The sequence below is a fragment of the Pseudoxanthomonas sp. 22568 genome (genome assembly GCF_052044485.1).
Classification (GTDB): domain Bacteria; phylum Pseudomonadota; class Gammaproteobacteria; order Xanthomonadales; family Xanthomonadaceae; genus Pseudoxanthomonas_A; species Pseudoxanthomonas_A beigongshangi.
Map to the genome: position 1 here is coordinate 57,672 of NZ_JBQENC010000003.1, position 57,671 is coordinate 115,342.

The 57,671-nt window shown below is 62.9% G+C and carries 50 protein-coding genes (1 of these 50 only partly in view); 21 read left to right on the forward strand and 29 right to left on the reverse strand.

From position 1 onward, the window contains the following. Window positions 1-401: the 5' portion of a TonB-dependent receptor gene (locus tag ACTJI2_RS04510; RefSeq protein WP_183636243.1), read on the reverse strand. Its footprint begins 2,146 nt before the window's first position; 401 of the gene's 2,547 nt are visible here — the first part of the coding sequence; it begins with the start codon at window positions 399-401; the stop codon falls past the left edge of the window. A 1,118-nt stretch (window positions 402-1,519) separates the two neighbouring features. Between ACTJI2_RS04510 and ACTJI2_RS04515 the strand changes: the two genes are divergently transcribed. From ACTJI2_RS04515 to ACTJI2_RS04525, 3 genes are all read left to right on the forward strand, one after another. Then, window positions 1,520-2,482 carry an alpha/beta fold hydrolase gene (locus ACTJI2_RS04515; protein ID WP_440841242.1) on the forward strand — a complete coding sequence of 321 codons (963 nt, stop codon included), beginning with the start codon at window positions 1,520-1,522 and terminating at the stop codon, window positions 2,480-2,482. Between the two features lie 69 nt (window positions 2,483-2,551). Then, window positions 2,552-3,088 (forward strand): GFA family protein, encoded by a 537-nt coding sequence (locus ACTJI2_RS04520; protein ID WP_440841243.1) that lies wholly within the window; start codon window positions 2,552-2,554, stop codon window positions 3,086-3,088. A gap of 274 nt (window positions 3,089-3,362) precedes the next feature. Beyond that, window positions 3,363-3,794: a CBS domain-containing protein gene (locus ACTJI2_RS04525; protein WP_192198467.1), complete on the forward strand. Its 432-nt coding sequence runs from the start codon at window positions 3,363-3,365 to the stop codon at window positions 3,792-3,794. 90 nt (window positions 3,795-3,884) lie between these two features. Here the strand turns inward: ACTJI2_RS04525 and ACTJI2_RS04530 are convergent, their stop codons facing one another. The 4 genes from ACTJI2_RS04530 to ACTJI2_RS04545 form a co-directional block, all read right to left on the reverse strand. Next, window positions 3,885-6,554: a TonB-dependent receptor gene (locus tag ACTJI2_RS04530; RefSeq protein WP_440841244.1), complete on the reverse strand. Its 2,670-nt coding sequence runs from the start codon at window positions 6,552-6,554 to the stop codon at window positions 3,885-3,887. Window positions 6,555-6,621: 67 nt separating this feature from the next. Continuing rightward, window positions 6,622-7,839, reverse strand: a complete 1,218-nt coding sequence (locus ACTJI2_RS04535; RefSeq protein ID WP_440841245.1) for an MFS transporter — start codon at window positions 7,837-7,839, stop codon at window positions 6,622-6,624. A gap of 16 nt (window positions 7,840-7,855) precedes the next feature. Further along, window positions 7,856-8,803, reverse strand: coding sequence for a carbohydrate kinase family protein (locus ACTJI2_RS04540; RefSeq protein ID WP_440841246.1), 948 nt, complete (start codon window positions 8,801-8,803; stop codon window positions 7,856-7,858). 61 nt (window positions 8,804-8,864) lie between these two features. Further along, window positions 8,865-10,115 (reverse strand): ROK family transcriptional regulator, encoded by a 1,251-nt coding sequence (locus tag ACTJI2_RS04545; RefSeq protein WP_440841247.1) that lies wholly within the window; start codon window positions 10,113-10,115, stop codon window positions 8,865-8,867. A 133-nt stretch (window positions 10,116-10,248) separates the two neighbouring features. On the opposite strand from ACTJI2_RS04545, the gene ACTJI2_RS04550 reads away from it, so the two are divergent. Further along, window positions 10,249-12,174, forward strand: coding sequence for a glycoside hydrolase family 9 protein (locus ACTJI2_RS04550; RefSeq protein ID WP_440841248.1), 1,926 nt, complete (start codon window positions 10,249-10,251; stop codon window positions 12,172-12,174). A 110-nt stretch (window positions 12,175-12,284) separates the two neighbouring features. Here the strand turns inward: ACTJI2_RS04550 and ACTJI2_RS04555 are convergent, their stop codons facing one another. Genes ACTJI2_RS04555 through ompR form a run of 4 tightly spaced genes read right to left on the reverse strand, consistent with a single transcriptional unit; the run spans window position 12,285 to window position 16,500 of the window. Beyond that, window positions 12,285-13,550: an outer membrane protein assembly factor BamB family protein gene (locus ACTJI2_RS04555; protein WP_440841249.1), complete on the reverse strand. Its 1,266-nt coding sequence runs from the start codon at window positions 13,548-13,550 to the stop codon at window positions 12,285-12,287. A 60-nt stretch (window positions 13,551-13,610) separates the two neighbouring features. Then, window positions 13,611-14,474 carry an alpha/beta hydrolase gene (locus tag ACTJI2_RS04560; RefSeq protein ID WP_440841250.1) on the reverse strand — a complete coding sequence of 288 codons (864 nt, stop codon included), beginning with the start codon at window positions 14,472-14,474 and terminating at the stop codon, window positions 13,611-13,613. A gap of 2 nt (window positions 14,475-14,476) precedes the next feature. Further along, window positions 14,477-15,781: an ATP-binding protein gene (locus tag ACTJI2_RS04565; protein WP_440841251.1), complete on the reverse strand. Its 1,305-nt coding sequence runs from the start codon at window positions 15,779-15,781 to the stop codon at window positions 14,477-14,479. Then, a complete protein-coding gene (ompR, locus tag ACTJI2_RS04570; RefSeq protein WP_440841252.1) occupies window positions 15,778-16,500 on the reverse strand; it encodes an osmolarity response regulator transcription factor OmpR in 723 nt (240 codons plus the stop codon). The genes ACTJI2_RS04565 and ompR overlap by 4 nt, the downstream gene beginning before the upstream one ends. A gap of 558 nt (window positions 16,501-17,058) precedes the next feature. Here ompR and ACTJI2_RS04575 point away from each other — a divergent pair. Then, window positions 17,059-17,202 carry a hypothetical protein gene (locus tag ACTJI2_RS04575; RefSeq protein WP_203323041.1) on the forward strand — a complete coding sequence of 48 codons (144 nt, stop codon included), beginning with the start codon at window positions 17,059-17,061 and terminating at the stop codon, window positions 17,200-17,202. 46 nt (window positions 17,203-17,248) lie between these two features. Further along, window positions 17,249-17,536, forward strand: a complete 288-nt coding sequence (locus tag ACTJI2_RS04580; protein WP_440841253.1) for a hypothetical protein — start codon at window positions 17,249-17,251, stop codon at window positions 17,534-17,536. Between the two features lie 75 nt (window positions 17,537-17,611). Here ACTJI2_RS04580 and ACTJI2_RS04585 read toward each other — a convergent pair whose 3' ends face one another. From ACTJI2_RS04585 to ACTJI2_RS04595, 3 genes are read right to left on the reverse strand one after another with little or no spacing between them, the layout of a single operon-like run. Continuing rightward, a complete protein-coding gene (locus ACTJI2_RS04585; RefSeq protein ID WP_440841254.1) occupies window positions 17,612-18,334 on the reverse strand; it encodes a glutathione S-transferase N-terminal domain-containing protein in 723 nt (240 codons plus the stop codon). Between the two features lie 27 nt (window positions 18,335-18,361). Beyond that, window positions 18,362-19,240: an alpha/beta fold hydrolase gene (locus tag ACTJI2_RS04590; RefSeq protein ID WP_440841255.1), complete on the reverse strand. Its 879-nt coding sequence runs from the start codon at window positions 19,238-19,240 to the stop codon at window positions 18,362-18,364. Between the two features lie 48 nt (window positions 19,241-19,288). Then, window positions 19,289-19,741 (reverse strand): MarR family winged helix-turn-helix transcriptional regulator, encoded by a 453-nt coding sequence (locus ACTJI2_RS04595; RefSeq protein ID WP_440841256.1) that lies wholly within the window; start codon window positions 19,739-19,741, stop codon window positions 19,289-19,291. An 81-nt stretch (window positions 19,742-19,822) separates the two neighbouring features. Between ACTJI2_RS04595 and ACTJI2_RS04600 the strand changes: the two genes are divergently transcribed. The 3 genes from ACTJI2_RS04600 (at window position 19,823) to ACTJI2_RS04610 (ending at window position 21,945) form a co-directional block, all read left to right on the forward strand. After that, window positions 19,823-20,752, forward strand: coding sequence for a S41 family peptidase (locus tag ACTJI2_RS04600; protein ID WP_440841257.1), 930 nt, complete (start codon window positions 19,823-19,825; stop codon window positions 20,750-20,752). A 25-nt stretch (window positions 20,753-20,777) separates the two neighbouring features. Next, entirely contained in the window at window positions 20,778-21,311 is a 534-nt protein-coding gene (locus tag ACTJI2_RS04605) for a Gar/GrdA family gentamicin resistance ATP-binding protein (protein ID WP_440841258.1), read from the forward strand. Between the two features lie 298 nt (window positions 21,312-21,609). After that, complete coding sequence (locus ACTJI2_RS04610; protein WP_440841259.1) at window positions 21,610-21,945, forward strand: hypothetical protein; 336 nt, start codon at window positions 21,610-21,612, stop codon at window positions 21,943-21,945. Between the two features lie 331 nt (window positions 21,946-22,276). Here the strand turns inward: ACTJI2_RS04610 and ACTJI2_RS04615 are convergent, their stop codons facing one another. Together ACTJI2_RS04615 and ACTJI2_RS04620 are read right to left on the reverse strand one after the other, a co-directional pair. Then, on the reverse strand, window positions 22,277-22,660 hold the full coding sequence (locus tag ACTJI2_RS04615) for a nuclear transport factor 2 family protein (RefSeq protein WP_183636287.1): 384 nt from the start codon (window positions 22,658-22,660) through the stop codon (window positions 22,277-22,279). 1,010 nt (window positions 22,661-23,670) lie between these two features. Next, on the reverse strand, window positions 23,671-24,123 hold the full coding sequence (locus ACTJI2_RS04620) for a fasciclin domain-containing protein (protein WP_440841260.1): 453 nt from the start codon (window positions 24,121-24,123) through the stop codon (window positions 23,671-23,673). Window positions 24,124-24,714: 591 nt separating this feature from the next. Here ACTJI2_RS04620 and ACTJI2_RS04625 point away from each other — a divergent pair. The 10 genes from ACTJI2_RS04625 to ACTJI2_RS04670 all read left to right on the forward strand — a co-directional run bounded on the left by ACTJI2_RS04625 (window position 24,715) and on the right by ACTJI2_RS04670 (window position 40,065). Beyond that, window positions 24,715-25,065, forward strand: a complete 351-nt coding sequence (locus ACTJI2_RS04625) for a hypothetical protein (protein ID WP_440841261.1) — start codon at window positions 24,715-24,717, stop codon at window positions 25,063-25,065. A gap of 543 nt (window positions 25,066-25,608) precedes the next feature. Beyond that, entirely contained in the window at window positions 25,609-25,764 is a 156-nt protein-coding gene (locus ACTJI2_RS04630) for a hypothetical protein (protein ID WP_183636291.1), read from the forward strand. A 213-nt stretch (window positions 25,765-25,977) separates the two neighbouring features. Continuing rightward, window positions 25,978-26,139, forward strand: coding sequence for a hypothetical protein (locus ACTJI2_RS04635; protein ID WP_440841263.1), 162 nt, complete (start codon window positions 25,978-25,980; stop codon window positions 26,137-26,139). A 375-nt stretch (window positions 26,140-26,514) separates the two neighbouring features. Then, entirely contained in the window at window positions 26,515-26,820 is a 306-nt protein-coding gene (locus ACTJI2_RS04640; protein ID WP_141452850.1) for an XAC0095 family protein, read from the forward strand. A 15-nt stretch (window positions 26,821-26,835) separates the two neighbouring features. Then, the gene (locus ACTJI2_RS04645) at window positions 26,836-27,024 is read left to right on the forward strand and encodes a type II toxin-antitoxin system HigB family toxin (protein ID WP_440841265.1); all 189 of its coding nucleotides are present in this window, start codon (window positions 26,836-26,838) and stop codon (window positions 27,022-27,024) included. Further along, window positions 27,021-27,383 carry a helix-turn-helix domain-containing protein gene (locus ACTJI2_RS04650; protein ID WP_440841267.1) on the forward strand — a complete coding sequence of 121 codons (363 nt, stop codon included), beginning with the start codon at window positions 27,021-27,023 and terminating at the stop codon, window positions 27,381-27,383. The genes ACTJI2_RS04645 and ACTJI2_RS04650 overlap by 4 nt, the downstream gene beginning before the upstream one ends. A gap of 587 nt (window positions 27,384-27,970) precedes the next feature. Then, window positions 27,971-35,302, forward strand: coding sequence for a toxin TcdB middle/N-terminal domain-containing protein (locus tag ACTJI2_RS04655; protein ID WP_440841269.1), 7,332 nt, complete (start codon window positions 27,971-27,973; stop codon window positions 35,300-35,302). Window positions 35,303-35,877: 575 nt separating this feature from the next. After that, window positions 35,878-36,258, forward strand: a complete 381-nt coding sequence (locus ACTJI2_RS04660; protein WP_440841271.1) for a hypothetical protein — start codon at window positions 35,878-35,880, stop codon at window positions 36,256-36,258. A 380-nt stretch (window positions 36,259-36,638) separates the two neighbouring features. Next, the gene (locus ACTJI2_RS04665) at window positions 36,639-36,944 is read left to right on the forward strand and encodes an XAC0095 family protein (protein ID WP_440841273.1); all 306 of its coding nucleotides are present in this window, start codon (window positions 36,639-36,641) and stop codon (window positions 36,942-36,944) included. A 361-nt stretch (window positions 36,945-37,305) separates the two neighbouring features. Next, window positions 37,306-40,065, forward strand: coding sequence for a TonB-dependent receptor plug domain-containing protein (locus ACTJI2_RS04670; protein WP_440841275.1), 2,760 nt, complete (start codon window positions 37,306-37,308; stop codon window positions 40,063-40,065). Between the two features lie 444 nt (window positions 40,066-40,509). On the opposite strand, the gene ACTJI2_RS04675 is transcribed toward ACTJI2_RS04670, so the two are convergent. From ACTJI2_RS04675 to ACTJI2_RS04715, 9 genes are all read right to left on the reverse strand, one after another. Beyond that, window positions 40,510-41,358, reverse strand: a complete 849-nt coding sequence (locus tag ACTJI2_RS04675) for an HNH endonuclease (protein WP_440841277.1) — start codon at window positions 41,356-41,358, stop codon at window positions 40,510-40,512. Beyond that, window positions 41,351-42,805 carry an ATP-dependent nuclease gene (locus ACTJI2_RS04680; RefSeq protein WP_440841278.1) on the reverse strand — a complete coding sequence of 485 codons (1,455 nt, stop codon included), beginning with the start codon at window positions 42,803-42,805 and terminating at the stop codon, window positions 41,351-41,353. Before ACTJI2_RS04680 ends, ACTJI2_RS04675 begins: the two co-directional genes overlap by 8 nt. 412 nt (window positions 42,806-43,217) lie before the next feature. Continuing rightward, window positions 43,218-45,866, reverse strand: a complete 2,649-nt coding sequence (locus ACTJI2_RS04685) for an AAA family ATPase (protein WP_440841279.1) — start codon at window positions 45,864-45,866, stop codon at window positions 43,218-43,220. Window positions 45,867-45,941: 75 nt separating this feature from the next. Next, complete coding sequence (locus ACTJI2_RS04690) at window positions 45,942-47,648, reverse strand: DUF4041 domain-containing protein (protein ID WP_440841280.1); 1,707 nt, start codon at window positions 47,646-47,648, stop codon at window positions 45,942-45,944. 130 nt (window positions 47,649-47,778) lie between these two features. Beyond that, window positions 47,779-48,567, reverse strand: a complete 789-nt coding sequence (locus ACTJI2_RS04695; protein WP_440841281.1) for a hypothetical protein — start codon at window positions 48,565-48,567, stop codon at window positions 47,779-47,781. After that, window positions 48,564-49,625 carry a ComEC/Rec2 family competence protein gene (locus ACTJI2_RS04700; RefSeq protein WP_440841282.1) on the reverse strand — a complete coding sequence of 354 codons (1,062 nt, stop codon included), beginning with the start codon at window positions 49,623-49,625 and terminating at the stop codon, window positions 48,564-48,566. The genes ACTJI2_RS04695 and ACTJI2_RS04700 overlap by 4 nt, the downstream gene beginning before the upstream one ends. Before the next feature lie 109 nt (window positions 49,626-49,734). Beyond that, complete coding sequence (locus ACTJI2_RS04705; protein ID WP_440841433.1) at window positions 49,735-50,538, reverse strand: site-specific integrase; 804 nt, start codon at window positions 50,536-50,538, stop codon at window positions 49,735-49,737. Between the two features lie 500 nt (window positions 50,539-51,038). Then, window positions 51,039-51,362 carry a hypothetical protein gene (locus tag ACTJI2_RS04710; RefSeq protein ID WP_440841283.1) on the reverse strand — a complete coding sequence of 108 codons (324 nt, stop codon included), beginning with the start codon at window positions 51,360-51,362 and terminating at the stop codon, window positions 51,039-51,041. Between the two features lie 200 nt (window positions 51,363-51,562). Beyond that, window positions 51,563-51,871, reverse strand: coding sequence for a hypothetical protein (locus ACTJI2_RS04715; protein WP_440841284.1), 309 nt, complete (start codon window positions 51,869-51,871; stop codon window positions 51,563-51,565). A 129-nt stretch (window positions 51,872-52,000) separates the two neighbouring features. On the opposite strand from ACTJI2_RS04715, the gene ACTJI2_RS04720 reads away from it, so the two are divergent. After that, window positions 52,001-52,672: a DUF2306 domain-containing protein gene (locus ACTJI2_RS04720; RefSeq protein ID WP_440841286.1), complete on the forward strand. Its 672-nt coding sequence runs from the start codon at window positions 52,001-52,003 to the stop codon at window positions 52,670-52,672. A gap of 24 nt (window positions 52,673-52,696) precedes the next feature. On the opposite strand, the gene arsN2 is transcribed toward ACTJI2_RS04720, so the two are convergent. The 4 genes from arsN2 to ACTJI2_RS04740 are packed head-to-tail and all read right to left on the reverse strand — an operon-like array spanning window position 52,697 to window position 55,054. After that, entirely contained in the window at window positions 52,697-53,134 is a 438-nt protein-coding gene (gene arsN2, locus ACTJI2_RS04725) for an arsenic resistance N-acetyltransferase ArsN2 (protein ID WP_440841287.1), read from the reverse strand. A 1-nt stretch (window position 53,135) separates the two neighbouring features. Next, window positions 53,136-54,182 carry an ACR3 family arsenite efflux transporter gene (arsB, locus tag ACTJI2_RS04730; RefSeq protein ID WP_192198777.1) on the reverse strand — a complete coding sequence of 349 codons (1,047 nt, stop codon included), beginning with the start codon at window positions 54,180-54,182 and terminating at the stop codon, window positions 53,136-53,138. 13 nt (window positions 54,183-54,195) lie between these two features. Further along, a complete protein-coding gene (locus tag ACTJI2_RS04735) occupies window positions 54,196-54,714 on the reverse strand; it encodes an arsenate reductase ArsC (RefSeq protein ID WP_203323288.1) in 519 nt (172 codons plus the stop codon). A 13-nt stretch (window positions 54,715-54,727) separates the two neighbouring features. Next, entirely contained in the window at window positions 54,728-55,054 is a 327-nt protein-coding gene (locus ACTJI2_RS04740; protein WP_141452838.1) for an ArsR/SmtB family transcription factor, read from the reverse strand. Between the two features lie 23 nt (window positions 55,055-55,077). On the opposite strand from ACTJI2_RS04740, the gene arsH reads away from it, so the two are divergent. Beyond that, window positions 55,078-55,794, forward strand: coding sequence for an arsenical resistance protein ArsH (gene arsH, locus ACTJI2_RS04745; RefSeq protein WP_440841288.1), 717 nt, complete (start codon window positions 55,078-55,080; stop codon window positions 55,792-55,794). 15 nt (window positions 55,795-55,809) lie between these two features. On the opposite strand, the gene ACTJI2_RS04750 is transcribed toward arsH, so the two are convergent. Both ACTJI2_RS04750 and ACTJI2_RS04755 read right to left on the reverse strand, forming a co-directional pair. Further along, window positions 55,810-57,117 carry a hypothetical protein gene (locus ACTJI2_RS04750; RefSeq protein WP_440841289.1) on the reverse strand — a complete coding sequence of 436 codons (1,308 nt, stop codon included), beginning with the start codon at window positions 57,115-57,117 and terminating at the stop codon, window positions 55,810-55,812. Between the two features lie 167 nt (window positions 57,118-57,284). After that, window positions 57,285-57,566: a hypothetical protein gene (locus tag ACTJI2_RS04755; protein ID WP_225562404.1), complete on the reverse strand. Its 282-nt coding sequence runs from the start codon at window positions 57,564-57,566 to the stop codon at window positions 57,285-57,287. Between the last annotated feature and the right edge of the window lie 105 nt (window positions 57,567-57,671).

A 57,671-nucleotide genomic window follows, 5' to 3' on the forward strand; every position in this document is an offset into this window, starting at 1 on the left:
GAGAGCAGGGTGTAGTTGAAGGTGCGCCCGCTGGTGTCGGTGGGATTGCCGCCCCAGTCGCCCGAGGCGATGGTCTGGCCGTTGACCAGCACCCGGTTGAGGGCCGGATCGGTGCCGTTGATGCTGACTTTCTCGCCTTCGCCGAACTGGCGATCAACGGTGATGCCGGGCAGGTGCGACAGCGATTCGGCGGCATTGGTGTCCGGGAACTTGCCGATGTCCTCGGCGCTGATCGCATCGACGATCGAATTGGCCGAGCGCTTGACCGCCTGGCTCTTTTCCAGCGAAACGCGATAGCCGGTGACGGTGACGGTGTCCAGATCCGAGGCTTCTTGTGCCTGGGCGTTGAAGGCAATGCAGGCAATGACGGCTGCCGACAGTGCGGACTTGCGGTATTTCATGACCTTTCCTCATCAAATGGGTGGTTGCTGCGATGGTTGCCTGCTGCCGATTTGCGGTGGTTCCGTGCCCATCCCCGGCGTGGGACGCGCCCCTCCGTTTTCTTCAAGGTCCTGTTCGTTTTCGTGCGCCGCCGGTCGGACGGTGGATGCGAGTGGCGTTGCTTTGCCCGATGCCCGGACCTGCATCCGTGGCTCGCCCCGGGCGACTTGCCCGGGTTTTGTTCTCGTCAGGTAGCGCTACCAAATGGCGGCCAAATAAAAAGGCGGGTGACTCGAATTCGATTTCGCGAACCGGGCGGTCGCGCGCCGCGCCGAGGGGCGAGCCGAACGATGCCGCGGCCTGGAGAAAAGAAGGGGAGGGACCGTGGTCGCGTCGGGGTGGCCGAGACGAGCGCGGGGTGTTCGAAGCCTGCGCGGGTGGCGAACCGGCTTCGGCATGACCAAGGTCCACTGTGAGAAGTGGCACATCGCTGATCGGTACGTCCGTTCGAGATGCAACAGCCATTGCAAGGTGCCCCCACCCGTGATGCGCCGGCACGGGCGCCAACGCGAGCCGAGTTTGAATCGATATAAATTCAGATGTCAACGACCTGTCATCGGATGCTGCTAGGAAGGGGCAATAGCACTCATTGGGCCCTGTTCATTTAAGAAAATTGGAACTTTGCTCGCGAATTTGAACGCAATCAGGCCATTTGGATCGTTTCATATGAGTTCTTTTTCGGGCCATCGGCGCCAGGGAACAGCCATCCGGAGGTGAAAAATCCGGCCGGGAAGGAGGCTTCAACAGACCGCTGAAAGACGGTGCGGACGAGGACGGGAATCCGCCCATTTCACCCATTCCCCCTGCCTCCCATGTCATGGGGGACACCCTTCGGCTGTCGCGAGAACGGGCGCTCCGGCACCGCCCCTCCCGCGATCAATAGGCGTTCGACCATCAACCTGCCTTGGCCTGCCGGCACGCATTCGCGTGGTCGCGCCAGCGGGCACCGGTGATGATGAAGGCAGCCAACCCACGGGTTCCACGGCATGCATCGGGGCGACTATCCGCAGGGGATCACCGCGCGGGCGACGCCACGATTTTCTTCGACCGACAACGCCATTGACGATAGGGGACCACGATGAAACGACGGAGCTTTCTGCAGGCATGCGCGGCGATTGCGGGTACCGCCGCCCTCAGCGCGTACCGGATGGCGCCGGGCAGGGAAGGGACGACGCTGGACGCGGCGGCGTTTACCGCGCTGCGCCGTTTCGCCGACACGCGGTTCGGACGCATCGCCCACGTGGAAGTCGGAAGCGGCCCGGCGGCCCTGTTTCTCCACGGCCTTCCGTTGAACGGCTTCCATTGGCGCGGTTCGCTCGAACGCCTCGCGCCGCATCGGCGATGCATCGCGCCGGACTTCATGGGACTGGGCTATACGGAGGTCTCCGGGGAACAGGATCTTTCCCCGCAGGCGCAGGCGGACATGCTGGTGGCCTTCCTTGACCATCTCGACGTTTCGTCCGTCGACCTCGTCGCCAACGACAGCGGCGGAACGATCGCGCAACTCTTCGCCGTGCAACATCCGGAACGGGTCCGGACGATGCTGCTGACCAACTGCGACGTCCACGAGAACTGCCCGCCGGAACAGATGCGCAATTCGATCAACGCGGCCAAGGCCGGCAACTATGACCCGAAGATGCAGCGCCACCTGGACGATCGCGTCTACGCCCGTTCGGACAAGGGCATCATCGGGTCGGCCTACATGACGCCCGCGAACGTCACCGACGAAACGATCGAGTACTACTTCAAGCCGCTCGTGTCGTCGCCGCTGCGCAAGTCGCAACTCAACCGCTATCTCGCCGATCTCGAGCCCAATCCCTTGCTGGCAATCGAACCGGAACTCCGGCGCCTGGACACGCCGACGCGCATGGTCTGGGGCACGGCGGACGCGCTGTTTCCGGTCCGCTGGGCGAACTGGCTCGACCAGGCCCTGCCTGGCAGCCGCGGGGTCCGGTGGGTCGAGGGCGGCAGGCTGTTCTGGCCGGAAGAGATGCCGGAGGTGGTCGCCGGGGAGGCGCGGGCGCTCTGGGGTGTTTCGTAACGCGATCACCGTGTCGAAATCGGATCAGCCCGTTCGTCGAAGAATGGAATCCACGACGGAAGGAAAGACATGTCGCCGACCACGAGCCTCGCTTGCGCTTGCGGACAGTTCAAGCTGACCCTCCGGGGAGAGCCCATCACCAGCGTCGCATGCCATTGCGACAGTTGCCGTGCCGCCGGCGTGCGACTGCAACGGTTGGCCTGCGCGCGGCCCCTGCTTGACCCGCTGGGCGGGACGCGGTTCGTTCTCTACCGGAAAGACCGCATCCGCTTTGTCGCCGGCATGGACCGCCTGAAGGCCTTTCGGCTGTCGTCCGACGCCAGCACCCGGCGCGTTCTCGCGTCCTGCTGCAATACGCCCGTGTTCCTCGAATTCAAGGGCGGGCATTGGTTGAGCCTTTATGGGGGGCTGTGGCCCGATACCACGCTGCCGCCACTGGAGATGCGCACGATGACCGGCGATCTGGCGGACGCGTCGTTCCTGCCCGCCGACGTTCCCAACTTCAAGCGCCAGTCGTTCTCGTTCTTCGCCCGGTTGTTGAACGCATGGATCGCCATGGGGTTCCGCAGTCCCCGCATCGAGGTCGGCGGCGAGATCCATGCCTGAGATCAGGCGGGAGACGCGGGAAGGAGCATCGATGCGGAAAACTGAACCGACGCCTGCCGCAAAGACAGGGCTGTCTGGATTGCGGTGGCGCCGCCGGCGCAGGATGGCGTTCCGGACCACTCGCCGCGTGTAGGGATTCGCGCATTGCCCACATCCGTGGAAGGGTGAATTCCCTTCGGGCCGTCTAGTGAGGCGGATGGGCAGGTCATAGAGTCCGGATACACAACACGGGTAACGCGCCGGATGGGTGCAGCCCGAACAGCCAGAGACCCCCATGAAAATTCGTGAACTTCTGAAGTCCAAGCCCGGCGATGTGGTCACCATCGATATCGGGGATACCATCGGCGCCGCCGCCAGGAAGATGACCGCCCACAAGATCGCGGCGCTGGTCGTGACCCGCCTGGCGCAGCCGGTTGGCGTCGTGTCCGAACAGGACGTCGTGGCCGCGCTGGCGGAACACGGCGCGCAGGCCGGCGAGCGGCCGCTGAGCCGGCTGGTGGATGCCGCCATCGAAAGCATCACGCCCGACAGCACGCTGAAACAGGCGATGTCGATGATGACCCATGCGCGCCGGCGTCATCTGCCGGTGATCAGCGACGATGAGCTGGTGGGCATCGTCAGCCTGGGCGACATCGTCAAGAACCGGCTGGACGAACTCTCGCTCGAACGGGACGTGTTGCGCGACATCTACATCGCCGCGCATTGACTGGCGCGGCACGAGACTAAAAAAAACCGCCCTTTCGGGCGGTTTCTTGGAGCAACCCGTGACGATGCCGGCGCATCGGCACCGACGGTCTCAGTAGTCGAAACGGACGCGCAGGCCGACCGTGCGCGGATCATTCCAGTAGGCACGGATGAAGCCGCCGGCATCGTCGGCCCAGTTCTTGGTCATCTTGTCGGTGGCGTTGAGTACGTACAACTCGGCGCGCCAGAACGAGGGTGACTGCAGGCTCAGGCTGGCATCGACCGTGGCGTAGGCTTCCTGCGCATCGGAGACGTGCGCGTTGTCCAGGTTGCGCAGGGTGAAGTACATCTTGTCCTGCCACTTGACGTTGATCCAGGGCACCAGCTCATAGCCGTTGCCGAACCGGAAGGTGTGCGCCACGTTGACGCCGGCGGTGAACTTCGGGGTCAGCGGCAGGTGGTTGCCGGTGATGTCGTAGATCTGCCGGCCCGCCAGCTCGGGATTGGGACCGTTGTAGGGGGGCGGGCAGGGCACCGCGCCGAACTCCTCGCGCACGCCGCAGTTCCACTCGTCGCTGAAGGTGGGATAGTCCTTCATCTTGCTGTTGATGTACGAGAAGAAACCGCCAATGCGGGTATTGGCCGTGGGCAGGTAGTCGAACTCCACTTCCACGCCCGGGATGTTCACGGTGCCGACGTTGACGGTCTGCCATTTCTTGACCACGTCGCAGGTCGGATCCCATTCCGGGCAGGGCTCGTTGACAATCACCTTGGCGGCGAAGAAGTCGCCGGTCACCTGCATGTCCTTGTAGCGGCTGTAGAAGGCGGTGACCGACAAGCTCAGGCGCTTGTCCAGTAGCAGGCCCTTGTAGCCGACTTCCAGGTTGGTGACGGTTTCCGGCCGGTAGGGGAAGAAGGTGTAGTGCGGGCCGGCGGGGCCGTCCACGCAGACCTTGCCGTCACAGGCGTCGTCCTTGTCGCCGAAACCGCCCGCCTTGTAGCCGGTGGACAGCGAGGTGAACAGGATTTCGTTGTCCGACAGATCCTTGGTCAGGCCCAGGCGGTAGGTGAACTTGCGCCACGAATCGGAATGGGCGTTTTCCGCCGGCGGTCCCCACAGCCGGTAGGCGCCGATGCCGGCGAACGGTCCCATCCCTTCGGTCAGGTCACGGCCGTTGTGCGGGCGGAAACCGGGTTCGCCCGGCGTGCCCGGGTCGTACAGCCCGTTGTAGTAGGCCGTCGATTCGCTGTCCCAGCCGCCATACACCTGGCCACCGCGATCGGTCTTGGAATCGCGGCTGAAACGCGCGCCGAAGGTCGCCGTCCAGGTGGGCGCGAAGCGCCAGTCGGCCTGCGAGAAGATCGCCTTGGCGTCGATCTGGCGGTTGGGCTGGTGATAGAACTGGCTGATCGGATAACCGAACGGGGCATTGACCAGCATTTCCTGGGCGTAGTCGATCGAGTTCTTCTCGTGCATCCAGAACAGGCCGGACACCAGCTTCAGATGCTCGCCCTGGTGCTTGAACTGCAGTTCGTGGACGAACGACTTGTACTCCGAATCCAGGGTGATGGAGGTGTTGTCGCGCACCGGCCAGACGCCCCAGTCGCCTTCGGCCGGCACCGGCAGGGTCGCGGTGACCTGCGAGGGAATCTCGTGGTAGCCGCCATCGTCATCGGAGATCTGGAAGCGCTTCTGCCTGGCGAACGCCACGCTGTACTCGATGCTGTTGGTGTCGCTGAGATACCAGTTGAGGTTCGAGCGCACCGTGTCGATGGACATGTCGGTGCGGCCGGGCACGTTGATCTTCACGTCCCACTTGCCGCCGGTGCAGGCGAAGCGGGTGCCAGCGGCCTGCTTGCAGTCCTTCAGCCCCACCTGGCCGGCGCCGGAGTTCTGGAACTTTTCATAGGCCAGCAGCCACTCGACATCGTCGGTGATGGCGAAACGGGCGGCGATGCGGGCCGCCCATTCGTCCCGGTTGTAGTAGTACTTGCTGCGCGGGACCTTGACGTTGCGACGCTGGTCCACGTCCGGGATGCCGTCGGCGATGAAACCCCGTTCCGGAATGTTGACGTCGGTGAAGTCCTGCTGCTGGTCGATCCAGCCATCGCGCTCGATTTTGGTGGCGGCCACGCGCAGGGCGAAGCGATCGTTGACGGCGAGGTTCTGGATCAGGTTGATCTGGCGCAGGTTGTAGCTGCCCAGTTCGATCTCCGTGCTGCCGAAGCTGGAGTCGAAGCGCGGCTTGGCCGGAATGATGTTGATGCTGCCGCCGGTCGAATTGCGGCCGAACAGGGTGCCCTGCGGCCCGCGCAGCACTTCGACTTGGTCCACGTCGAACATCAGCGCCAGCGCGCCCTGCGGGCGCGGGGAATACAGGCCGGCCACATGCAGGCCCACGGCCGGGTCGCCGATCTCGGTGAAGTTGTTGGCACCGATCCCGCGGATGGTGACCTGCACGCCGGAATCCGGACCGGCGGCGATCTGCAGGTTGGGCATCTTGCCCGACAGGCCGCGCACGTCGCGGATGCCTTCGCGGGTCAGCGTTTCCTGGGTGACCGCGGTGACGGTCACCGGAGTCTTCAGCAGATCCGATTCCAGGCGCGTGGCCGACACCCGCACGGTCTGCAGGGTGGTCGTGGGTTCGCCCTGGCTGGCCTGCTTGTCCTCGCCATCCGTGCTGGACTGGGCCAGGACCGGGGCGGTGGCACAGCCGAGCAATACCGCCGCCACCGCGGCGGCGATGCCGGTCGGTCGAACAGCGCTGGGATGCTTTTTCATCATTGGCTCCTGGTTGTACGGCGACTCGGGGCGGTCGGGCCCGCGCAGTGGCTGGTGTGATTGCCCATCAGGGCGAGGCGGGGGTGTTTTTCGCGGAATACAGCGTCTGGTTGCGCACCAGCGGCCTGGCCCAGGCACTGACGCTGAGGATGTAGAGCAGGGGGATGAAGACCAGCGACAGGCCCACGCGCAGGCCCCAGTGATCGGCGACGACGCCGATCAGCAGCGGCACGATGGCGCCGCCGAGGATGCCGCTGCACAGGATTCCCGAGAACGCGCCGTGGTGCTGGCGCACCGAGTTCAGTCCCAGCGAGAAGATCACCGAGAACATCACCGACAAGAAAAAGCCCGCAGCGGGAAACGCCAGTGGAGAGACGGCTGCGGAACCGAAAAGGGCGAGCGCGAGGCAGGCGATGGCCAGGAGTGAGAAAATCGCCAGCACCAGCTTCGAATCCAGCAGTTTCAGCAGCCCCAGTCCGGCCAGGCAGCCCAGCGACATCAGCCCCCAGAAGCGGCTGACGGCGACGGCGCCGTGTTCGGTGGCCGACAGGCCGTGATAACTGTGCAGGAATTGCGACATCCAGTTGGCGATGGATTGCTCGGTGCCAACATAGGCGACGATGGCCAGGAAGAACAGGCGCACGTCGCGACGTCGCAGCAGGCTGCGGTAGGCTTCGCGGCTGCCGGCGCGTTCGTCTTCCTTCAGTTCCACCGCCGGCAACGGCAGCTTGTAGTTGAGCAGGGCGAGCAGCACGAAGGCGGCGCTGAAGTACCAGTAGAACGTCAGCCAGGCCAGCGGCTGACCCTCCACGCCGGGACGCTGCATGTACAGCCTGAAGACCAATGGGCTGAGGAAGGACGCCAGGCCGAATACCAGCTGCGCCATGACCGAGAAGAACGCGAAGTGCTCCTCGCCGCCAGCGGTGCGCATCAGCGGATTGATCACCACCTGCAGCAGGGCCATGCCGAGGCCGATGACGAACAACCCGGCGACCACCGAGACATAGCCGGGAAGCAGGGCGATGGCCAGCGCGCCAAGGAAATTCAGCGCGAAGGCGGCGAACAGGGTGTAGCGGGTGCCACGGGTCTCGATCAGCATGCCGCCCGGAATCGAGACCAGGCCGTAGGCGAGGAAAAAGGAAAATGGCATGAAGCCGGCCATGGTCAGGCTCAGCTTGAAGTCCTGGATGGCGATGGGCATCAACGGCCCGATCAGGTTGGTGATGAAGGAGATCGCGAACCAGATCAGGAGGATGTAGCTGATGATCAGCGGCCGGTGCTTCATGGTCGTGGCTCCGGGATCAGGGAGACGGGTGCAGGCAATGCGAGAGTTCACCCGCGGCGATGGTCTTGCGCGGGAAGCGCGGCAGGATCGCCGCGGCGGTCCGGCAGCCGGCACCGAGCGCATCGTGCAGACCGGCCTGGTTCAACCGCGCCGCCAGGTAGCCGGTGTTGAAACTGTCGCCGGCCCCCACCGTGTCGAAAATCCCGTGGGCCACTTCGATCGCGTAGTGGGTGCTCTGTCCGTCGACATGCCCGAGCGCGCCGGCCGCACCCAGCTTGATGATCAGATGGGCGCCGGGCTTGAGCAGGCGGGCCACGCGCTGCACCGCGATCGTCAGGTCCTGGGTGCCGGCGATGCTCATCGCCTCCAGTTCGTTGATCAGCAGATGGTCGCAATGGACCAGCCAGCCTTCGACTTCCTCGTGCACCCGGGGCGTCCAGCCTTCCGGTGGCCAGCCCGGATCCAGCGCCACCTGGTAACCCCTGGCCGACGCCTGCGCCAGCAACTGGCTGTAGTCGTCGCGCAGGCCCGGCAGCAGGAAAGGGGCGGTGAACAGGGCGATGCTGCCGGCCGGCGCCGGCGGCAGGTGTTCGAGTACGAAGGCCGGGGTCAGGTGCTGCAGGTGCCCGCAGCTGGTGAAGAAGGTGCGTTCGCCATCGGCGTGCATCAATCCGACCGACATGGTGGTGTCGCTGGCGCAGGTTTGCAGATCGACCGGAATGCCGGCCAATTGCAGCAGCAGCCACTGGGCCAGGTCATCGTTGCCGATGGCGCCGATCAGGCGGGGACTCAGGCCAAGGTGGCGCGCCGCCAGGGCGGAGTTGGCCGCCGAGCCACCGGCACGCAGCTCGCTGCGCGGCAGCAACTGTTCGGTGCCAATCTTGGGCCAGCTGTTCAACGTGCCCAGGACCAGGTCCACGCTGACATCGCCGATGATGCTGAATTGGGGCTGATCGTGCTTCATGGGGCCGACTATAGGCAGCCCGATTCTTCCCTGTCAATAAAAATATCCAGTGGAAGTTTAATTAAATTCGACGCCCCCCATTGGCCGGGCGGTGGCCCAGCAGTTCCGCGGCCTGCATGTCGCCCGGATCGTCCTTCTGCACGCCCTGCAGGCGCGGCGAGAGCAGCTCATGGATGGGCAGCACGGCGGCGCCCAGCAGCGAGCAGTCTTCCTCGCGCTGGGAAATCATCACCCGCGGCAGTTGCGGCGCGGGGCGGCCGCGCACCGAGCGGTGCAGCGGTTGGGCCAGTTCGACCAGGCGCCGGACCAGCTTTTGCGGCGCGAAGCCGCCGATGACGATGGTCTGCGGGTCGAGCAGGTTCTCGATCATGCAGATGGCGTCGCGCAGGCGCTGGGCGGCCTGCTGGCACCACTGCTGCAAGGGCTGGTCATTGGCGTCGTCCAGCCGATCCAGCAGGTCCGATGTGCGGATCTGGCCGTCGTCCATGCCCAGCGCCTCGGCCAGCGAGTGCAGCGACAGGTAGCGCTCCAGACAACCCTGGTTGCCGCAGTAACAGGGTGTGCCGCCGGGCACGACCGGCACGTGGCCGATCTCGGTGGCATTGCCGTCGGCGCCACGGTAGTGGTTGCGGCCGACGATCAGCGAGCCGCCCAGGCCCATGCTCAGGTGCAGGTAGAAGAAGTTGTCCAGGTGCCGGGCGACGCCGTACAGGGTCTCGCCGAGCGCGCCGGCCACGCTGTCGACGCTGTGGAACAGCGGCAGGCCGGTGGCTTCCTGCAACTGGTCGAGGATGGACAGATCCTTCCAGCCCTCCAGCGCGGTGGGGCCGACGAAACTCAGTTCGGTATCGCCGAGCGGGCCGGGCAGGGCCACGCCGATGCCCCAGACCCGGGCATTGGCCTGCCGGCGCAGGTTGGCCACCAGTTCCAGCAGCCCGGCCAGCAGCTGCGGGCGGTCGCAGCCCTGCAACTGCACTTCGAAACGGGCGTCGATCCGGCCGACCAGATTGACCAGCGCACCCGAGGCACGGCCCGGTTCCAGGCTGATGCCGATGGACTGGCCGGCGTCGGGATTGATTTCGAAGGCGATCGGCGGCTGCCCGCGGGTTTTGAGGTCCTTCTGCCGGCGCGAGACGATCAGGCCGATGGACTCCAGCTCATTGGTGATGTTGGCTACCGTCTGCGGGCTGAGCGAGACCTTTTCCTGGATGTCCTTGCGCGAGGCCGCGCCATGCTGGCGGATGAAATCCAGCACGAGGCGGCGGTTGTAGGGGGCGCTGGACTGCTGGGTGGCGCCGCGGCCAATGTTCATAGGCGTTGAAACCGGTTGAGCGTAGGGGAGGGGAGGTGCATACCCTTATATTTATACATCCATGTGAAATATTTATTGACGGCGGCCGAATCCGTGGCTAAGTTGCGACGCTAGTCTATCCGGAACCGTGCCAATGACCCGATTGCCGCCTTCCTGCAAGACCGGTGTTCTCCTGGTGGCCGCGCTGGCGACGGCGCTGTCCGCCCAGGCCTACGCAGCGCCCGCCTCGGAGCAGAAGCCGGCGACCACGGTGTCGGTGAGCCTGCCCAGCGAACCGCTGCTGGTGCAGATCAACCAGGTGGCGCTGGAGCGGCGGGGGCCGAAGCAGGCCATCGTCGAATACACGGGCGAGGCCACGAAGGGCAGCTACACGGTGCTGGTCGATGGCAAGCCGGTGCGGAACGGCGACCTGCGGCCGCTGCAACCATTCACCGAATGGGGCTCGGGCAAGCGCTATTTCAGCGTCGATTTTTCCGATGCCGAGCAAAGCGGCCGGTATCAGGTGGACGCGCGCATCGGTGGGCAGCATGCGCTGTCGGCGCCGGTGGCGGTACGCGACAACGCCGTCTTCGCCACCACGAGCGCGCAGCTGCTCGGCTACTTCCAGCGCAGCCGGCATACCGACGACGCGGATCGGGATCTGCCCATCTTCCAGACCTCGCGCCGGGTGAACGTGTGGGGCGGCTGGCAGGATGCCGGCGGCGACAAGGGCAAGTACCTGTCCCATCTCGGCTACGCCAATCACTTCAATCCGCAGCAGGCGTCGATGGCGGTCTGGGTGCTGGCCTATGGCGCGGATACGCGCAAGGCACTGTTCGCCGCCCACGGCCTGCAGAAGCAGGTCGAGGACGAGGCGTTCTGGGGCGCCGATTACCTGCACCGCATACTGGACGCGGAGGGCTACTTCTACACCACGGTGTTCGACCAGTGGGGCACACCCGGCGCAAAGCGCATGGTCACCGGCTACGAGGGCGCCGCGGGAACCTATACCACCCTGTATCGCTCGGCGTTCCGCGCCGGCGGCGGCATGGCGATCGCGGCGCTCGCGCGCGCCTCGATGCTGGCCAAACAGGCCGGACGTCACGGCGAATTCGACGGCGCGACCTATCTGGCCGACGCGGAGCGCGCCTATGCGCATCTGCGCGAGTTCAACCCGCAGTACTGCGCCGACGGCAAGGAAAACATCATCGACGACTACACCGCGCTGATGGCGCTGGTGGAACTGCACAACGCCACCAGCCAGCCGCGCTATCTCGACGATGCGCGCGAGCGCGCCGCCAGCCTGATGGCGCGCCAGCAGGCCGATGGTGGTTTCATCAGCGATGGCGGCAGCCGTCCTTACTACCATGCGGCCGAAGCCGGCCTGCCGGTGATCAGTCTGTCCGCCTATGCCGATATCGAACCGGAACAGGCGCGCCGCCAGCGCGCACTGGACGCCATCGCTTCAGCGCTGAAACACGAACTGGCCATCACCCAGGCGGTGTCCAATCCGTACGGCTATGCCCGCCAGCGCTTCCAGCTCACGCAGGACGGCAAGGCCGCGGGCGAGGTGCTGGAAGGATTCTTCATTCCGCACCGCAATGAAACCGGCTACTGGTGGCAGGGCGAAAGCGCCCGCCTGGCATCGCTCAGCGCGGCCATGGTCATCGGCGGACGCAAGCTGGCCGCCGATGGCAAGGCCGGATACGGCCTGTCTGGCGAGCAGGCCGGCTATGCGCAGGCGCAGCTCGACTGGACGCTGGGCCGCAATCCGTACGGCATGTCCATGCTGTATGGCTTCGGCCAGAAGAACCCGCCCACGGTCCTTGAGAGCGCCGGCGAAATGTTCGTGGGCGGCATCTCCAACGGCATCACCGGGGCGGTGGGCAGCGACACCGGCGCCGGCATCACCTTCGCACCGGGTCCGGACTCGGAACAATGGCGCTGGGTGGAGCAATGGATTCCGCATACCACCTGGATGCTGTTCGCGGTGATGGCGATGAGCGAGGATTCCCGTCCGGCAGCCCCGGCGTCTGCCGTGGACAGCCCGGCATCCGATACCAGGAGTACCGCGCATTGATTGGCGCGGCAGGGAGTTCGTCCAGGCAGGCTTGATCGCTTTCCGCGTCCGGGTGCAGTCCGCATGCCGAGCCTGGCGCTTGTCTATCGCGTCATCGCGGTAGACGGTTGCTACTGGACAGGCACATAGGCGTGAAGCCCACCACGTATGGTCGGGACATAAACGGTGCCATCCGAATCCACGGTTGTTCCGACGGTGAACATCGGTTTTCCAGGCAGATGTTCCCTGTCATGAACCTTGCCGGTCTGGACGTCGACGACCACCAGATCCAGGGTGCCACCACCATTGGCCACCGTTGCGTAGGCGAGGTGACCTGCGGCCTGGGTCGCGATGCCCCGGTTCTGCAGGTCGTCCCTGCGCCATAGAACGCGCGGCTGGTTTCCCAGATCGCGAATGGCCATGAGGGGAGCATCGCCACCGCCGGCGGGCAGGATGATGCCGTCGGGCGAGACCGAGGGACTGCCGCCCGCGGAGTAGCCGATGTCGATGCTCCACACGCGCTCGCCGGTACGCGCATCGAGTGCCAGCAAGCGCTGGTTGTTGTCGGTCAGGTAGACCCGGCTGCCATCCGCCGACAGACTCGGACTGGCCGCGCTCCCGCCCGGGAGCGTGTCATGGGTCCAATCGGCGGTGATGCCCTTGGCGTCCGCGCCGGCCAGGATCTTCATCGAACGGACACCGGCCGCGGGTGACTCCGGTGCCCAGAACGTGAAGATGAACCTGCCAGCGCGCCGATCCAGCGCGGGCGTGTTGGCGCTCGGACATGCCCGGGTTCCACGCATGCAGGCAAGCGCGTCCCAGGAGGGGTCGAAGACGGGATCCGGGATCAGTTCAAGGGGATCGATGACGGTTTTCCCGGTCCTGCGGTCCAGGCGGTAAATGACACCCACATGGGTGATGAAAACCAGATCGCCATCGGCAGTGAACTGTGCCGACAACGGGAATCCGATGAGGGGTGTTTCCCAGCGCTTGCCGCCGTCGTGCCGGAACGAATGCATCGACGCACCATCGGCGATGTACAGATTGCGATCCGCGTCCAGCAGCGGCGAGGAAGCCAACGCGAGGCGGTCCAGCGCATCGGTGCACCAGAGTGTCCGGCCGGTCGCCCGATCCAGCGCGTGCAGCCGGCAGCCCGGTCCGCTGGTGGTGACATACAGTTGCCCGTGGCCATCACTGGTCGGTCCCAGGTTGATCATGCCCTCGAAGGAACGGGACCACGCGTGGACGATGCGCGCGGATCCCGGCACCAGGCTGTAGTCGCTGTTCGATGCATCGGCATGGGTGGCCGACCAGCCAGGCGCATACACCGGATCCCGTTCCGGAACGACAACGGGTGCGGCCAGGACAAATCCCAGGGCAAGGGCCGACAGCTCCATCACGTCAAACTCCTCGAAAGAAATGGCTCGGACGTGTGCAGCGCGGGTTGTACGGGCCGCCTATCTGTCGATGCGTTCAATGAAGGCATCCACCTGCTCCGTGTAGACGCCCGGCAGGCCGAGTTCCCGATTGATCGCCATGTGGGACAGATCCTGTTCCATCACCTCCACGCGGACGCCCAGCGATGTCGCCTTGCGCGAGAACCGCCAGGAAGGCGGACAGGCGCCTTGGCGACGCGAAGCGCACACCAGCAGCATCGGCGGCGCTCCGGGGGCCAGGAGATGATGCGGCGATACCGCCTGCCAGTACGACGGGGAGTCACCGAATGCCGCGTCGTACAGGGCGGGATGCGGAACGGTCCGCATGATTCCGACGACATCCACCGCGCCGCTGTCCAGTGAAATGACACCCCGTGGCGGGCGTGCCCCGTGCTTCGCCAGGCGTGCGGGATCCGCCGCCAGCAACAGTGCCAGGTGCGCACCCGCCGAATGGCCCATCAGGATGAAACGAGCCGGATCGCCGCCCCAGGCCGGTGCCAGTTCCTGTGCCTTCGCGATGGCGCGGGCGACATCCTCGGCCTGGACCCGTGGATCCGCCTCGGGGAGCAGGCGATAGTCGGTCGAGACGATCACGTAGCCCTTGGGAATCCAGTAAGCGGCCTTGTTCGCAATCAGGCCGCGATGATCCTTCCAGCCATTGCGCCACGCACCGCCATGGACGATGAAGAGCACCGGCGCGTTCCTGGTTTCCGCGGGAAGGTAGACATCGAACCTTTGCCTGGCGTCGTTCCCGTAGGCGACGTCGGCAAGCACGCGCGTACCCGCGGGGAGATCGGTTTCGGCCGCGTCGCTCGCGGGTGGCAGGAAGGCGATGAAGGCGAGGAGGGCCGCCAGCAGGCATGGACGCAATGTCGAAAGGCGCATGGTCACTCCAGGTTGGATTTCAGCCGCAGCGTGGCCCGCAGCCCGTGTGGCAGGTGGGAACCGAGTTGGAGATCGCCCGCGTGCTGGGCCGCGATCCGCTCGACGATGGCCAGGCCCAGGCCGCTGCCACCGCGCGTGGCGTCATGGACGAAAGGCTTGCGGGCTTCGCGCGAATGACCGGGCGGCATGCCCGAACCGTGGTCGATGACGTCGACGCACCACGCATCGCCCTCCCGCCGGAGCCGCAGTTCATACGGCGGGGCACCGTGCCGAAGCGCGTTGGTCACCAGGTTCTCCAGCGCCCGGAGCAGGGCCATCGGTCGCCCGCGCAGCCACGCCTGGTCGGGAACCTGCAGTTGCCAATCCACGCCGGAGGCGGCGACAACCTGCCGGCAGATGGCCGCCAGATCGAGGGTGCGATTGTTTTCATCCCTGCCATCGCGGGCATAGGCGATGAACTGTCCAAGGATGTCGTCCATCTCCTCGATATCCCGATGCATGCCCGCGCGCAGTTCCGGATCGGTTCCCGGCAGCAACTCCACCGCGTACTGCAACCGCATCATCGGCGTGCGCAGATCGTGCGATATGCCGGCGAGCATCAGGTTGCGATCGTCCATCATCGCGCGAAGGTCATCGCCCGCCCGGCCAAGCGCCTGCGCCAGTTCCGCCACCTCCCGCGAAGCCTGGGGCAACGGCAGGCGCGGCCATTCGCCGCGCACCACGTCCGGTGCGTGCTGCGCCAGGCTGCGCAGAGGGATGACCAGCCTGCGGGCGAAACATCCCGCCGCCACCAGCACCGCGAGCGCGCATGCCAGCAGGATCAGCAGCGGCAGCCAGCGCACCTCGCCCTGCGCCCGTTCGCGCGCGAATGAAATCCACAATGAAGGCTCAGTCCGCAGCCTGAGCCAGAGGACCGGTCGCCCGCCGGGGCCGTCCGCAATCCGGACCTCGCGCGGCGCCACATCCCCGGCCCCCGAAAGCGACGCCAGTTCACGCAGGTAGGGCGCGATCCGGGGCCGCGTGTCCACGGGCGGAGCGGTCTGGAAACGCAGGCCGGCGGCCTGCAGGCGGCTCACCGTGGTGTCGATCGGTTCCTTCCGGGCAAGCGTCTCCACGGTCCTGGCAAAGCCATCCATCACGCGATAGGACTGTTCCGCCGCCGGACGCACCCACAGTTCCCGGACCAGCAGGAAGGTCAGCACGAACGCGCCCAGCAGGCACAGCGAAATGACCGCCACCAGTTGTCCGAACACCGTCGATGGCCGGTTGATGCGCGGGGTCATGCGCGGAATCATGCGCGGAATCATGCTTCCTCCGCCGGCGGGACGAACACATAGCCGGCACCCCATACCGTCTGGATCAGGCGTGGCCGGCGCGGGTCTTCCTCGACCAGCTTGCGCAGGCGGACGATGGTGATGTCGATGCTCCTGCCCATTACCTCCAGGCCGCGGCCGCGCGCCAGGCTCATCAGGCGGTCGCGGCTCAGGGTGGTATGGGGATGGCGCGCGAGCACCGAGAGCACGGCGAATTCGCCTCCGGTCATCCGCAGGGGGCGTCCATGGCGATGCAGCGTCCTGGCCGCCATGTCCAGGGTGAACGCGCCGAAGCGCAGGCATCCGGCCTCGGGCGAAGGAGCGCCGGGAACGCGGTGGGAACGTCGCAATACGCTGCGTATCCGCGCCACCAGTTCGCGCGGATTGACCGGCTTGGGAATGTAGTCGTCGGCGCCCATCTCCAGCCCGACGATGCGGTCCACGTCATCGCCCTTGGCGGTGAGCATGACCACGGCAACGGCGTCGTCCTGCGAGCGCAGCCGGCGGCACAGGGCCAGCCCGTCCTCGTCCGGCAGCATGAGGTCGAGCACGACGAGGTCGTAGTGATCACGGCCCAGGGCGACGTCCATGTCCCTGCCGTCGGCCACGCCTTTGGCATGCAGGCCCGATTCGCGCAGATAACGGCACAGCAGCTCGCGAAGGCGGGCGTCGTCATCGACGATCAGGATGCGGGACGGCGTGGATTCGTTCATGGCGGTCACTATGTCGGCAATGCCGGTCGCCGGCAGCGGGGAACCGGTGCCGATTTGTAAGCGGATGTTTCTGGAACGCCCGGGAGAAACGGCGGTTTACATCTGCGTGCGATGGAGGGAGCGGAGCGCGATTAGCGTGGATGCGCCGGAATTCCCGGCCAACCCCTACCCGAAGGAACCACCATGAACACAGTCCCTGTTTGGACCCGAATGTTTGTTTTCGCGATAGCACTGGCCAGTTGCCAGTGGGCTGTCGGACGCGAGCGTTTCCGCCATGTGGAACGGAGCCCGCATGCCGGCGAGGTTGAAGCGGCCCGTTCGAATGCCCGTTTCGAGTCCCGGCGGAGCCGCCATTGGCAGGCGGACGGGCATGGAAACGCCTCGCTCAATCGGCAGGGCTCGGCACAGGGTCATCGGGGCGGGACCGCCGGCTATCAAACTTCCAGCCAGCGCGATCACGCCGGGAATGCGAGTCGTCAGCGCGATATCTCGCTCCATGGTCCCGGCGGGGCGGGCGTCGACCGTTCCGGCAGCATCAGCCGGAGCGCGGACGGCAGCGTGTCCGGCACCCGCGCCACCACGCTCACCACGCGCGATGGCGGCCACTACGACGGCTCGCTCGCATTCTCCGACGGAAAGGTCAGCTACTCCGGGAGTTGCCACGATGCCAATGGCGATCCCGCGCCCTGCCGCCAGCGCTGATTGCGACAACCCGGAACGTTGAATTCCCGTAGACAGGATCCCATCCATGAAAAGCATTCATTTCACCCTGCTCGCGAGCTTGTTGCTGGTTTCGTTCGCCGCGGATGCGCAGCAAGGTCGCGGCGCGCGCAAGCAGGCGCTCCAGGAACGCCTGCAATCCGCCGATACGGATCAGGATGGCTACATCAGTCGTGCCGAGGCCGACGCTTCCTTGCCTAGGCTGGCCGAGCATTTCGATCGCATCGATGCGGATCGCGACGACAGGATTTCACGCGAGGAACTCCGCGCGGCGGCCAGCGAACTGGCCGGAAGACGACGCGGCGGCCAACGCTAGCTAGTACCCGTGGGGGGAACGGGTGTTCCCCTCACGGGTGGCCAGCAGGGAAGCAGGTGGCGGTACGCACCGCATTCAGACGACAGGCGGGGAAGCGCGATACGGGCGCAGCTGTTCCCGCCAGACAAGCAGATCTGCGAACTCATCGGCCAGACCGTCGTCCTGCCAGCAGCGTCGCTGCGCTTCGCCGGGAAACACGGCATCGGCCTCGGGGACCACCGCGTCCAGCAGGGCGCACAGGGTGATGTCGGCGTAGCTGAAGGCATCCAGGACGAACCCCGTTCCGGATTCGCGCAAACCGCGGCGCAATGCAAACAGCGCGTTCCGGTGGTTGCCGGCCCCGTACAAGTGCGCGTACTTCCGGTCCAGTGCGTTCACCACGCGGCGGGTGATCGGGCGGAGCAGGGGCCTGAGTCGCGAAGGTAGGTGGGGAAGGGATTCGTCGAGCGCGTCCGGATGCTCCGCGATGGTCCTGACCACACGGGTCCTGGCGGCAGCCAGGCCCACCTCGCTGATGTCATCCCAGAACCGGATCCGGTCGAAATCGCCCAGCCGATCATCACCCGAAGCCAGCGCGGCGTACCGGGCGATTTCGAACGAGCCACGTACCGGCCCCGTGTCCGTCAACAGCACGGGAACCGACACCTTGCCATGCCATTGCCGCAACCTGAGCCTGAGCCCGGGCTCGCTGAGGAACGGGACGTACTCCTGGTAGCGATAAGCCACGTCGCAGTAGTCCAGCGCCCATCGCGCCTTGCGCGTCCAGGGCGAGAACACCTCGCCGATCAGCAGTGCCATGCCACCCTCACGCTATGCCGGCTCGGTTCAATCCATCAATGCCGCATCCAGCGCCTCGGCAAACTCGCGCGGCTGGTCGAGCATCAGGTAATGACGGGCATCGGTGACTTCCACCAACGTGGCCCGGCTGCTCGCATACTGCTCCCGGTAGCGGCGGGCCATGTATCCGGCGGGCGCGCCAAGGGGCGACTGGTCGGCGAAGATGACGGTCAACGGCGGGCGCAGGCTGGCGACTTCGGCTCTCAGGTCCGTGGTCGAAAGACTTTCGTACAACGCGGCGTAGGTGTCTCGATGGCTGCGTGCGCCGCCTTGCGCGATTCGGGCGGCGGTGTCCGGATCGCCCACCGCGGACGAAGCCTGCGTCCGCATCCGCTTTTCGAAGTCCGCCGTGTTTTCCGCGCGCATCTCTCGGACCTCCGCGCCGACTTTGCCGCGCAGTTCCTCGTCCACGCTCGTGCCGCCGCGATTGGCGGACATGAAGGGCAGCGCGTCCACGATGATGACGCGCGCCACCAGATCGGGCTGCCGGAGCGTGGCCATCAGCGCCGCCACGCCGCCGGCCGAATGCCCGACAAGCATGACGGGACGAGACGAATTCCGCTGGATATAGCTCGTCAGCGCTTCGGCGACCGCGCCGATACTGCTTGGTGCGGGAGCATCGCCAACGGGCCCTTCGAGTCCGGCTATCCGGAGCCTGTGCACGCGATACCGGTCCGACAGTCGCACCGCGGTTTCCTGCCAGGAAACATCGCCACCGGACAGGCCGGGAACAAGCACCAGATCCGTCGTACCGGTGCCCGTTATCTCGGCGGTGATGGGAAGGGAAGTGGGGGAGGGGAGCGTCGCGGCGCAGGCCAGCCACGGCAGCAGCGAAAGGGTGAACGCGAACAGGCGAAGACCACGCATCTGGACTCTCCGGTGGGTGCGATGTGGCGGGAAGGATGGACGCCCGGGTCAGGCGGAACGGACTTTACCCGCTTTCCGGATGCGCTCCCCGAACGACTGGTCCTGCAACGCCTTCAGCGCGTTGCGAAGCACGTCTTCAAGCGAAATTCCCAGGTCCTCGTTGAGACTGGCCGCCGCCTTCGCGGTCGTCGCCCAGTGCTGTTCAAGGAGGGGCAGGCGGGCCTTCGCGTAGGGGGTCAGGTGCACGATGCGCTCGCGACTGTCCTCGCCGGGCAGGAGCTTGACCCACTTGGCGCGTACCAGCGCGCTCAGGGTCTGGCTGACCGCCGAATGGCTCACGCCCATCCCGTCGGCGATGTCCTTGATCCGCGAGGGGCCGTGTTGGGAGAGCGCGCGGATGATCGGCGTGAAGCGCGGTTTGTAGTCGAGTCCGGATTCGGCGTACGCATCCGCGACCGCCGAATCCAACTGATCGATGAGCGTACGCAACAGCGTGCCCAAAGTCGCATGTGGTGTTGTCATGCCCAGGAATATATGTTAGCACTTATATATTGTCAATAACGGCATGGGAGGAGAAGGGTCATGAGCCAGGCACTATGGTTGGCGGCGATGCTGGCGGGCGGTTGTCCGCAGCAGGAAGCCGTGCTCGAACAGATGGCGAAGGCCATCGAGAAGGACTACGTGATTGCCGGGGAAGCCCGGCAGATTGCCGAAAGCGTCCGCGACTGGTCGGACAAGGGACGCTATGCCGATGCATGTGGCGACTGGCTTTCCTTCTCCAAGCGACTCAACCGGGATCTGGATGCCTACGACGGACACTTCCTGATCGAGCGGGTGATCGAAGAGAAGGCGGGCGCCGATGACGATTGGCTGATGGCCTGGCGGGCGGCCGGCAAGCCCGCCAACATGGGCGTACGGGAAGTGAAGGTGCTGGAAGGCAACATCGGTTACCTGCGCCTGGCGTCCTTCTATCCCTGGGACATGGCGGGCCCCAAGCTTCGCAATGCAATGGAACTGCTCAAGGACACGCAGGGACTGGTGCTGGACCTCAGGCAGAATGGCGGCGGCGACGCGGATACCGCGGGCCAGCTGGTGCGTGCATTCCTGGGCGACGAGGTGGCTTCGGTGCAGGACATCCAGGCGCGCTCGGCGCGCCGGACGGAGCCGCTGCCCAAGCGTGATCTGCCGGAATACCACGGCGGGCTGGTGATACTGATGGACCGCCGTTCCGCCTCCGCATCGGAGTACGTCGCCTATTCCCTGCAGGCCGCCAGCAGGGCGGCGGTGATCGGTTCGCGCAGCGCGGGTGCAGCCAACTTGCTGGGTGACCCCAAGCCATTGCCGCATGGCTTCCAGATTTTCATTCCGGATGCCCGGCCGCTCAACGTCCGGACCGGCGGCAACTGGGACCGCGAAGGCGTGGTTCCGGATGTGAACGGTGGAGATGATCCGCTCCATGTCGCGCGCCGCGTCCTGGGCGGCGATCTGGAAGTCGGCGAAGCAACCCGATGACCGTGCGCCGGAGGCGCGGACTTTCATGATCATCGTGATCAACGGCCCACTGGGCATAGGCAAATCGACGCTCTCCGAAGTTCTTTCGGAGAAAATCGATCATTGCGCCATGCTGGACGGCGACAGCCTGGTCGCGGTCAATCCGCTGCCTGCGGATCCGGTCGAGCACCTTCACCGGGGAATCCTGTTGCTGCTGCGCCACCATCGACGGTTCGGCTACCGCCATTTCGTGATCAACCATCTCTGGGAAACCGCAGCCGACCTGGAGGACCTTCGCTGCCGGCTGGCCCGGTTGGACGATCGGATCTTCTGCTTCCGCATGACGCTGGATCCCGAATCGAATCTGGCCCGGATAGACCGGCGGGCAAGCGCCAGAGCGATCGACGAACTCGACTACGAGAAGAAAACATTCCACCGCGAACATGCTGTACTGAGCGGCGCGGCCGGCAGCGAGCTTGGCGAGCCACTAGACACGGCCGCGCCGCCCGAGCAGCTTGCCGATGCCTTGTTGCGTGAAATCCGGCATCGTTACCCGTCGGGTGGTGTCCAGGTCGGGTAAGTATCAAACCAGGCGAGGGACGAACCCTATGGTGAAATGTCTTGGAAGCGGCTCCGGAATGCGTACCCGGGCCGGAAAGGCGGGCCGTGGAAAATGAATACCTTGCAGACCATTCTCGATTCAGTGATCCACAGCAATGCAGGAGAGCCGAACCATGCCGGATTCGGCTGGACGGGCATTGGAGCAATGCCGGAGGTCGGGCCGGCTGCCTTTCGGCACGTCGTGTTCGCCCCCTTGCCCGAGGACGAAGTGGAGCGTCGCCAGCGAAGGTCGCCGACCACGTTTCCCCCCGCGCGTAATGGCGTACCTGGCGTCCTTCAACGGCGCGCATTTCTATCAGGGAGGCCTTTCGATCTTCGGCCTTCGCGCCGAAGTCAGCCGCGATCCGGAGCGTCGCCAGCCATTCGACCTGATCGATCATAATGGTCTGCTCCGCCCGGCAAACTCGAATCCCGAAAACTTCTACATTGGCGGTCTCGATGAGGACGGGTCCGTGCTTTACTTCCGCGTTTGGGGCGCGCGCATCTACCGTCGTCTGGAGACTTCGACGGAGCCACTGGAGCAGTGGGAGAATTTCGAGTCGATGCTGGAGTGCGTGCTGAACAGGCTTGCTGACGAGTTCAAGGGCGATTAACCGGTCCGAGAGGGCTATCCCATCACCGGCAATGGCTCGAACACCCTAGGGCGCCCTATTGGTGTCGGACTAACTCTGGACGAAATAGGCACGCAGGTCACATCGATACGTAATGGCAACCCTTTCCGGACGCCGCGGTAACGGGAGGGTGCTACGGTCCGGGTATGAAGCTCAGGACACAACGAAGGATCGCCCTCGGCGCCCTCATTGCGGTGGCGCTGGTCGCCATTGCATACGGCGTTTACTGGTGCATGGAGCCTGGCAGAGACAGGACAGCGACAGACATTCCTCCTATTGCCGGCGCGCGCTAACCGTATGGTGGGAAGTCCGGCTAGGAGTTGGTCTGGCGGACGGTTTCGGTGTGGGCTGAGGCCACCCAGGCCCCATCCTTGCGGACCCATGTCGTGGTGTCGTAAACCACCATGTCCTGGCTCTTCCCGCTGACGGTAATGGACTGGTCCGCTTTGTAGGTCGCAATGGCGACATCAGGCGCGGGGAAAATTACCCGTTCCTCGGAGAACTTGAAGGCCGTGACCCGCGCATCGCCGGACGAAGCCATTTTCCTGTATTCGGAGGGGCTGAAGTGATGGATTCCCCATCCGGAGACGGAAACTGATTCTCCATCAAGCAGCGAGATTGCAGTATCGACGTCCGTATCGACTATCGCCTGCCAGAACTGCCGTTCCAGCTCCATGATGTCCTTCTGGGTAGTCATGTCGAGGCTCGGTATTGAAGGAAACCTGGATTTTTCACACACGACGTGTACGCAACGTCATCGCGTTGTGAGGGCGGGATGACGCGGTCAGGCCAGGAGCGCTAGACAACTTTGGGTGTCTTTATGCGCCAGGGAGGCCAGGTCACCTGCAGCCATCATTCCCCTTTCACTGTTCAGCGCGCAACCTCGATACCCTGCGGAGGGCGCGGTAGTGAAGTTGACATCTGGCGAGATTTGGATTGCGGTGGCTGTCGCCGTCTCAGTGGCGATAATCCTTGTCGTTCTTTGGTTTCTGGTAGGCCCGGTGCTGCAATTGGATGGGGAACGATGGATGCCTTGAGAGGGCAAAGGCATGATGCTGATGTTTCATTGCAAACTGCGGGGCCGTCGGTTTCCGGGGCTGGTCGCGAAAGGCGGTTCGGCCGTTCTATCTGGTTCTCGCCTCGTCCATCTTCTGCGCATATGAAATGACAGTTCGCTCGTCCTGAGCGGCCTGCTTCACCGAGTTCAGCCAGCGTACGGCGGCGCCTCTGTTCTTGATCAGACCACCCAGGTCATCGTCCAAACACGCGGCGCAGACTTGTCCTCCGGGACTCGGGCTGCTGCAACGAAGGCATGGAGCCATCGTCGTGGTGGCAGGCGGCCTAAGCTGATAGACAATCTTGACCATCAATGCGGTGGCTTGGTCGGAGATACTCATCGTTTATCCTCGCGGGTAGTGATTTTCAATGGGGGCGAGGTCGTCGGACGCTCTTCTTCCGCCTGATTGGAAGGGCGGGTTGTTTGAGTGAGAAGGGCGGGCGTGGCTTGGCCAGGTTTTTGTTGGTGCGTTCTTTGAGGTAAGTCATCTGTAGCCCCTTGTGTACGGTTCAGCCTTGACGTCAATTCGCTCCTGGAGCCGGTGTGCGAAGGCGCATGACAGGCGACATCCGCAGGAGGACTTTGACCAGGGGGACAAGAAAACGGCAGGAATTCCTTCCTGCCGTTCGCAATCCATTGCATGTCACCCGTTAGTGCTTGGTCGATGCCGGGATGTTGACCTTGTCGATGCCATGGAGAACGCCATTGGTCGAGGCGATATCCGCCTGGGTAACCTCGGCGCCATCGATGCTGAGCCTGTCGCCTGCCAGTTGAATGGGGGGCGGCTGGCCGTTCACTGTCCGCGCAGCCTCCCACTTGCCGATGTCCGCCTTGCTGCGGCGACCATTGACGAGGTGATAATTCAGCACCGAAGTGAGCTCCGCCTTGTTCTCGGGCTTGAACCATTCTTCCAGCTTGCCCGGAGGCAGTTTGGCGAACGCTTCATCGGTAGGAGCGAAGACCGTGAAGGGGCCTGGTCCAGCCAGGGTGTCTTTCAAGCCTGATTGGTTGACGGCGCGGGCGAAGGTCTTGAAGGAACCGTTGGCAGCGGCGGTATCCAGGAGGTTCTTCTCCTGGGACTTGTTTTCTTGGGTCGTGTTCATGGGTGAGCCTTGGTGTGATTTGCGGATTGCAAATCGAAGATGGCCGAAGCCAAAGCCCCGATTGCCGGGGCGAGAACTCAATGCGGAGAGTGGGTGGAAGTGCGGCGCGGCTTGAGGAGCCGTTGCGGCATTGCGCGGCAACCCGATGACCATAGCCCCATGGTTGTTACTGTGCCGTGAGCGTTGCCGTCGGTCTGAGCGGGGGACAGGCATCGGCGCTTGCGTCGCAGAAGTGCTATGGTGAGCCGCTGCTGGAATGCGAACCCCGCCTATCTCCAACGTCCGTCTCGTGCCGGCCTGCACGAAAGCGAGGACGTCATGAACAGATGCAAGGGGCACCGTGTCGTGAGTGCCAAATTCGGTGAAGGCATTGCTGCCATGCAGATATCAGGCGCTGTGGAAAGGGCCGAGAACGAAGGCTGGCCGATACCGCCCTCCGCCGTGGAATCACGGCCATCCATTGCCAAGGCGAGCGCTGTGCGGCACGTAGCCAAACACATTGCGTGCCATTTTCGCAGTGAATTCAGATTCTGGACGGGATTTCCCGAGCGCAGGCAAAAGGCGTGCCTCTAGGGCAACGCGTCGAAGGCGATGCGTGATGCAACCATGTCCGGGGACTGCCGGGGTTGGCCTGTGGACCTGTCAAATATCGCGGAGAGGACGGTCATCAACATTGAGGCCGAACTGGATTTTTGGGAGCAGATAATCTTGGCAAATGGGTTTCCCGGCCTGGAGCAAAGCTTCCATCAATTACGTCCTACACTGAAGTTCTCCTACGATGCTTACCTGGCCTGGAAAGGGGAGGCGCTGGTCGAGCTGGAGAGCGTTTTGAAGTGCTCCTATGACAGGCAAATCGATCCGAGAAAGAGGCTCGATTGGCTCTATGCCGAGCGAGTGGTCAAAGTTGTCTGGTTCCGTCTCGGCATATCTGATGTTGTTTGAGGCTCCAAACTAGGGAGATGGTTGTGCGGCATAAGCACGAACTTACATTCACACTTCACGTCGGAAATCGCCAATCGATTGGCCCTGCCGAACTCCAGTCCATGTGGCAGGAGGCGGCGCAATCGTCCGATGTAAGCGTCAGCCGGCGGACTTCGGCCTACGATCAGGCAAAGCAGCCCTATTACGAGCTGTGGGCTTGGCGCCTTCATGACAAGGACGCTGTTGAAAGGCGACTGAGGAGTTTGTTGGAGTCAAAGGGATACTTGTTCGGACTCGCCGACATGACCCTCTAGACCGTATCTTCGCCCGAAGGAGCTTTGGGGGGCGGATATGGGCCACTTTGCATCCGCGGTAGCCGGGCAGGTTATGCGGTGGCAACGGGGGTGTGCCTGATCATGGTCTCCGTGCCGTGTAGTGGCTACTTGTTGAGCCTGCCATGTTAGTGGACATTCTCCAGGCTTGCAGTGGCCGTGTTGGTCTGCATCGAAAGCCAAATCGCGTTAGCCTGTATCCTACTGAACGTCAGGTAGGACTAATAGGACAATGAACCCTGCAACTTCGTACAAGGGGCTGCTGCTCGGCATGGTCTTTGGCTTGGCGCTGGGGGCATTCATCGACCGAATCGCCATCGGTATCGCCATTGGCGCAGCACTAGGCTATTTGTATGACGCCGGCTATTTCAAATCCAAGAAGCCCTAAGCCTTCTTCTTGTCGAAGTTTGACTTGGGAGAAGGCTCGGCAGCCTCTTGGCATCTGCTGAAGCGAGTGGCGGACGGAGCTTCAAGTCGATTCTGGCAATAGGCAAGCCAGTTTTTTGTTCTTGCGAACCTTGCTGGAATCACCTGATGACATTAATCCGCCTGGAGATGGTCATCCTGCATCACAAGCAAAGAGTTCTCCGACAACTTCAGCATGGCTGACTCCATCCTGCTCACGGGGCAGGTCGCCTTGCTAAAAGGGAAGGGCGGTTCATGGGTGACCCTTGTTGGAATTTTTGGGCCGCTGGGAAGCCTCGACTACACCGACGACATCTTCCGGCCCATCGCAAAACTCAATATTCAGCTTGTTCGGTAGCAACAACCATGTGCCGGGACTTGTCCGAACGTCGGTAGTTGAGGATGACAGGGTAGGTCGCTTCGAACTATCGCCAGGTTATCTGCCTAACATTGAACGCCAAAGCATTGAACACGTTCGATGGCGAAGGCAGACTCGTCGCCGGAGTCCAAAAACTCCTACATTGAGCAGAGCCACCGTTGCAGTTCTCGGTGGCTCTTCTGTACCAGCAGCATCGGTACTCCGACGTGGTGGAAGTCACGTCGGGAGGGCGGCTAATACAAGACCTCGCAAGAGGGAATACGCCCGCCGACTCAATGCGGTTTTTTGGCCTCCCGACATCCCCGTTTGCCATCCGGCAACGGGGATCTTTCCCCACGGACCGGAGTACCGCCAATGAGTTCAGATTCCCCTACGCCCGCCATGCCGCGCACCGGCTATTTCTTTTCCGAAGCGGCCATCTACGAACTGAAACAACTGCGCAACCAGCTCAACCTGATGGGCTGCCTCAGCGCCGCCTGCGGTGGCGACGAACACAACGAACCCACCATGGCCATCCACCGCTGGTACGCCAGCTTCGAGAACATGGAGCGCCAGGTCGACCGCATCATGAACCAGTCCGAATGGATATCGGTCACTCCGGCCCAACCCGGCGACGGCCCCAAGCGAAAGCTGCTGAAACGCAAGCGCGCGATGCGCTGACGCGGCGCACGCATCATGTCGGGGTGGCGTCTTCCTCCCCGGCATGCAGCGCACACCCCTCAGATTGAGGCGTCGCAACTAGGGAATGATTATCGGCTGGTCACCGCAGTCGCATATTCGTTTCAGGCCATCTACATCAAGTTCATCGGCACTCATGCCGAGTATGACGAGATTGATGTGGCAACAGTGGAGTACAAGCCGTGAATATCCATCCTATTCGCACTCGCGATGATTACCGCGCGGCCATGGAGCGGGCTTCGTATTTCTTTGACAACATGCCGGAGCCTGGCACCGAGGCTGGTGATGAGTTCGACATTCTGATTACGCTCATCGAATCGTATGAGCGCAAGAACATTCATGTTTTCCCGCCAAATCCCATCGACGCAATCAAGTTCAGGATGGACCAGGCCGGCCTTACGCCAAAGGACCTCATGAAGTCTATTGGTCAGCAGAATAGGGTCTATGAAATTCTGAATGGCCGGCGCGAGCTGACTTTGCCGATGATTCGGAATCTGAACCGAGACTTTGGGATTCCCATTGAGAGCCTTGTGGGAGTTGCCTGAAGGTGACACAAAAAACACCGGCCTGGCCGGGGTTTTTTTATTGCATCATCAGAAGCTACGTGGCCTTGGCCAAGTACTCCGCCTTGTAGTTACGCAAGCGCTGCTGAGCGGGCTGGACGCAAGGCGGTAGATGCTGGTTTGAGCGCCAGCTACGGCGAGTTCTCGGCATTGCACTGGGCGCGATGCAGACGTCGGACTTGGCTTCTGCACTTCCGGAGGCTGAGGCTGAAGAAGGCGCTTTGTCCGAAGCGAATGCCACGGATATGAAACGGAAGCAAATTGGCATTCAGCGCTGAATGCGCTGGACATCGCAGCCAAAGCGACTGGAGTAGCGCGCCGAACGCGCTTGACGCTGCGACGGCTCCTGATGCGTCGCCAATACGAGATTGCCGGGAATTTGTACAAATTCCGTTAAACTTGATCGCCGGGCTGGAGGTGATGATACTGCGGCGGCGACCTCACCACGCGTTGAGGATCGCAATCTGCAACTCCGGTGGGGACCGGTCGCAGTCGGGCTTCGCAAGGGTTGTCGTCGCTACGGTGATTTGCCGCGCGGTGGAGTCTCTGGCGCGGAAATGGAGTTCCGCATGTCCGAACAGACTGCTCGTCGTCTTTCCGTCAGTGCGTCCGCCCTGTTACTGCTGGTGGCCGGCCTTCTCCTGACTCCGCTGAGCCTCTTCGTTTTCGAGGTGGTCGCGCAGGTCACCGGTGGTGGTCTGCCGCCACGAGTGTTGGCGAATCCCGACCCGTTGTCCGATGCGGTATCCGCCACGGGCGCGGAGTTTCGCGTCGATGAATCCGGCGCGGCGACCTACACGGTGCCGCTGTATACGGTGCCGGGCACCGCAGGCGTGACGCCGCAGTTGTCGCTGAGCTACTCCAGCCAGGGTGGGGCAGGCGCGCTCGGCAAGGGCTGGTCCATTGGCGGGCTATCCTCCATCAGTCGTTGTCGCGCCACCCGCGAAGCCGGTGATTTCCTGGGTGCGGCCACGCCGGACGGGAACCCGCGGCCGGTCAACTTCAGTGCCAGCGACCGCTACTGCCTGGATGGCCAGCGCCTGGTCCCGTCTTCGGCGACTTGTCCGTCAGCCGGCGGCATGAGTGGGGTGGCGCTGGCCACCGAACTGGATAGCTTCAGCCGCGTCTGCGCCTACACGCCCTCTGGTGGCACCAAAGGCCCGTCGTTCTTCACGGTCGAGCGCAAAGATGGCTCGATCAGTTGGTACGGCGATCGCGACAGCAACGCCGGCGGCGCCACGCGCCCGGACGGCTATGTCGAGACGACTTCGCCTCTCAATACAGGGGCCGCCATCAGCTGGGCACAAACCCGCTTCCAGGATTCGAGCGGAAGCTACATTGACTACATCTACGATGAGAATCCCTCCGGTGCCGGCACCGGTGAGCATCACATCCGCGAGGTTCGTTACACCGGCAAAGTCGCGCTCTCGGGCCAGTCCACCGCCAGTGCGCCATACGCAAAAGTGCAGTTCAACTACAGCACCCTGCCGGCGGCACAATGGAGTCGCGGATATCTGGCGGGTGGTCAGGTCACCACGACCCGGCGCCTGGAGAGCATCACCAGCTGCGCCAGCGCCGACGCGGTCTGTCCTTCGGACCAGCAAGCGCGCCACGTCGTGCTTACCTACGCGCCATCCCCTTCAGGTAGCGGCCAGGACACGCTGATCGGCCTGCAGGAATGTCGCGACAGCAGCGCCGCGGTCTGCTCGGCGGCGACGATGTTCGGTTGGAGTACGGCCACCCATGCGTTTTCAACGTATGAAGCGCCGCCGAACCTGACGCTGGCCACCGACCACTTCAAGGGATTCAAGATCGCGGACATCAACGGCGATGGGCGCCAGGATCTGGCCGTCCTGTATCTGGCGGGCACCGGCTGCACGGGCGGTAGCTGGGTCATCACGATGCTCGGCACCCTCAATGCCAGCGGGCAACCGGCCTACGCCAACACCACCTGGAATTGCGTGCCGGCCAACATCACGGATCGCGGCGATGGCGCCTGGCACCTGTTCGACTACAACGGTGACGGTCTGGACGACCTGTTCGTCTCCAGTGTCATCGGCCAGGGTTGGCGCGTGCATCCGTCCAATGGCGTGCACTTCAACATGGCCACCAACCTGATTGCGGGTTTGTCACCCGCGGTGCCTTCCGTCCAGGCCATCACCTCGCAGGTGCAGTTGGCGGATATGAACGGCGACGGCCTGACCGACATCGTCTATTTCCGGGACGGCGCGCTCCGTACCCGCATCATGGAGCGGCAGGCATCCGCATTCGGATGGGGGAACGAACGGACGACCTCGGTGGATCCGCAGTCCCTGGGCACCCTCATTCCAGGGTGCAACGATCCATCCAATCCGGAGGTCCAGAACTGCGAAATGCAGATTGCTGGAACGCCTACGACCAAGACCGACTTTGTGCAGATGGTCGATTTCAATGGCGATGCGGCCTCGGATCTGATTATCCAGGTGAATGCGCAGGCGGAGCTATGGACAGGCGGTCCGGGTTGTGAGCTTTCCGCCTTGTCCCGACGCCGCGCCAACGTCGCGTCCAATGGGTTGGTAAGCCGTTACCAGGACCCCGATCAGCCCGAGAACCAGCTTCTTGCCGACCCTTGCTGGGAGCGCGTCCAATCCAAGGGGTTGTATGCCATGGCGGTCAAGGAGCAGACGTCCAGTGCGATCCTGCTGGCCTCCCATGGCTATGTCGCCAACGCCAATAGCGCTGTTTACTCCATCGTACTGACGGACATCAATGGCGACGGCCTGTCCGACAGGGTGGTGCGCACCTCCTCGTCGAGTGACTGGGCGTACTCGCTCAATACCGGCCGTGGCTTCACAGCGCAGACGGTCCTGCCGCTGACCGAGTTCAAGGACCAGGCCAGGTTCGTGGATGTCACCGGCGATGGCCGGGCCGACTTGCTGTATCTGGTCAACTACGGCAGCTACAAGGGCTATGCGGTGCGCAAGGCGCTGCCCGACGGCACGTTTGCCGCCGGGACCGCACTACCGGGCGGCAATGCGCGGTTGTGCCAGGGCAGTGGATGTGACCAGAACAATCACGTTCCGATCTTCGGGGACGTGGATGGTGACGGCAACATGGATTTCCAGACGCTGAGCTTCGCGGGAACTACCGTGGGCACCGCGTTTTCCCGGGGCGCCCAGGCGTTCCAGCCGCGTGATGTCATCACCAGCTTCACCAACGGTCTGGGCGCCACGACACAGGTCCAATACGTCCCGTTGACCAACAACGCGGTGTATCGACGCGCCAGTGGGGCGCGCAACAGCTTGAACTGGGGCCGGGGTGCCCCGGTGCAGGACGTCCTAGCATCCAGCTACGTCGTGGCTCGCGTGTCCAGCAGCGCACCGCGCACGGGCGATGCGACGGCAAAGGCCAATCTCTACTACCGCTACGCCAATGCGCGCGTGCAGGCGGGCGGAAGGGGATTCCTGGGCTTTGGCATTCTGGAGACCATCGATCCGAACCAGACCGGCGGACACGTCGTCACCGCCACGACCTACGCCCAGAATTTCCCGTTCACCGGCCTGCCACTGCAAACCGTGAAGAAGGCCATCAGCGCGGCCTATGCGGCGCCGGCGTGTCTGGGGGCGGTGACCAACGCCTGTTTCAGCGGGCCTGGTGTCACGCATCCGGATCTGGGCGGGCAATGGTTCTCCAGCAGCGTGCAAAGTTGGGAAATGGCCGGCTCGCTGACGAGCCAGACGCCCATCCACGTGCGCACCCAGGGCACCGAGGAAACGCTGCGAGATCCGTACACCGGCGCCGTCACCAGCAAAATCGCCACGGCCTTCAGCTATGGCAGTTACGGCAACGTCACCCAGACCGTGGCCGATACCTACACCGGCGCCAGCACGTTGACGGCCACGCAGATCACCCAGAACACCTACAGCGACAACGCCAGCACCTGGCGGCTGGGCCGCCTGACCGCCAGCACGGTCACCCATCGTCGCCCGGGCTATCCGGACGTAGTGCGCACCGCAGGTTTCAGCTACGCCATGGGCGGGGCCGGTACCGGTCTGCTGACCGAAGAGCGTACGCAGCCCGGCGGGGCTGCCGACCAGGCTTCGGCCACCGCTTACGTCCTGGACGACTACGGTAACCGCCTGCAGTCCGTGGTCTGCGCCGCGCCGGCAACCGGGTGCTCTGCCAGCGGGCAGGTCTTCCGACCTTCCTCGCTCGATGCGCTGCGCCGATACTCACGGGTGGAATTCGACGCGCGGGGCCGCTTCCCCGTGGCCACCTATGCGCCGTTCTGGAACGGAACTGGCGCGGAGGAACGCCGAACCAGCGTCGTCATTGCGCGCAACCTGTTCGGCGACGCCACCGACGTGCGCGACGTCAACAACGTCCGCAGCGTGGCCCTCAAGGGGATACTGGGCCGCGACTACGTCAGCTGGAGCCAGAGCTCTCCATTTTCCTCTCCGGGCAGCGGTGGTGTTACCAGCACGACCACCTATCGCTGGTGCAACAGCGGGCCGGAAGCCGTCGCCTGTCCGGCTGGCGCGGTATTCCGCCAGCAGGTCGCCGCCACGATGGCGCCCCGGCAATGGGCGTACTTCGATGTACTGGGCCGCCCCGTCATGAAGGCCACCGAGACTTTCAATGCCGGCGTCAGCGGCCAGGACGTCTCGGCGGTGTGCACCGAGTATGACGGCGTGGGGCGGGTGGCGCGCACCTCCAACCCGTTCTTCCTGTCTGGCACGGCCGGCACCACCGGCCCCGCCGATGTGGCGGGGGTCTGCACCAATGCCAGCCGCGCCTGGACCACCATCCAGTACGACCTTCTGGGCCGTCCCACGCTCACACAGGCGCCGGACGGCAGCCAAGTGACGTCGCAGTACGCCGGCTTGGCCACGACCACGCGCGACGCGCGCAACAACCCCACCACGCAAGTGCGTAACGGCAAGGGCGAGGTGGTTTCGACGCAGGATGCCAGCGGCTTCATCACCCAGTTTGCCTATCGGGCCGACGGCAATCTGGTCAGCGTGACCCGCAATGCGGGTAACGGAACCATCACGAACAGCTTCACCTACGATGTGCTGGGCCGGAAAATCCAGCAGGTCGATCCGGACAACGGCACCACCACTTTCGCCTACAACGCGCTGGGCGAGTTGATAGCCCAGACCGACAACGGTGGATACCGTACCGAGCGCGAGATTGACGCACGCGGCCGTACCTGGCGAGTCACCGCCAAACTGGCCAACGGCACCATCGAAACGCAGTCCACTACTGAATACGACACGGCCGCCGGTGGTAGCGGACAACCCACCTGGGAATCCATCACCGGACAGTACGCGGCCTGGTCGGGGCAGGCAGGCACCGGGCTCGAGTATCAACGCCATTTTGGCTACGACACGATGGGCCGCCCGACCAGCAACGGGGTCATCGTCGACGAGGGCATGTTCGGATCCGAAGTGCAGTACGACGAACTGGGACGGCCATGGAAATCGCGCGACGCCAGCGGCCTGTGGAGCAAGACCGAGTTCGGCGCCCGAGGGGCGGTAGCCACCTGCGCCAGCGATGACATGGACAGCCATCCGGCCTGTACCAGTCCCGTGGATACCTACATGCGTACGCTGGCCACCGATGCCTGGGGCAACGTGGTCCGGGACATCCGGGGTGGGCAGGCCAACCTGGAAGTGCGCCGGCAACATCATGCATTGACCGGCCGGCTGACCGAAATCTGTGCGGGCAATACCAGTTGCAACCTGGTGAAAGAAGCCTACGTATGGGATGCCGCCGGCAATCTGGCTTCGCACCAGAAGGAAGGCCGCTACCTGGAGCAGTTCACCTACGACAGCCTGAACCGGGTGACCGAAGGTCGGCTGACGATGGCCAACGGCGCCACCGTCAACCAGGTGCTGCTGGCCAATGCCTACGATGCGCTCGGCAACGTGTGCAGCAAGGATGGGTTGGGTTATGCCTATCCGGGGGCCGATGGATGCGTGGGGGCGCTGCCGATGGGGCAGGCCGCCGGCATCCCGGTCCTGGCCGCCCAGGCCATGCCAACCCCGCAACCCACGCAAGCGAGCGTGCAGCAACCCAGTGCACTCCCTTATGCGTCGGTCGCCACCGGCATGGTCACCCAAGCCGCCGTGTCCTCCATCGCCAACAGTCCGCATGCGGTGAACCAGGTCGGGGCAGGCGCGTCCGCCACGTACTACCACTACGACGATCGCGGTAACCAGACCCTGCGCGATGCCCCGGGCACGGGTAGCGACCGCACCATTCGCTACACAGCTGACAGCCGTGCGCATGAAATCCAGATGGGCAGCGGGCAAATTACGCGGTTCTGGTACGGGCCGGATGGTCAGCGCTTCAAGCGCACCGATGGCGCCACCACCACGCTCTACATCGGTAGCGTGGAAATCCTCATCCAGAACGGAGTGCAGACAAGCGCCCGCCGCTACGCGGCCGGCGTAGCTCTGCAGACCGTCGTGAACAATGTGGCGCAGAGCACGCGCTACCTGTTCCACGACCATCTCGGCAGCCTGGTGCGTATCGCCAACCCAAACGGCACCGTGGCCGAGGCACTGGACTATGCCACCTTCGGTGCACGCCGCACCTATGGCAATCCCGCCGGTACCGGCAGCGCCTCCAACTACACGCCACGCGGCTACACCGGGCATGAATATGTGGATGGCGCGCAAGTCACCCACATGAACGGGCGCATCTACGACAACCAACTGGCCCGCTTCCTGCAGCCGGACCCGGTGGTGCAGGCACCGAGCAACGGCCAGAGCTGGAACGCCTATACCTATGTGTTCAACAACCCGCTGGCGTATACCGACCCCACCGGTCAGTTCGGCATCCTGGGTGGCCTGGCGCTGGGCTGGTTCATGCACAACAACGTCCACAAGGGGCTGATTCGCGGCGCGATGCGATCACTGGGTCCCAACGCCACGGGTTTGGCGGTGGGCGTGGGCTGCAGCTTCGCCGGACCTTGGGGCATCTTGTGCGCGGCAGGTGGCAGCTATGACGCGGCCCGGGCGTTCGGGGCCTCCTCGAAGGAAGCACGCCAGGCCGCGGTCGCGGGCGCGTTCACGGCGGCGGTGGGGTATGGCCTGAACGTGAAGTACGGCGGCCAGGTTACCTACGGGCGGGTGGCCATCAGCGCGTTGGCTGGCGGCATCGCAGCAGAGATCCAGGGCGGCAAGTTCGGCAACGGTTTCGTCGCGGCGGGCCTGACCACGGCGGTGATGCCGCAAGTGGGGTACATCGACAATGATTTTGGTCGGACGGTGGTAGGCGCCATCGTCGGCGGTACTATTTCGGAGGCCACTGGTGGGAAGTTTGCCAATGGAGCGATTTCGGGTGCGATACAAGGAGCGATGGCCAAGAGGCCAACTCAAGAAGGTTTGAGTGGCGGAGGCAAGAACGCGTTCGGAAGCTACACCGACGAAATACCACAGGGATTCTCAGCACTAAAGGAAAAGTACCCGGCGATCGATGCACGTATGGATTCGTACTGGGAGAGTTCATTTGACGGATTTTTCCGTCGGGAATACGGCATGGTTGGTATCGAGAGTCTTGATGGATCTGAGATGCGATACCTGCACCTCGACTCCGAGTGGTCCATCAATCCTCAATCCTTTGGCTATAAAAACATGCCTTTCAAGGAGCAGGTGCTTCGACAATTTGCCATCGCCGGACTAGATCCTGCTGAGTGGAACATTCGTTTTGTCTACCATACCCATCCGTTCAACAAGTGCTTCTCGTTCTGCGGCCCTAGTTCCTCAGGATTTGGACCGTCGAGTGGCGATCAAGGACTTACCTTGAAACTCCCTCAGGTGTATCACGTTGTCCGGCAAATGACGGGGACGACGCCCCAAGGAGTGCCAACCTATGTGGATTTGTACTATGGACAAACAAGCGGCTCACCATGATGCTGAATTTATTCTTACTGACGTTCCAAGCCTAAAGGGCCCGCCATGCTAAAGGTGATCGCAGTAGTCGGTAACATCGCTCTGCTCGGACGAAGCCTGCTCACGGGTTCTTGGGTGCTACTCGGATTGCATCACGAAGCTCTCACAGGCCAAAGCTACGAGCATCCTTTTCGTGTGAAAGCCATGGCTGTGGTCCTGCTTGTCCTTTGTGCCGGGCTTGCATCAACACTGGTTCCAATTTGGAGGAAGGCCGGCTCTCGTTGGCTCATGGCTGCATGTTGCTTGACAGCCATCGCTGTTCTTGAGGTTGTTGAGTCAGTGATGATCTACACGCAAGTCGGGCACTACGGACTGCATGAATATTCTTACTACGTATACGGCCCGCTGTCCGCAGTGTGGGCGATCCTTAATTTCCTGATTTTTCGCCGAGAAAGTCGATCCAGATGAAAACGTTTTGATGATTGCGCTGATGCCTCCGTCCTCTTGAACGTTAGGGCTGAAAGGCCTCCTAGCGTTGTCGTTTCACTTGCTACAGGGCACGTTTCAGGATGCGGCTCATACTGGCTTCCTTGCTCATGGCTATCTTTCAGGAAAGCGCTGCGGAGCAGGCTGGTGCGCCCCGGTGCACACACTTCGGCGGCTTGAAAGAAAAGGTCTGCCCGGCATCAATGCTCTCTTTGACAACCAGCCATCAACTTTTCTACCAGCGGACGGTCGCGGTTTCTGGCTACGTCAAAGAAGTCGACAGCCACTTCTACCTCTTCACAAGCAAAGAGTTCGCCGACAACTTCAGTATGGCTGACTCCATCCTGCTCATGGGGCAGGTCGCCTTGCTGAAAGGGAAGGCCGGCTCATGGGTGACCCTTGTTGGAATTTTTGAGCCGCTGGGGAGCCTCGACTACACCGACGACATCTTCCGGCCCATCGCAAAGCTCAATGTTCAGCTTGTTCGGTAACAACAACCATGTGCCGGGACTTGTCCGAACGTCGATAGTTGAGGATGACAGGTTAGGTCGCTTCAAACTATCGCTAGGTTATCTACCTAACATTGAACGCCAAAGCATTGAACGCGTTCGATGGCGAAGGCAGACTCGTCGCCGGAGCCTAAGAACTCCTCTGTAGCGCGGGGCCACCGATGAAGTTCTCGGTGGCTCTTCTGTACCGGAACTATCGGTACTCCGACGCGGCATCAGCTCCACGTCGGGAGGGCGGCTAATACAAAACCTCTTCTTGAGGGAATACGCCCGGCCGACGCTACGCGGTTTTCTTAGCCTCCCGACATCCCCGCTTGCCATCCGGCAACGGGGATCTTTCCCCACGGACTGGAGTACCGCCAATGAGTTCAGATTCCCCTACGCCCGCCATGCCGCGCACCGGCTATTTCTTTTCCGAAGCGGCCATCTACGAACTGAAACAACTGCGCAACCAGCTCAACCTGATGGGCTGCCTCAGCGCCGCCTGCGGTGGCGACGAACACAACGAACCCACCATGGCCATCCACCGCTGGTACGCCAGCTTCGAGAACATGGAGCGCCAGGTCGACCACATCATGAACCAGTCCGAATGGATCTCGGTCACCCCGGCCCAACCCGGCGACGGCCCCAAGCGGAAGCTGCTGAAACGCAAGCGCGCGATGCGCTGACGCCTCGCACACATCATGTCGGGGCAGGGGCGTCCTCCCCGACATGCAGCGCCAGCGACGATGGGTTCTCGGTATTGCACTGAGTACGATGCGGATGCCGAACTTGGCTTTCTGCACGTTCGAAGACTGCACTTTATTCTTGTGCTGCGCGCCCCCTGTCAGTGAACAGCCGGCGCACTCGGAATGTGACATCAAATACTTTGAAATCAAAAACTTGCATATAGGCAATCGTCTTCCTATGTTCGAATCGCGAACCAATTGGGTTCGTGTGCAGGGAGGCTAACCCCCTGCAATCGACTAAGGGGAAGTCATGCAAGTCCATCACGCCGTATCAGGCCGTTGCCCTATAGGCGCGGCCGTCGTGTTTGCTGTTGTGGCGCTCTCGTTCCATGGGCCAACGCTGGCGCAGGAAGACAACGACAAGGAAAGCCGCGCCGACAAGCCGTCCGCCACCAACCTGGACAAGGTCACGGTCACCGGTTCCCGCATCAAGCGGGTCGATATCGAAGGGCCGTCACCCGTTGCCGTCATCACGGCGGACGATATCCAGAAGGAAGGCTTCTCGACCGTCTACGAAGCCCTTTCCACGCTCAGCCAGTTCACCGGCAGCGTGCAGAACGAAATCAACCAGAGCGGCTTCACCCCGAACGCGCAGTTCATCAATCTGCGCAGTCTCGGTCCAGGCTATCAACTGGTCCTGCTCAACGGCAAGCGGATGGCTGACTATCCGATGCCCTACAACAGCCAGTCCAACGCGGTCAGCCTGAGCAGCATTCCGGCCGCGGCGGTGGAGCGCATCGAGGTGATGACCGGCGGCGCATCTGCCATCTACGGCTCCGATGCCGTGGCGGGCGTAATCAACATCATCACCCGTTCCCACTTTGACGGCGACACGCTGTACGTCCGGGGAGGCACGACCACGCGCGGTGGCGGCGATACCGGCCTGTTCCAGTGGACCGGGGGCAAGACCGGCAACCGCTGGAACCTGATTTATGCCCTGGAGTACTTGAATCGGGAATCCATCCTCGCGTCTCAGCGCGACTTCATGGACTCCTACCATGACAATCCCCGATACCGGAACGACCCCCATAGCGCGACCGCCGTCAGTGGCGTGTATCTCTACCAGAACGGCCCGGGCTACGTGTGGCCGGATGCGAACGGAAAACTGTCCGGTTCGGTGGAAGCGCTGCGCTCGGCCTGCGCCGCGACCTCGCCGGACTTCCAGCCCTACCGGTCAGGACGAAACGTCGCCAACGAGAACCGGTGCGGTTACTTCGGTTATCCGGCCACCCAATCCATCCAGAACAGTTTCGACAAGGCATCGGCCTATCTGTCCGGGACCCTGGATTTCGGTCAGGACACCCAGGCGTATGGCCAATTGCTGTACACCCGCTCGAAGAACACCGGGGCGAGTGCAACGCGGTTCTGGCAGACGGCCGGGTGGGTCCATGACCCCGGCATCGGCTATGTGCAGGCGCAGCGCATCTTCACGCCCGCCGAGACCGGAGGTTCGCAGAAGTCCATCTTTGAGGAAGAGTCGCTGAGCCTGAACCTGGGGCTGCGTGGCAGTTGGCTGGATGGGCGGTTCGATTGGGAAGCTGCGATGTCCCATGCCCGCTATGACATGAGCGTCAAGACGCCATACTTCACCACGGACAAGGTCAACGACTACTTCTTCGGCGACCTGCTGGGGCACGTCGGGACGAACAAGTACCCGAGCTATCACGTGCGGGTAGACCGGCTATTCAGCCCGTTGTCGACGGCGGACTACCAATCGCTGATGACGACCGTCCATTCGACGGCGGAATCCCAGTCCAGCCAAGGCCAGTTCACCCTGACGGGCGACCTGTTCGACCTGCCGGCCGGTCCGGTCGGCATGGCGTTCGTCGTTGAAGGGGCGCGCCAGAAGTACTCGCTGGCGCCCGATGCACGCAGTACCCCGGACTACGCCGGCAAGGACAGCATCTACAACCTGACCAGCACCCGGGGCGGCGGGAGTCGTGACCGCTACGCGCTCGGCCTGGAGTTCGGCATACCGCTACTGCACAACCTGAAAGCCAACCTGGCCGGTCGCTATGACCGTTACGACGACCAGACCGACGTGGACGGCGCATTCACCTGGCAAGCGGGCCTGGAATGGCGTCCCTGGAATGCGCTGCTGCTGCGCGGCACCCATGCGACCAGCTTCCGGGCACCGGACATGCACTACGTCTACGCAGGACACTCCGGCGGCTATACCTACATCACCGACACCTATCTCTGCCGGGTGAAAGGCATCGACCCGGCCTCGCCGGACTGCTCGGGCGCCGACTACAACTATCAGGTGTTCCGGACTTACGAGGGCCGGAAGGACCTGGAGGAGGAGGAGGGGCGTTCCAGTACCGTGGGCGCCGTATGGGACGTGATGAACCAGATGTCCGTCAGTTTCGACTACTACCGCATCAAGCTGGAGAACCAGGTGGGCGAACTCCACTCGGACTACCTGATGCGCAACTACGCCGACTGCCGCCTGGGCACGGACACCCGGGGAAACCCGGTGGACACCACGTCTCCGTCCTGCCTCCACTTCCTGGGCCTCATCACCCGCGATACCTCCCCGTTTAGCAACGGCAAGGTGACTCGCTACGCCGCCTATCCCGTCAATCAGGCCATGGCCCGCTCGGACGGCTTCGACGCCACCTGGAAGTACGCGCTGGACACGGACCGTCTGGGGAAATTCAACTTCCAGCTCAACTACACCCACGTCACCCAGCTCGAACTGCAACGGTTCGCCGACGACAAGGTGGAGAACATCCGCGACCACCGCCGCTACTTCCACTACCGCAGCCGCGCCAACTGGACGGTCGGCTGGGAAAAGAACGACTGGCGCACCAACCTGTACGGCTACCGCTTCGGCTCACTGCCCAGTTGGGACGAAACCCATCGCATCGCGCCGTACTTCCTGTGGAACCTGGATGTACAGAAGAAGATTACGCCCAAGGCCACCATCGGCTTCAGCGCGGTCAACGTCTTCAACAAACTCCATCCCCGCGACGACAGCTTCACCAGCTATCCCTTCTTCTGGCGCTCCTACAGCCCGGTCGGGCGGCAGGTGTTTGCCAATTACCGGGTTACCTTCTGATTTGCCGAAGTGTCCTTTGCAGTCCCCTTGGACCCGGCGTTAGCCGGGTTCTTTTTGGGCAGTACCGGCAGACGAGCATTAGTCAGCAATGTCTTTTATCAGGCGTGCCCACCATGCATACCTACGTTCGCGATTAGGGGTGTTTATCGGGGGTGGTGGAGACGAATCGGGGCTGCTTCCAGCCCGACCTAGGTGACGAGAGACGCTCGAATCAGGCACCAGAAATTCTGGGGAGTTCTACGCGGATCATCGGCTACTGTGGAGCATGAGCTATGCACACGTTTGACCATCTTGCACCTGCCGTGTAGGCACCCAATGGTGGCAAGGCGATAGATGGATCCTGGTCTGTAAGCAGGGCCAAGCAAGGCCGCTACCGCCCAATCGGCGTACCCAATCTTGCCCATCTGCATGGCGGAAACCCAATACTAGCGTGTCAGGGCAGAGTTACGGTTTCAAACATTCCCTGAGGAACGGATCATCCACAACGATGGCCTTATACAGGGAAATTCTCCAGTTGTGAGGGCCAAGCGTGGCCTCCCGTCTCTGCAAGAAGTTTGACAGAAATCTTCGTAATACAATGGAAGTTCTAGCTTCTCTTGCAACAGCTGCATCGCGGAGTATCAAGAACTCGGTATGTGCTTGGTTCTTGTATCGGCTCAAAAGCGCAAGCTTTTCGAAGTGCGACTCAATGAGTCCGAACTTGGCCACAGAAAACCTCGCGGGCCGAACGAGGTCAAACGTCACTGCCGGAACGCGCTTGCCATTTTTTACGACCCACTGAATGCTAGGTTTCAGCATAGGAGCGGTTGGCAGCGAATCGATGTAGAAATTGAGAAAAATGCGTGCCCTACTGGCATCTAGCCACAAATCTGACTTCTTGCCATTGCAGGTACCGCAACAAGGTATGAGATTGTGTACGTGCACACTAAACTCTGGGAATTTTTCTTTTGGAAGATAATGATCGAACTGTCTTGGTGCTCCTATCCCACAATACGGACAGAAGTCGCGAATACCTTCAGCCTGACGCTCAGTGATCAGTCGCTTGAGTTCCGCCAGTGACTCCGCAGAAACTTCGTAACAGTGCAACAGATCTTCCCGCTCCGGCCCTGACCACGCACGCATGGCAACGCCACTAATATCCGCGATTGTGTATGCGCCCTCGAGCGCCGCATACCGCGCTCTAATGTCAGGGATCATCGCCTTGAGACGCTTTCCGCGGTTGCCCGTCTTTCCGCCGACAATATTGTCCAGGTAACCACTAGGTGAGCCAAGAGCTCTTCGAAGTTTATGCACCGTTGCCCTCATACAGGGAGGCTAGGTAGGCAGTTGCATGCAAGCTCAGCTGATCACCGAAGAGTGCGGACACCTCCTCAAAAGTCAATGTTTTGGCAAGCTTGGAAAAAGTCTTCTTGTAGAAATTTGGTATCTCAACGGTCTCGAACACCTGACGAGTGAGCTCGGAAATATTCTCGCCAAAGGACTCCGTGGCCAGCGGGTGAGCACTTGTGATATCCCCATCCCGTTCAAATCGTACAACCCTCTGCCGGGGAATTTCTTGGATAACCAATGGCGAATGGGTTGCGATGACGGCGTAAGCATTGTACTGATTCAGCAACGACTGCAACGTCTGCATCAGCAATGCGACGGCATTTGGGTGAAGATGGATTTCGGGTTCGTCGAAAAGGATCAGCGACTCTTCTTTTAGGTAAGCAAGCGTGGCGGAGATGAAATAGGCAAGGATTGATTGCCCGGAACTCATTGAAGGCGGGAGACGGTTCTCCAGCTGTTCAATGGCTTGTTCGATGTCCACCATCTCTTCTGGCAAGCCCATTACGTTGGCAATGTGCTTTTCCCACACTCTTTCGCGATCGTGCTCTTTGATGCGTTTTAGGTACTGAAGGTGTCGAGATTCAAGCGCTCTACGTGAGAGACCGCCGCTATCATCCCTTACGCCGCAATATATGTAGCTGAAGAACTTCTGCTGCTCCGGCCGCTGAAATCGGTCGAATGCGCTGAAAGACAACGCAATCACCCGAGAGAAGAGTGGCCGATTAGGCTCAAAGGCCAACTCCAGCTGATCCACAGTTTCCTTGGAAACACGTTGAGTCGTTGCAAGATCACGTGCCAACTTAGCGAGAAACTGCGTCTTGCCTACACCGTTTCGTCCGATAATAGCGAAAATTCGACCAGGGACCGGATCCTGCGGCTGTAAATCGACATCAATGGACACGCCAGCAGTCGCCCCAGGAATATCTCCCGTGTAGGTGAAGGAATAGCCCTTCTGTCGCTCGCCGTTGGCGAGGAATGCAGGACCGTCGCGCAAGCAGATCTGCGCATCATTGAAACGAATAAGGGAGTTCCGAAAGCCGCTGGTTGTTTCCACATCATCAAGAAGCTGAGGACTCACAACGACATCGTTCAAAGCCTCCAGCACAGCACGGTGCGTCTTAGGAAGGTGCTTGCGAACGTTGTTATAGTAGTCGAGATCCTGCCCCAGGCTGACGAACTCATCCCCAAGCTCGGTAAAATATGTGGGCAATTTGGTGCTTTTGACGTCGCGCTGCAGAATCTTGACATCGCCTAACAGCTCTCTGTCACCATTTTTTTTGAATAAACAAAAATGATAAAGAGTCTTGAAGTTGTAGTCGTCCCAGTTGTCGACCAGGTATACGATGCACGGCATGGTCGCTTCCGGTGGTGGCTGGTAATTTCGAACACCTTTGCTCTTGTAGAACTTCATCCTCGCTCCCTGACTTATTGGCGACATCGCGCTACTCTCCGCAGAAGTTCAGATGATCGAATTCCTACTGAATCGCCGGACCTTCCTGAATGGCATAGTACAGAAAGTCCAATACTTCTTTCCATGCCCTGTTGCAGGCTACCGGTCGTGTCATTAGAGCTCGATTGCTCGGGCTGGGGTCGAACCGTTTACACGGAGCCGCGCAGAGGCTCACCCCCGCCCTGACTTCAAGTGCCGGGAGCAGACACCGAGGTGGGTTGCGATTTGATTGATTTATCGGGGGTAGGGAGGGTCAAACTCGATCGAAGCGTACAGTGGCTGGGACGTTCATCACTTGCTGGCCTTTAGTGCGCCGTAAAGTCGTGTAGATACCTCTCAGATGACTTCGTGTCGTATGAACTAGTTCGCTTACTCAGCGGTTCTGCAACACTTCTAGCGCTCCGTCCAGTGCGGTTATTGATTCGACTATTGTGCGCACAGTGGCGCGATCAAATTCATGGTCACGCTGGGCGTCGTGCACGCCGCTATTGAGATAACCCCACTCTATGCTGGCTCCGCTGACATTGAGCAGGGCGGCGAGCGCGGCGACCGCCTGCGGCGCACCTGGGTGCTGTGCCGCGATCCGATCGACCGCCGACCGCAACTTGCTGCACTTGTTGTTCAGTTCCCAGGGCGAACGGGGCCCGCCTAGCTTGATATCGATCCGACCGTCTGCCCGCCGGCCCAGCCATGTCCAGAGGCGGTCCGTCAGACTCTCCAGTGCCGGCCGGGCTTGGCGCAGTGCCTCGCGCTTCTCGTCGGCCGCCAATGCCTGCTGGGCTAGAAGTACGTAGTTCTTCGTCGGCGGGTCGCTGTCGATGCGCAGTTCGTGCTCCCCCTGATGCGGGAGGAACTTGTAGCGCTTGATACCCGCGGCGCGCCGCACGCCCAACTCCTGCTGGATGCGGTGTAGGAACTCCTCGGCGTGCGAAGTTAGGATAACCTGCTTGCCGTCGAGCAGGCCGTCTTCGAAGAAGGTGCGCCAGATGCCATCGCGATGGTCGTCGTCGATTGCGTTGACGACATCGTCGAAGATGACCACGGGGCAACCCTGCGCGATGTTCTTCGCGAGCAGAATCGCCAGGCCCAAGCATTTGATGTGCCCTTCGCTGAAGACGATCAGCGCGTCGTAGCGTACGCCTGGCTCGCCGGCGAACTCGACCTCGATCTTGCCGTTCTCGGCCACTGGTAACCACAGCGCGTGCAGAAGATCGCCGGGTGGATCGGCCCGGTTGAATGCGTTGTACAGATGGCGGGCTTGTTCTCCCAGTCCCTGCAGCAGCACACCCGGCAGAGCGGTCAGATAGGCCTGGATCTCAGGCACGAAGCCATCGTAGGCGGCCTTAATCCGCTGATGGTGTGCCACCACCGGTACTTCGGCCGCGACGGCCTGGATCAGGTCGCGGTTCGCCTCGTCGAACTGGGCCACTGTCTGGCGGGCGACGGCCAGCTCCTTATCGGCCGCCGTGCGCATGGTCCGCAGACGTTCGATCTCCAGCTGATGCTGCTGCAGGCGGTCCCGCTCTTGGGCCAGCGTGCCGCGCTGGGTATACACATCACGCGCCTGCGCGTCGAAGCCTTCGATGATCTCTGCGATCCGCAGCAGGGCTTGCCAGGCGCGTCCGTTCTCATCGACCCAAGCGCCAAGCCAGTTGCCCGCAGCCGTGGGAGGCAGCAGCGGCAGGCCCGCGGCCTGCGACTCGGCAGGACAGGCGATCACAGCCGCCGCGATCACGCGGCGCATCTCGTCCCACAGCCCTCGGACCGCCTCGCTCAATTGCGTCCGAAGTCCGGCCTCTTGCTGCTGCAGGGCAGCCAGTTGCGCGAGTTGCTCCAAGCCAGCCCGCGCTCTTGCGAATGGATCTTGCGCCACAGCGGCCAGATCGGTTCCACATGCGGGACAAGCGCTCGCACCATCGGCCAGCGCCAGCACGGCCTCGTAGAGCTTCGCATACGACACCTCGCTGGCGCGGGCCGCGAGTTGCGCGGAAGACGCCTGCCACAACCCCTGGACGCGGTATGCCTCTGCCAGCAACGACTGCAGGCGGGCCTGGGATACCTCATGAATAGCTGGCGGGTTGGCGTCCAGCTGTGCCTGGACATACGGCAGCCGCCCCTGCTGCTGTGGCGTACCGAGCAGCCAGTCGACGCATGCTTGGTAAGTCGCGCCGGGCGACATGCGCTGCGCCAAGGCTTGTTCCAGGCCATTGACCGCTGCGACCTTTTGCGGGTAGGCGGCGATCGTCTGCTCGGAGTTCGCCAACTGCAGCCGACGCTGTGACAGTTGCGCCGCCCTCACGCCGGCAAGCATCAGGTCCTGATCGAGCGAGGGATTGAAGCCGCGCACAAACTCGCTGAACTGGTCCACGCCAAACAGGGTTGCGATGAGCTGACGCTGATCGCCTGGGGTCCGCGCAGCGATGCGCGCGAAGTCATCGAGGCGGTTCTTCTCGATGAAGCAGAAGCGGTACTCGGCTTCGTCGGGCTGGACGGGCTGGGCTTCGCCTGCGACTTTGGACGACAGGACTGGCGCGACATGACGGCGAAGGCGAGCGTTGTTGCAATAGGTCCGCTGGTCGACCCGCTTGGCCTGCGCTTCGCTGATCGAACCGAGCATCGCCACTTCCAAGGCCTCGCAGAAGCTGCTCTTGCCGGTGCCGTTGGCACCGTAGACTAGGGTAATGTCGTGGCTGAGGTCGAACGTCTCCTGCCGCATGAATCCGCGAAATGGCCCGACTTCGAGCTGGTGAAGTCTCCCGAGTGCCGGCCCGGTCTCCGGGCCGCGGGCGTCCCCGTCATACCCCACACGCATCTGTGCCAGATGCGCGATGGCCAGCGGCGCGAGGCGCGTGGATCGTCCGCGTCGCGCAGCCCCGACCTCGGCCAGTGGTTGCAGATGATCGAGTACAAGGTGCGCAAGGCGGCGCACGTCGTCGTGCACGTGTCGCTGCGCCAAGTGCGTCAGGAAGCGGTGGTATTCCGAATGAATGCTCGCCATGCAGTCCACTTTATACAGAATCACGCTGTTCACCGAGTCCGTAGCGTGTTGATCGCCCGTTCCGTCGCCATCGCCGACCGGCAGAAGATGACTCTCTAGTTAAAAACCAGCGTTCTCGTCAGCGGTCGTTCCCACTGGGACCGTCTCCTCTTCGAGCGGCATCTCCGGCTCGAACGCCATTTGTTCGCTGAGCCACTGTTGGGCGTGCACTGTGCCGGCAACCAAATCGCGCTCTATAGCCTGCGTCTCCCGATATTGGGCGGCGGATGCCGCCAGCGTCCAAGCGCACTGCAGTCCCATGTCTTCCACACAATCCCGCAATGAGGCTAAGTCCACGCGGAAGAACTCCTTCCTAGGATTAACCTTGTTGACCTGGGCGGTCACGAAGCGGCGGTGTAGCGCGCGTTCGAGCGTCGGCGCATCCTCAGACCAGATCATGGCATGGACATCGAAGTTGAAAGGCACCGACGCATCACCGAGCTCGCGCACGCGGTCATGCGGCTCCAGGCGCCGGGTCATGCCGACCTTATAGACGTTCTCTCCAAAGGATCCGATGTTCGAAATGATGTAGACATGACCTGCTTTCGTCTGCTGTGCCATCGAAAGGGCACGCTGGTTCCTGGCTTCAGCCTCGCTCAGTTTATTGCGCAGATCCGCCAGCTGAACTTCCAAGGCCAGCCGCTGGTCATCGTTAGCCTTCGCTACCTGCGTCTCCAGTCGAACCATGGCTTTCTGAATAGCAGCCTCCTCCCGTTCCGTATCCCGCAGAGCCCGCTCGATCTCGCGGCGGGCACGCTCTTCCTCCCGAATCTGCTCGCGCGCCTGACGCTGTTCTTCCTTATCCCGTTCGCGGAGTGCCATTGCAGCTGCGGCCCACTTCAACTCTTCGAGCCGACTAGTCAGATACTCCGGGGTGACGCGCGCATTGCGAAATGCCTTGCCATTGTGGTTGACCACGGCAAAGGAGTCCTCAATCTGCTGGCGCAAGGTTCCGACATTGTCCGCTTTGATCCGTGCGAGGATGGTGTCGACTTTACCGTTGAATGCATCAAGTACGAAATGGATTGCGGTTGAGCGACGCGCTGCTTCCACGTAGTCGCAGGCAGCCGCTGCACCGCTGGCCACCAGTCGTTTTGTCTGGTCGCGCGCCAACTTCAGATCGCGACCTGCGTCCTCGAAGCTGTATGTCTCGGCGAACTCGTCCAGGAAGCTGTAGGTGGGAACGAGGTAACGATCCCCGTACCCTCCGATCAGGTTCTCTATTGCCGTGGCTGTGCGCTGGATCGCCTTTAACTCCCGCAGGGCACGGTACGCGTCGCCGGCAACGTTTTCTGCTTCAGCCTCAGCCGCAGAGACGATGCCTGCGGCCTTGGCTGTGGCCTGGTCGAGCAGGGCAGTGGTCTTGCGGCTGGCATCGGCATGGGCTGCGGTCGCTTGCCGATGCAGTTCCTCGGCTTCCTGCCCGGCTCGCGAACGAACAGAATGGGCCTCAAGCTCTGCTGCGGCGATCAACTCCTGCGCTTCTAGCCGAATGCGCTGAGCCTCAGCGGCGAGATCGCGGACTTCTTGGAACGCACTCAGCGCCGCTACGTCCGCAGTCAGTACCTGGACGCGTGTTTCAAGGTCCGCTTTTGATGCGCGCAGAGCCGCTGCTTCCGTGCGCAGCCCTTCACGCTGTGCATAGAGCCCAGACAACTCCTCGCGCAGTCGCGTCAGATCAGCGGCTTGCACCCTTCTTATCGCAGCGTGGTGGCGGTGTACCCAGAGCAGGGCAGCGAGGGCGATCAGCAGGAGAAACCAGGCCATAAGTTCCTTTTACGCAGGTCAGCGGCGATGGGCCGGCGGCGCGCCGGGGCAGGACAGCAGAGTAGGGGAAGGGCGCGAGCTGCTGTTGGTACCGTGCCGAAATCGGCATAGCGCCACGAGCCCAAGAGCCTTATGCGCTCCCCCCTCGACCGCGGACTCGCGCTGCGGGCCGCTTCTTTGGGGCATCCGAGCGCGGGAGGAAGGCCTCGCAGCTTAGGATGAGTTCCCGCCCGTAGGCGCGCGACGCATCCCAGACCGCCTGGTGGTTAACGGCCAGCAGCATAAATCCGGCGTGGGCCACGGCTACCAACAGCACCACGACCACGCGACTTCCCGAACCGGTGTCGAACCGCCATCCGGTTTGCCACAGCAGAAAGATAGAGCACGCTACTACCACGAGGTTCAAGCCCAGCGCGAATGTCTTGACGCCAAGCAGATTGCGGCGGAATCCATAGGTGATGTTTTCGCCGAACAGCAGCGGGAAGCGCCGATGATCCCGGGTGTGCTGCCGCAGCCACACGCCACATTGGGCATAGAAGTCATCGGCTGACGCCTGATCGGCTTGCTCCTGCGCCTCCGTGGGCACATCAACGCCGAGCATGCGGCCGAGAAAGGCGCGATAGCGGTCCTTAGAGCCGCTATTGATGGTCGGATCGTTGCGCCTAAACAAGGTGATCGAGGGCAATCCGCCCCGTTCGGCATGCAATATTCCTTCGATGGCCCGACCACGCGCTCTGGCAGTATCGGCGATCGCGTAGGTAAGGACCACCAAGGCGATCGAGGACACAACTTGGGAGAGCCCAAAGCTCTCCCACGAGATCAACAAGGCCAGAGCGGCAAAGGCCGGGGCGGCCGCAATGATTGCCGGAAACAGCCGGGCTCTTAGGGCGTAGGTATCAAAAGCGCTGAAGCCTTTCATGAAACACCCTCGACTTCGAACGAGAAAGCTTCTGCAACGGCCGGCACGGCGTTGGGGTGACCTCCGCCATGCGAATGAGACAGCCACCCCGTGCGGGTGGCATACACCTTGAAGCCGCGACGCATGAAAGCGTTGGTCACTTGTCGGCGCGGGTAATCATGCTTGTTGGCCCCCACCGAGCAGAAAGCCGTTCCAATGACCGTACCGGGCGGCCGCTTGGGACCCAGCCAGGCATCCAATACAGCAGGGGTGACATTGTGTCGGCTGCCGTGGTGCGGTACTTGCACGAACGTGGGCATCTGCAGTCCTAGTTGGGCTCCGAATGTGGCCGCCTCATCTAGACCAATCGGTCCGACATCTGCTGTCAGCAGCACGCACTTCCCATCCAAATTGGCGTACTGAACGACGCAGCTTTCGTTGGACGCAGAGGTCTGGGTCGTGCTAGCCAACGTCTCAAAGTCCCAGCTCTCGAACAGCTTCATCGCGCTGTCTGCCAACGCCCGCATTAGGCCAAACCTTCTCAGATCATTGGCCTGGGTCGAGTACCGGTCGGGTGTTTTGCCAAAGTCGGGAATCGATTGGATGTACCGTTGCTTATGAGGTGCCAAGACCGTGAATTTACCGATCTGGTCGCCCTGAAACACCTCGTGGATCTGCGTTCCTTGCGCCCTGGCAAGCTGCTCGAGTTCCACGAGGTAGGAATGCCTGCTCTTGATCTCGTCGATCAAGCCCTGCAGCGTATAGTTGCCGTGGAAGTGATGAAGTACCTCAGACGCGTAAAGCCAAGGGCGGTTCATCCAAAGATGCTCGACCCTCTTCTTCTTCATGACGCCGACCAAACCGCACGCATGATCGTTGTCTGCGTGCGTCACCACCATGTGATTGATGTGATAGCCGGGGTAGAAGGCGTCGATGTGGTCAACGATCGTATCGGCTGTTTCGGTACGGCCGCCGTCGATCACATGCAGCCAGTAACCGGTGGCTGCCTCCCCGTAGCGAATGACGATCGCATCCCCTGAGCCTTCACCGACGGGGAGAAAGTCGATTTCGTAATCCATGACCTGCCTTGGCGATTGGACTGGTCGCAATCTAGCAACTTTCACGCGCTATTCACACCTGGTCACCCGGATTGGGAACCTCGTCCGCGGCGCTGCGAGGATTTCGGCCCTAGTCGTTCTCTAGGAGACGCGCTGCCGGATTGGCAGCGGCGCTGCCTGACTGCACATAGCCGATCACGCTCGACACCGCCCGGTGCTCGGTCATCTGCATGATCGCCGGCAGCGACCCCCCCTGCCGGCTGGCCTCAGTCACAAAGCCCGAGCGCAGGCTATGCCCGCCAAAATCCCCCTCCAACCCCGCTATGCGGGCCCGCCGCTGCACGATCTCACCCACCGCAGCCGGGGATAGGGCAGGGCCCACCCGCTGTTTCCAGAGCCGCCGGAAGATCGCACCTTCGGTGATCCCGGATGCCTCCAGCCAATCCTCGAGGGCGAGGGCGGCCCGATCCAACACCGGCTTGTCGGGGGTGGAGGATGCGGTGACGCCGGCCTGCTGGGTCTTGCTGTACTCCAGCCGGTAGATATAGCCCTTGTCCCCGATCCGGCGTAGATCGCGCAGGTCGGCTGCGGCGATCTCGCTGCGGCGGCGTCCGCCGCTGGCGAATCCGAAGCAGAGCAGGGCACGGTCGCGCAGCCCTTCCAGACTGTCGTCGCAGGTGGCCAGCATCGCTTCTAGCTCGGCCAAGGTGATCGCGGTCTTTTTGCGGGGTCGCTCGCCGCGTTTGATCGAAGCACGGGCCGCACGGCTGAGTACGGTGCGAATCGCTGGCTGCTCGCAAGGATTGGGCTGCTGCTTGAGTCGGTGCGCGGTGGACAGCACCGCCACCCGATGCCGGACGGTGGACAAAGTCCAAGGACCCAGCTTGGCCTTCAGGCCGGCCGCCACCAGGGCCTGGTCAACCGCCGGCGGCAGTAGGTTCTTGGCCTAATAAAATCAAGGACAAGCGCGAATTAGGCAAAAAGGGCAACAATTAGGAACACCGACACCAGCCCCGTGCCAGCTGGCTCACCTATAATTTCGCATAATGCATATTATGTTCAAGCCCGGATGGGCAGCTGGCCCAGTCCCGATGCCGGCAACAGCTGTAAACGCCCCTGCCCAGGCCGGCCGAATCGGCCGCGGCTGCCTTGGCGGCCCGGGCTCCGCCACTATGTCCCCCAGCAGGATCGCACCAGCCCGAACGCCAAGGACGCGAGGACTACGAGAGTGATCGTCTGCAGCGTGCCGGCGATCATGTTGTTGCCGAAGACGTAATGCGTCCATTTGAAGGCCGGCTCAAAGGTCTTGCTGCGTTGGTCAGGTTCCATGGCGTCACCGCATCTCAAGTCGCCGCATCCTAGCCGACGCGCCTGTCTTGCGGGTTTCTTCAGTTTGTGAGCAACGTTCTTCGGGGCGAGGAAAAGGAGGCTTCTTCAGCCGCCGCGACACCGTTGCCAGCCGCCGGCCTTGGCATGAACCTGTTCCCATCCATTTGCCAGGCGTTTGAAGGCCTGTCCGCCAATACAGGCGTAACCAAGTTGCTTGGCTTCCGCGGTGCCAAGCGCAGGAAACTCGACGATGCTTTCGGAGGGGCCTGGCCTGCCGGCCCGTCGCGCCTCATTGGCAAGGACCGTGTTCTCCATGCTTTGGCAGAAGCCATGCATGCCCGGATGCGGGTGGTTGCGGTACTGGTCGCATTTGAACGGCGTCGTGCCGTTGGCCATCGAGTTGTGGGCCGCCTTCGGGGTCGACGTCACCCTAGGTGTTCCCTTTCCCCGCGCGCTTAGGTGTTCCCTTTCCCCGCGCGCTTTGGACCTGTCCAAGCGCGGCAACCGAATAGGCGACCAGCGTGACCGCCAGGAATATCCTTTTCATGCAGTTATCTCCATTTGCCGGGCGCAGGGTACCTGAGCGGGAGCCTATCCCAGCAATCCCCGCCAGCGGACCGGTTTCGCCGCTAGTACCGCCAGCCCGGCTTCGCCTGCTGGTTGTATGCGTCATGCAGGCTCAGGTCATGGCAAAGGGCCCAGCCGAGCGTGGTCAGCCAGCATGTGCTGGGGGCGCTGTGCGTCTGCAGTTCCACGAGTCCCCGCTCGGCCAGTTTCGATGCGGCTTCGTGCCAGGCGTCGGTTACGGTGATGCCCTCGGCTATCGTCATGACCCGGTCGTCTGATGACGCGCCGCAAAGCTCAACCAACAATTGCCGTTGCTGGCGGCTAAGGCCGCCGTAGCCGGTCACTTGCCTTCGCCTGGTGTGGATTTCCATGCACCATGGACCTGTCGAGGTAGGGTTTTGTTAACGCCTGAAGGACGTTCGGACGCCCTGCCCCACACGAACGCTGACTAACGGCACCCCGACAAACGGCACTGCTTTGGACGGTCCGGACAAAGGAGCATGGACGTCGAAGCCCGTTCCGGGCGGCAAAGGGAATGCTCGGAAATGGCGCGGATCTTGGGATGGATCGTCATGACGTTTCTGGCGCTCGCGGTCGCCTGCTATGCAGTGGCGCTGCTGGCGTTGCCTGAATTTCGCCCTTCGCTGGTCCGGACGTTGATCGCCGAGCGCCCGGTCGCCGCCATCGCGCATTTCGCCGGGAGCGCATTGGCGCTCGCCATCGGCACGTTCCAGCTCAACAGTTGGCTTCGCAGCCGCTTTGGCGGCGGACATCGCTGGTTGGGTCGGCTCTACGTGGCGGGCGTGCTGGCCGGCGGCATTTCCGGTTTCGTGCTTGCGGTCCAGTCGTCGGGCGGGACCATCACCCAGGCTGGATTCGCACTGCTGGCGGTGTGCTGGCTTGGCTGCACGTTCATGGCCTATCGCCATGTCCGGGCCGGCAACATCGCGGAACACCGGCGCTGGATGATCCGCAGTTTCGCGCTGACGTTCGCGGCGGTCACGTTGCGCATCTACCTGCCCGTCAGCCAGATCGCGGGTATTGCGTTCCCCGCGGCTTATTCGGCGATCGCATGGCTTTGCTGGATGCCCAACCTGCTGGTCGCCGAGGCCTACCTGCGGTTCGCCGGCGCCGGCGATTGGCGCGCGCAACGGGTCGGCAGCCGCGCCTAGTCGATGCCCTGCCCCGCTCGCGCGTCATTCGTTGGCGAGCGGCTTGAACATCAGGATGGAAGACGCCGGGCACAGCGCCGAGAACTGGGAGGTGGCGCGGACGCTGGCGGGCGCCTGTTCACGGTCGACCCGCTGGTAGCCCCGCGCAGCGAAGAAGCTCGACGCGTCCGTGGTCAACAGATAGATCGCACGGTATCCGCGTTGCCGGGCGAAATCCTCGGCGTGCTCGACCAGCATTGCGCCGAGGCCGGAACCACGAGATTGGGGGGAGACCGCCAAGGATCTCAGCAGTGCAAGTTCGCCGCAGCGTTCCAGCGCCACGCATCCCTCGAGCACGTCGTTCCGGCGCGCTCCGAGGAATTCGACACGCGCGCCGTTTGCGAGATCCGCGGTGGGGAGACCGCTGTCGGACAGCAGGTGGGTGACTGCCGCGTCGAGATCGATGGCTTGGATGGACGGCATGTCACCTGGCTCCGATGGCGCGCTGGACACCCACGCAATACCAGCCCTGCGTCCGGTTGACGATGGCGACGACCGACAGCATCACCGGCACCTCGATCAGTACGCCGACCACGGTCGCCAGGGCCGCGCCGGAATGGACGCCGAACAGGCTGACCGCGGTGGCCACCGCCAGTTCGAAGAAGTTGCTGGCGCCAATCAGCGCCGAAGGACCGGCCACGCTGTGGGCCACGCCCAGGCGCCGGTTCAACAGATAGGCCAGACCGGAATTGAAGTAGACCTGGATCAGGATGGGAACGGCCAGGATGGCGATCACCATCGGCTGTTCGATGATCTGGCGGCCCTGGAAGCCGAACAGCAGCACCAGCGTCAGCAGCAGCGCGGCCAGCGAGTATGGCCCCAACCTGTGCAACACCTTTTCCAGCCCCCGCTCCCCTGCCCGTCTCATCAGCCAACGGCGCATCACGACCGCAATGGCGACCGGCACGATGATGTAGAGGCCGACCGAGATGAGCAGCGTGTCCCACGGCACGGTGATGGCGGACAGGCCCAATAGCAGCGCCACCAGTGGTGCGAACGCCACCACCATGATGGCGTCGTTGAGCGCCACCTGGCTCAGGGTGAAATTGGCGTCGCCCCGGCAGAGATTGCTCCATACGAAGACCATCGCCGTGCAAGGCGCGGCGGCCAGCAGGATGAGTCCGGCCATGTACGAGTCAATCTGATCGGCCGGCAGCGAATCCGCGAACACATGTCGCAGGAAGAACCAGCCCAGCAGCGCCATCGAGAACGGCTTGACCGCCCAGTTGATGAACAGCGTGACGCCGATGCCGCGCCAATGCCGCCCGACTTCCTTCATCGCGCCGAAATCGACCTTCAGCAGCATCGGGATGATCATCAGCCAGATCAGCACCGCGACCGGCAGATTGACCCTGGCGACTTCCATCCCGCCCAGGCGGACGAAGGCTGAGGGAAACAGGTGGCCGAGGCCGGTTCCGACCAGGATGCACAGGCCGACCCAGATGGTCAGATAGCGCTCGAAAAAACCGATGCGGGGCGTGGCCTCAGCCATGGGAAAGCGCCTCGTCCTCCGGCTCCACGAAACCGATCCGATCCAGTTGTGTCTTGAGCGCCTGCCGATCGTTCCAGGCCTCGGCCGGCAGCGCCAGGAAGGCCAGCAGCCGTGCCTTGATGACGCGATGCGCCTGGCGGAAGGCTGCGGCCTTCTCTTCGTCGGTGCCGGAGACCGCCGCCGGATCCGGCAGGCCCCAATGCACGCGCAGGAAGTCGCCGAACACCACCGGGCAGGTTTCCGAGGCCGCCGAATCGCAGACCGTCACCACCAGGTCCATCGGCGCGGCATCCGCGGTCGCGAATTCGTCCCACGACTTGCTTCGCAGGCCGGCGGTCGAAATGCCTTCGGCCGCCAGCTGGGCGAGTGCATGTGGATTGACCTGCCCGGCCGGCTTGCTGCCGGCGCTGAATACTTCGAACCGGTTGCCGGCCCATGCCCGGAGCGTGGCTTCGGCCAGCACGCTCCGGGCGGAATTGCCGGTGCACAGGAACAGGACGCGACGCTTCATGGGATCTCTCGGCTCAGCATTCACAGGAAGAGGCGGGCGCGCACGACTCGACGGGCGAGCCGGCGCAGCAGTTGTGGGTGAGATAGGCCACCAGGCCGTTCATGGCCTCGAAGTTGGCCCGATAGCAGACGTTGCGACCGCGGTTCTCGCTTTCCGCCAGGCCGGCCTGGACCAGTTCCTTCAGGTGGAAGGAAAGCGTGGCGTTGGGAATGGCGAGCGCTTCGGCGATCTCGCCCGCCATGCGTCCGGCGGGGCCGGCCTCGACCAGCAGGCGATAGGCGGCCAGGCGGGTGGCGTGGCCCAGGGCGGTCAATGCGGCGATGGCTTGTTTCGTTTCCATATTTCCAGAATAATCGAAAGAATATGACAAGACAATCCTCGACCGCGGACATTCCCCACGTCAGCACGGAGCTGCTGCCCCTGCCCCACCACGAATCGCTGGGAGCGGCGGGAAGCCGCGCCCCGCGCATCCTGCTGCTCTACGGTTCGCTGCGTCCGCAATCCTTCAGCCGCAAGCTGGCGCTGGAAGCCGAGCGCATCCTGCGTCACCTGGGCGCGGAGACACGGGTATTCGATCCGCACGACCTGCCCCTGCTCGACAGCGTGCCCCGGGAGCATCCGAAGGTCCGGCAGTTGCGGGAGTGGTCGCAGTGGTCGGAAGGACAAGTGTGGGTGTCGCCCGAACGCCACGGCACGATCACCGGCGTGTTCAAGAACCAGATCGACTGGTTGCCGCTGGAGGATGGCAGCGTGCGCCCCACCCAGGGCAAGACGCTGGCGGTCATGCAGGTCTGCGGAGGATCGCAGTCCTTCAACGTGGTCAACACGCTTCGCATCCTGGGGCGCTGGATGCGCATGGTGACCATCCCCAACCAGTCGTCGGTCGCCAAGGCCTGGCAGGAATTCGACGACGACGGCCGGATGAAACCGTCGCCGTTCCATGACCGCGTGGTGGACGTCATGGAGGAACTCATGAAGTTCACGCTGATGGTCCGGGATCGCAGTGACTATCTGACCGACCGCTACAGCGAGCGCAAGGGTGCGGTAGCCAAGGTGCAGGAAATCAACCGGAGGATGTAGCCGGTTTCGCCGCGATCAGGACTCGGGGCCTTTCAGCACGTAGTCCCCTGGTCGGGTGCCGGGCACCAGCGTCCAGCCGGGTTTCAGCGCCAGCTTCCAGCCGGGGCCATGCGGCGCGTCGCCGCTCGCATCGGGGGCGGCGAGGATCACCGCCTTCCAGTCGCTTCTCATCACCGCGCCCTCCTCCACTTCCAGCGTGCCCCAGTCGTCGGTGACGCGCATGGTGGGATAGACGGTACCCACGCCGTCGAGCGGTTGCAGGTTGCTCGGATTGAACTGGACGCTCATGTGCTTCAGGGCCAGGGTCAGCACCGGTCCCCGCACGAAGCGCGCGCGGTTGCGTTCGAGTTGCGCCAGGCGTTCCCGCTCGCGCGCGGTTTCCGTTTCGCGCAGCGCTGTGCCGCCATGGCGCGCGGCCGCCGCGGCCAGCGCCGCATCGCCTGTCGCCACTTCGAAGCCGCCCGCCTCGCGCAGGCGGGTGCCGAGATCCATCGCGGTGTCTCCCAGACGCTTGCGCCAGCCCGGCGCGAATTGGTCGAGCAACAGGCCGTAGGCCGGACCGGTCGCGTACGCGAAGGAGCGCACGAAGCTGGGATCGGCGACATGCGACTGGAGATCGTGGAGCGCCGCCTGGAGACGAGCCTGTGGCGTCGCGTTTCCGAGCATCACGCCGGTGTACTCGGCCAGGCCTTCGTTGAGTTCCAACGCCGTCTCGTCCGCGCGGGCATCGGGGAAACGCCGATGTCGGTCGGCGCGGAACGCCAGCGCATCGGCGACCGCCGTGCGTCGGGCGGCATCGCCATCGGCCTGCAGTGCGCTGGCCAGCGCCCGCCATTCCAGTTGCAGGCTGTAGCGGCCCTCCAGCGTATCCAGATGCGGGTTCTCACCGCCCCTGGCATCGGCAATTGGCAGGTCCGGTTGCAGGCGATGGAACATCTCGTGCGCGATCAGCGTGCCGCGCTTGCCTTCGTCTTCCGGCAAGGGCCACAGCATCTGGGTCCAGCGCGTGCCGGACCATTCGACGGCGGTGTTGGCGACGTTGGTCTCCTTCGGCAGCTCGCCGACGAACACGCCGTCCTGTTCGCGCAGCGCGCCCTTTGCGTCGGCCTGCGACGCGACGATGCGGCGGGTCCGCGGATCGACCAGCATGATTGGCCCGCACAGCGATGCGCCCCACAGGCGACCGCCATCGGCTTCGCACTGCGTGCGGGCCTGGCTGAAGACGGCGCGCGCGTCTGCGAGGGGAATCGCGGCGTCCTGGGCCAGCGCCGGCATCGCCGCGCACAGCAGGAACGTCCCCATCCAGCGAATCCGGTGTCTCATGGCGCTCCCTCCCGAGCGGTTTCCGTCATTGGATATCACGGAACCGGCCGGCTCGCAGTGCCATTGGTTGGCCGAACCGGTGTGCTCCGTGCTCCGTGCGACGCGAGACCCCTCCCCTATCGGAGAGGCGGGAGCGAGGTGCCTTGTTCTGTCGCGCTGCGGACGGGTCAGTCGGCCGCGGCCGGATAGCGGGAAGCCAGTTCCGCCACCAGCCGGCCTATCGCCGTTGGCGAGCGGCCGCTGCTGATCGCGTCACGGATCTTGTCCAGCAACGTGGTGTCGCTCTGCACATGCAGGAGGCGGCTGCCGGTCTGGCGGCGATGCTTGCGATTGGCCCGGTAGTTGCGCGCGCGCTCGGCGGCGGTCATCGCCACGCCATGCTGCGGCGGACGGCCGCGACGCCGGGGAAACACCATTTCCAAGGTGCCGGGATCGTTTGCGTCACGCATCACGTGGCTCCATTGCTTGGGTGATGGTTATTTTATGTGACGCGTCACGTAAAGCAAATGATCTTTGGTTATCTGGGATGGGTGCGTCGCAAAGAAGAAAGGCGG

Bases quoted from the DNA above. Each gene is read 5' to 3' on its own strand.
- ACTJI2_RS04515 (WP_440841242.1), top strand. From the start codon at position 1,520: ATGAAACGACGGAGCTTTCTGCAGGCATGCGCGGCGATTGCGGGTACC.
- ACTJI2_RS04520 (WP_440841243.1), top strand. From the start codon at position 2,552: ATGTCGCCGACCACGAGCCTCGCTTGCGCTTGCGGACAGTTCAAGCTG.
- ACTJI2_RS04525 (WP_192198467.1), top strand. From the start codon at position 3,363: ATGAAAATTCGTGAACTTCTGAAGTCCAAGCCCGGCGATGTGGTCACC.
- ACTJI2_RS04530 (WP_440841244.1), bottom strand. From the start codon at position 6,554: ATGAAAAAGCATCCCAGCGCTGTTCGACCGACCGGCATCGCCGCCGCG.
- ACTJI2_RS04535 (WP_440841245.1), bottom strand. From the start codon at position 7,839: ATGAAGCACCGGCCGCTGATCATCAGCTACATCCTCCTGATCTGGTTC.
- ACTJI2_RS04540 (WP_440841246.1), bottom strand. From the start codon at position 8,803: ATGAAGCACGATCAGCCCCAATTCAGCATCATCGGCGATGTCAGCGTG.
- ACTJI2_RS04545 (WP_440841247.1), bottom strand. From the start codon at position 10,115: ATGAACATTGGCCGCGGCGCCACCCAGCAGTCCAGCGCCCCCTACAAC.
- ACTJI2_RS04550 (WP_440841248.1), top strand. From the start codon at position 10,249: ATGACCCGATTGCCGCCTTCCTGCAAGACCGGTGTTCTCCTGGTGGCC.
- ACTJI2_RS04555 (WP_440841249.1), bottom strand. From the start codon at position 13,550: ATGGAGCTGTCGGCCCTTGCCCTGGGATTTGTCCTGGCCGCACCCGTT.
- ACTJI2_RS04560 (WP_440841250.1), bottom strand. From the start codon at position 14,474: ATGCGCCTTTCGACATTGCGTCCATGCCTGCTGGCGGCCCTCCTCGCC.
- ACTJI2_RS04565 (WP_440841251.1), bottom strand. From the start codon at position 15,781: ATGATTCCGCGCATGATTCCGCGCATGACCCCGCGCATCAACCGGCCA.
- ompR (WP_440841252.1), bottom strand. From the start codon at position 16,500: ATGAACGAATCCACGCCGTCCCGCATCCTGATCGTCGATGACGACGCC.
- ACTJI2_RS04580 (WP_440841253.1), top strand. From the start codon at position 17,249: ATGAAAAGCATTCATTTCACCCTGCTCGCGAGCTTGTTGCTGGTTTCG.
- ACTJI2_RS04585 (WP_440841254.1), bottom strand. From the start codon at position 18,334: ATGGCACTGCTGATCGGCGAGGTGTTCTCGCCCTGGACGCGCAAGGCG.
- ACTJI2_RS04590 (WP_440841255.1), bottom strand. From the start codon at position 19,240: ATGCGTGGTCTTCGCCTGTTCGCGTTCACCCTTTCGCTGCTGCCGTGG.
- ACTJI2_RS04600 (WP_440841257.1), top strand. From the start codon at position 19,823: ATGAGCCAGGCACTATGGTTGGCGGCGATGCTGGCGGGCGGTTGTCCG.
- ACTJI2_RS04605 (WP_440841258.1), top strand. From the start codon at position 20,778: ATGATCATCGTGATCAACGGCCCACTGGGCATAGGCAAATCGACGCTC.
- ACTJI2_RS04610 (WP_440841259.1), top strand. From the start codon at position 21,610: ATGGCGTACCTGGCGTCCTTCAACGGCGCGCATTTCTATCAGGGAGGC.
- ACTJI2_RS04615 (WP_183636287.1), bottom strand. From the start codon at position 22,660: ATGACTACCCAGAAGGACATCATGGAGCTGGAACGGCAGTTCTGGCAG.
- ACTJI2_RS04620 (WP_440841260.1), bottom strand. From the start codon at position 24,123: ATGAACACGACCCAAGAAAACAAGTCCCAGGAGAAGAACCTCCTGGAT.
- ACTJI2_RS04625 (WP_440841261.1), top strand. From the start codon at position 24,715: ATGCGTGATGCAACCATGTCCGGGGACTGCCGGGGTTGGCCTGTGGAC.
- ACTJI2_RS04630 (WP_183636291.1), top strand. From the start codon at position 25,609: ATGAACCCTGCAACTTCGTACAAGGGGCTGCTGCTCGGCATGGTCTTT.
- ACTJI2_RS04635 (WP_440841263.1), top strand. From the start codon at position 25,978: ATGGCTGACTCCATCCTGCTCACGGGGCAGGTCGCCTTGCTAAAAGGG.
- ACTJI2_RS04640 (WP_141452850.1), top strand. From the start codon at position 26,515: ATGAGTTCAGATTCCCCTACGCCCGCCATGCCGCGCACCGGCTATTTC.
- ACTJI2_RS04645 (WP_440841265.1), top strand. From the start codon at position 26,836: ATGTCGGGGTGGCGTCTTCCTCCCCGGCATGCAGCGCACACCCCTCAG.
- ACTJI2_RS04655 (WP_440841269.1), top strand. From the start codon at position 27,971: ATGTCCGAACAGACTGCTCGTCGTCTTTCCGTCAGTGCGTCCGCCCTG.
- ACTJI2_RS04660 (WP_440841271.1), top strand. From the start codon at position 35,878: ATGGCTATCTTTCAGGAAAGCGCTGCGGAGCAGGCTGGTGCGCCCCGG.
- ACTJI2_RS04665 (WP_440841273.1), top strand. From the start codon at position 36,639: ATGAGTTCAGATTCCCCTACGCCCGCCATGCCGCGCACCGGCTATTTC.
- ACTJI2_RS04680 (WP_440841278.1), bottom strand. From the start codon at position 42,805: ATGAAGTTCTACAAGAGCAAAGGTGTTCGAAATTACCAGCCACCACCG.
- ACTJI2_RS04690 (WP_440841280.1), bottom strand. From the start codon at position 47,648: ATGGCCTGGTTTCTCCTGCTGATCGCCCTCGCTGCCCTGCTCTGGGTA.
- ACTJI2_RS04695 (WP_440841281.1), bottom strand. From the start codon at position 48,567: ATGAAAGGCTTCAGCGCTTTTGATACCTACGCCCTAAGAGCCCGGCTG.
- ACTJI2_RS04700 (WP_440841282.1), bottom strand. From the start codon at position 49,625: ATGGATTACGAAATCGACTTTCTCCCCGTCGGTGAAGGCTCAGGGGAT.
- ACTJI2_RS04715 (WP_440841284.1), bottom strand. From the start codon at position 51,871: ATGGAAATCCACACCAGGCGAAGGCAAGTGACCGGCTACGGCGGCCTT.
- ACTJI2_RS04720 (WP_440841286.1), top strand. From the start codon at position 52,001: ATGGACGTCGAAGCCCGTTCCGGGCGGCAAAGGGAATGCTCGGAAATG.
- arsN2 (WP_440841287.1), bottom strand. From the start codon at position 53,134: ATGCCGTCCATCCAAGCCATCGATCTCGACGCGGCAGTCACCCACCTG.
- ACTJI2_RS04735 (WP_203323288.1), bottom strand. From the start codon at position 54,714: ATGAAGCGTCGCGTCCTGTTCCTGTGCACCGGCAATTCCGCCCGGAGC.
- ACTJI2_RS04740 (WP_141452838.1), bottom strand. From the start codon at position 55,054: ATGGAAACGAAACAAGCCATCGCCGCATTGACCGCCCTGGGCCACGCC.
- arsH (WP_440841288.1), top strand. From the start codon at position 55,078: ATGACAAGACAATCCTCGACCGCGGACATTCCCCACGTCAGCACGGAG.
- ACTJI2_RS04750 (WP_440841289.1), bottom strand. From the start codon at position 57,117: ATGAGACACCGGATTCGCTGGATGGGGACGTTCCTGCTGTGCGCGGCG.
- ACTJI2_RS04755 (WP_225562404.1), bottom strand. From the start codon at position 57,566: ATGCGTGACGCAAACGATCCCGGCACCTTGGAAATGGTGTTTCCCCGG.